This window comes from Vibrio sp. YT-17 (assembly GCF_033337375.1).
GTDB classification, from domain to species: domain Bacteria; phylum Pseudomonadota; class Gammaproteobacteria; order Enterobacterales; family Vibrionaceae; genus Vibrio; species Vibrio alginolyticus.
The window spans coordinates 57,672-115,342 of record NZ_JAWOQP010000014.1 but is presented as its reverse complement, the minus strand read 5'-3'; the positions used below and the strand labels follow the sequence as shown (position 1 = coordinate 115,342).

Annotated in this window: 49 protein-coding genes, 4 tRNA genes and 1 other annotated feature (2 of these 54 cut by a window edge); of the genes, 28 read left to right on the top strand and 25 right to left on the bottom strand. The window is 44.4% G+C overall.

The annotated features are described in order from the left end of the window. The 6 genes from yciA to R7F67_RS14915 form a co-directional block, all read right to left on the bottom strand. Positions 1–112, bottom strand: the 5' portion of a protein-coding gene (gene yciA, locus R7F67_RS14940; RefSeq protein WP_005376768.1) for an acyl-CoA thioester hydrolase YciA. Its footprint begins 284 nt before the window's first position; only the first 112 of its 396 coding nucleotides appear in the window; the start codon lies at positions 110–112; its stop codon lies beyond the left edge, outside the window. Between the two features lie 225 nt (positions 113–337). Next, complete coding sequence (locus tag R7F67_RS14935) at positions 338–901, bottom strand: septation protein A (RefSeq protein ID WP_005386728.1); 564 nt, start codon at positions 899–901, stop codon at positions 338–340. Positions 902–1,099: 198 nt separating this feature from the next. Continuing rightward, on the bottom strand, positions 1,100–1,342 hold the full coding sequence (locus R7F67_RS14930) for a hypothetical protein (protein WP_017634694.1): 243 nt from the start codon (positions 1,340–1,342) through the stop codon (positions 1,100–1,102). A 111-nt stretch (positions 1,343–1,453) separates the two neighbouring features. Beyond that, positions 1,454–3,994, bottom strand: a complete 2,541-nt coding sequence (locus R7F67_RS14925) for a hybrid sensor histidine kinase/response regulator (RefSeq protein ID WP_054577047.1) — start codon at positions 3,992–3,994, stop codon at positions 1,454–1,456. Next, the gene (locus R7F67_RS14920) at positions 3,987–5,171 is read right to left on the bottom strand and encodes an acyl-homoserine-lactone synthase (protein ID WP_042522825.1); all 1,185 of its coding nucleotides are present in this window, start codon (positions 5,169–5,171) and stop codon (positions 3,987–3,989) included. The genes R7F67_RS14925 and R7F67_RS14920 overlap by 8 nt, the downstream gene beginning before the upstream one ends. A gap of 156 nt (positions 5,172–5,327) precedes the next feature. After that, a complete protein-coding gene (locus R7F67_RS14915; protein ID WP_005376774.1) occupies positions 5,328–6,587 on the bottom strand; it encodes a dicarboxylate/amino acid:cation symporter in 1,260 nt (419 codons plus the stop codon). Positions 6,588–7,130: 543 nt separating this feature from the next. On the opposite strand from R7F67_RS14915, the gene R7F67_RS14910 reads away from it, so the two are divergent. Then, positions 7,131–8,672: a long-chain-fatty-acid--CoA ligase gene (locus tag R7F67_RS14910; protein ID WP_054577046.1), complete on the top strand. Its 1,542-nt coding sequence runs from the start codon at positions 7,131–7,133 to the stop codon at positions 8,670–8,672. 126 nt (positions 8,673–8,798) lie between these two features. On the opposite strand, the gene R7F67_RS14905 is transcribed toward R7F67_RS14910, so the two are convergent. From R7F67_RS14905 to R7F67_RS14870, 8 genes are all read right to left on the bottom strand, one after another. Next, positions 8,799–9,494, bottom strand: coding sequence for a Crp/Fnr family transcriptional regulator (locus R7F67_RS14905; protein ID WP_054577045.1), 696 nt, complete (start codon positions 9,492–9,494; stop codon positions 8,799–8,801). Between the two features lie 196 nt (positions 9,495–9,690). Continuing rightward, positions 9,691–10,497 carry a tryptophan synthase subunit alpha gene (trpA, locus tag R7F67_RS14900; protein WP_054577044.1) on the bottom strand — a complete coding sequence of 269 codons (807 nt, stop codon included), beginning with the start codon at positions 10,495–10,497 and terminating at the stop codon, positions 9,691–9,693. After that, positions 10,497–11,687, bottom strand: coding sequence for a tryptophan synthase subunit beta (gene trpB, locus R7F67_RS14895; RefSeq protein ID WP_005376781.1), 1,191 nt, complete (start codon positions 11,685–11,687; stop codon positions 10,497–10,499). Before trpB ends, trpA begins: the two co-directional genes overlap by 1 nt. Before the next feature lie 64 nt (positions 11,688–11,751). After that, positions 11,752–13,191 (bottom strand): bifunctional indole-3-glycerol-phosphate synthase TrpC/phosphoribosylanthranilate isomerase TrpF, encoded by a 1,440-nt coding sequence (gene trpCF / locus R7F67_RS14890; protein ID WP_054577043.1) that lies wholly within the window; start codon positions 13,189–13,191, stop codon positions 11,752–11,754. 13 nt (positions 13,192–13,204) lie between these two features. Beyond that, a complete protein-coding gene (trpD, locus tag R7F67_RS14885) occupies positions 13,205–14,215 on the bottom strand; it encodes an anthranilate phosphoribosyltransferase (protein ID WP_017635721.1) in 1,011 nt (336 codons plus the stop codon). A 37-nt stretch (positions 14,216–14,252) separates the two neighbouring features. Continuing rightward, entirely contained in the window at positions 14,253–14,861 is a 609-nt protein-coding gene (locus R7F67_RS14880; RefSeq protein WP_054577042.1) for an aminodeoxychorismate/anthranilate synthase component II, read from the bottom strand. Positions 14,862–14,877: 16 nt separating this feature from the next. Further along, positions 14,878–16,443 (bottom strand): anthranilate synthase component 1, encoded by a 1,566-nt coding sequence (locus tag R7F67_RS14875; protein ID WP_033905669.1) that lies wholly within the window; start codon positions 16,441–16,443, stop codon positions 14,878–14,880. A gap of 126 nt (positions 16,444–16,569) precedes the next feature. After that, positions 16,570–16,673: a sequence feature (Trp leader region), on the bottom strand. Further along, positions 16,620–16,745: a trp operon leader peptide gene (locus tag R7F67_RS14870; RefSeq protein WP_005376787.1), complete on the bottom strand. Its 126-nt coding sequence runs from the start codon at positions 16,743–16,745 to the stop codon at positions 16,620–16,622. Its footprint overlaps the feature before it by 54 nt. A 95-nt stretch (positions 16,746–16,840) precedes the next feature. Here R7F67_RS14870 and rnm point away from each other — a divergent pair, with 95 nt between their 5' ends. Both rnm and R7F67_RS14860 read left to right on the top strand, forming a co-directional pair. Continuing rightward, a complete protein-coding gene (gene rnm, locus R7F67_RS14865) occupies positions 16,841–17,698 on the top strand; it encodes an RNase RNM (RefSeq protein ID WP_005386777.1) in 858 nt (285 codons plus the stop codon). A 59-nt stretch (positions 17,699–17,757) separates the two neighbouring features. Next, positions 17,758–18,378, top strand: a complete 621-nt coding sequence (locus R7F67_RS14860) for an L-threonylcarbamoyladenylate synthase (RefSeq protein ID WP_005376791.1) — start codon at positions 17,758–17,760, stop codon at positions 18,376–18,378. 93 nt (positions 18,379–18,471) lie between these two features. Here the strand turns inward: R7F67_RS14860 and R7F67_RS14855 are convergent, their stop codons facing one another. Continuing rightward, positions 18,472–19,182, bottom strand: coding sequence for a calcium-binding protein (locus tag R7F67_RS14855; RefSeq protein WP_005376796.1), 711 nt, complete (start codon positions 19,180–19,182; stop codon positions 18,472–18,474). A gap of 565 nt (positions 19,183–19,747) precedes the next feature. Between R7F67_RS14855 and rluB the strand changes: the two genes are divergently transcribed. Then, a complete protein-coding gene (rluB, locus tag R7F67_RS14850) occupies positions 19,748–20,686 on the top strand; it encodes a 23S rRNA pseudouridine(2605) synthase RluB (protein ID WP_005376798.1) in 939 nt (312 codons plus the stop codon). 187 nt (positions 20,687–20,873) lie between these two features. On the opposite strand, the gene R7F67_RS14845 is transcribed toward rluB, so the two are convergent. Continuing rightward, on the bottom strand, positions 20,874–21,194 hold the full coding sequence (locus R7F67_RS14845; RefSeq protein WP_005376800.1) for an HI1450 family dsDNA-mimic protein: 321 nt from the start codon (positions 21,192–21,194) through the stop codon (positions 20,874–20,876). Between the two features lie 2 nt (positions 21,195–21,196). Next, positions 21,197–21,763 carry an elongation factor P-like protein YeiP gene (gene yeiP, locus R7F67_RS14840; protein WP_005376801.1) on the bottom strand — a complete coding sequence of 189 codons (567 nt, stop codon included), beginning with the start codon at positions 21,761–21,763 and terminating at the stop codon, positions 21,197–21,199. 194 nt (positions 21,764–21,957) lie between these two features. Here yeiP and R7F67_RS14835 point away from each other — a divergent pair, with 194 nt between their 5' ends. Next, positions 21,958–22,725 carry an elongation factor P gene (locus R7F67_RS14835; protein WP_017635724.1) on the top strand — a complete coding sequence of 256 codons (768 nt, stop codon included), beginning with the start codon at positions 21,958–21,960 and terminating at the stop codon, positions 22,723–22,725. Here the strand turns inward: R7F67_RS14835 and R7F67_RS14830 are convergent. Further along, positions 22,722–25,085, bottom strand: coding sequence for a DNA polymerase II (locus R7F67_RS14830; protein ID WP_054577041.1), 2,364 nt, complete (start codon positions 25,083–25,085; stop codon positions 22,722–22,724). The genes R7F67_RS14835 and R7F67_RS14830 overlap by 4 nt on opposite strands. Positions 25,086–25,512: 427 nt before the next feature. Between R7F67_RS14830 and uvrY the strand changes: the two genes are divergently transcribed. From uvrY to nspC, 10 genes are all read left to right on the top strand, one after another. Beyond that, positions 25,513–26,157: a UvrY/SirA/GacA family response regulator transcription factor gene (gene uvrY, locus R7F67_RS14825; protein WP_005386783.1), complete on the top strand. Its 645-nt coding sequence runs from the start codon at positions 25,513–25,515 to the stop codon at positions 26,155–26,157. A gap of 1 nt (position 26,158) precedes the next feature. Beyond that, the gene (gene uvrC / locus R7F67_RS14820; RefSeq protein ID WP_080773718.1) at positions 26,159–27,991 is read left to right on the top strand and encodes an excinuclease ABC subunit UvrC; all 1,833 of its coding nucleotides are present in this window, start codon (positions 26,159–26,161) and stop codon (positions 27,989–27,991) included. Between the two features lie 46 nt (positions 27,992–28,037). After that, on the top strand, positions 28,038–28,595 hold the full coding sequence (pgsA, locus tag R7F67_RS14815; protein ID WP_005394805.1) for a CDP-diacylglycerol--glycerol-3-phosphate 3-phosphatidyltransferase: 558 nt from the start codon (positions 28,038–28,040) through the stop codon (positions 28,593–28,595). A 463-nt stretch (positions 28,596–29,058) separates the two neighbouring features. Next, positions 29,059–29,132: transfer RNA gene (locus R7F67_RS14810), tRNA-Cys, on the top strand. Between the two features lie 36 nt (positions 29,133–29,168). Further along, positions 29,169–29,244 (top strand) — tRNA-Gly (locus R7F67_RS14805). A gap of 77 nt (positions 29,245–29,321) precedes the next feature. Further along, positions 29,322–29,408: transfer RNA gene (locus tag R7F67_RS14800), tRNA-Leu, on the top strand. A gap of 13 nt (positions 29,409–29,421) precedes the next feature. Then, positions 29,422–29,497, top strand: a tRNA-Gly gene (locus R7F67_RS14795). A gap of 899 nt (positions 29,498–30,396) precedes the next feature. Continuing rightward, the gene (locus tag R7F67_RS14790) at positions 30,397–33,273 is read left to right on the top strand and encodes a pyridoxal phosphate-dependent class III aminotransferase (protein ID WP_318057250.1); all 2,877 of its coding nucleotides are present in this window, start codon (positions 30,397–30,399) and stop codon (positions 33,271–33,273) included. Between the two features lie 18 nt (positions 33,274–33,291). Next, positions 33,292–34,536: a carboxynorspermidine synthase gene (locus R7F67_RS14785; RefSeq protein WP_054577039.1), complete on the top strand. Its 1,245-nt coding sequence runs from the start codon at positions 33,292–33,294 to the stop codon at positions 34,534–34,536. A gap of 103 nt (positions 34,537–34,639) precedes the next feature. Continuing rightward, the gene (gene nspC, locus R7F67_RS14780; RefSeq protein WP_017820473.1) at positions 34,640–35,773 is read left to right on the top strand and encodes a carboxynorspermidine decarboxylase; all 1,134 of its coding nucleotides are present in this window, start codon (positions 34,640–34,642) and stop codon (positions 35,771–35,773) included. A 77-nt stretch (positions 35,774–35,850) separates the two neighbouring features. Here nspC and R7F67_RS14775 read toward each other — a convergent pair whose 3' ends face one another. Beyond that, positions 35,851–36,363: a glycine cleavage system protein R gene (locus R7F67_RS14775; protein ID WP_005376814.1), complete on the bottom strand. Its 513-nt coding sequence runs from the start codon at positions 36,361–36,363 to the stop codon at positions 35,851–35,853. 221 nt (positions 36,364–36,584) lie between these two features. After that, positions 36,585–37,487 carry a DUF3943 domain-containing protein gene (locus R7F67_RS14770; protein WP_033905662.1) on the bottom strand — a complete coding sequence of 301 codons (903 nt, stop codon included), beginning with the start codon at positions 37,485–37,487 and terminating at the stop codon, positions 36,585–36,587. Positions 37,488–37,678: 191 nt separating this feature from the next. Between R7F67_RS14770 and R7F67_RS14765 the strand changes: the two genes are divergently transcribed. Beyond that, a complete protein-coding gene (locus R7F67_RS14765; protein WP_054577038.1) occupies positions 37,679–38,911 on the top strand; it encodes a CinA family nicotinamide mononucleotide deamidase-related protein in 1,233 nt (410 codons plus the stop codon). Between the two features lie 96 nt (positions 38,912–39,007). Here R7F67_RS14765 and yfaE read toward each other — a convergent pair whose 3' ends face one another. From yfaE to ubiG, 4 genes are all read right to left on the bottom strand, one after another. Continuing rightward, positions 39,008–39,289, bottom strand: a complete 282-nt coding sequence (gene yfaE / locus R7F67_RS14760; protein WP_005376817.1) for a class I ribonucleotide reductase maintenance protein YfaE — start codon at positions 39,287–39,289, stop codon at positions 39,008–39,010. Beyond that, the gene (gene nrdB, locus R7F67_RS14755; RefSeq protein WP_054577037.1) at positions 39,289–40,422 is read right to left on the bottom strand and encodes a class Ia ribonucleoside-diphosphate reductase subunit beta; all 1,134 of its coding nucleotides are present in this window, start codon (positions 40,420–40,422) and stop codon (positions 39,289–39,291) included. Before nrdB ends, yfaE begins: the two co-directional genes overlap by 1 nt. 83 nt (positions 40,423–40,505) lie before the next feature. After that, entirely contained in the window at positions 40,506–42,788 is a 2,283-nt protein-coding gene (nrdA, locus tag R7F67_RS14750) for a class 1a ribonucleoside-diphosphate reductase subunit alpha (RefSeq protein WP_005376819.1), read from the bottom strand. 501 nt (positions 42,789–43,289) lie between these two features. Then, entirely contained in the window at positions 43,290–43,997 is a 708-nt protein-coding gene (gene ubiG / locus R7F67_RS14745; protein WP_054577035.1) for a bifunctional 2-polyprenyl-6-hydroxyphenol methylase/3-demethylubiquinol 3-O-methyltransferase UbiG, read from the bottom strand. Positions 43,998–44,472: 475 nt separating this feature from the next. On the opposite strand from ubiG, the gene gyrA reads away from it, so the two are divergent. The 3 genes from gyrA to R7F67_RS14730 all read left to right on the top strand — a co-directional run bounded on the left by gyrA (position 44,473) and on the right by R7F67_RS14730 (position 48,537). Beyond that, entirely contained in the window at positions 44,473–47,193 is a 2,721-nt protein-coding gene (gene gyrA / locus R7F67_RS14740) for a DNA topoisomerase (ATP-hydrolyzing) subunit A (protein ID WP_042522797.1), read from the top strand. A 123-nt stretch (positions 47,194–47,316) separates the two neighbouring features. After that, complete coding sequence (locus tag R7F67_RS14735; RefSeq protein ID WP_042522844.1) at positions 47,317–47,940, top strand: tetratricopeptide repeat protein; 624 nt, start codon at positions 47,317–47,319, stop codon at positions 47,938–47,940. Between the two features lie 42 nt (positions 47,941–47,982). Then, positions 47,983–48,537: a hypothetical protein gene (locus R7F67_RS14730; protein WP_005376825.1), complete on the top strand. Its 555-nt coding sequence runs from the start codon at positions 47,983–47,985 to the stop codon at positions 48,535–48,537. Between the two features lie 118 nt (positions 48,538–48,655). Here R7F67_RS14730 and nrfA read toward each other — a convergent pair whose 3' ends face one another. After that, on the bottom strand, positions 48,656–50,083 hold the full coding sequence (gene nrfA, locus R7F67_RS14725; protein ID WP_025767277.1) for an ammonia-forming nitrite reductase cytochrome c552 subunit: 1,428 nt from the start codon (positions 50,081–50,083) through the stop codon (positions 48,656–48,658). Positions 50,084–50,533: 450 nt separating this feature from the next. On the opposite strand from nrfA, the gene nrfB reads away from it, so the two are divergent. The 9 genes from nrfB to R7F67_RS14680 form a co-directional block, all read left to right on the top strand. Further along, positions 50,534–51,136 (top strand): cytochrome c nitrite reductase pentaheme subunit, encoded by a 603-nt coding sequence (gene nrfB, locus R7F67_RS14720; protein ID WP_053304291.1) that lies wholly within the window; start codon positions 50,534–50,536, stop codon positions 51,134–51,136. Between the two features lies 1 nt (position 51,137). Next, positions 51,138–51,824: a cytochrome c nitrite reductase Fe-S protein gene (gene nrfC, locus R7F67_RS14715; protein ID WP_017636123.1), complete on the top strand. Its 687-nt coding sequence runs from the start codon at positions 51,138–51,140 to the stop codon at positions 51,822–51,824. Next, entirely contained in the window at positions 51,821–52,792 is a 972-nt protein-coding gene (gene nrfD, locus R7F67_RS14710; protein ID WP_005443386.1) for a cytochrome c nitrite reductase subunit NrfD, read from the top strand. Before nrfC ends, nrfD begins: the two co-directional genes overlap by 4 nt. Positions 52,793–52,801: 9 nt before the next feature. Continuing rightward, entirely contained in the window at positions 52,802–54,709 is a 1,908-nt protein-coding gene (locus R7F67_RS14705; RefSeq protein ID WP_104975450.1) for a heme lyase CcmF/NrfE family subunit, read from the top strand. Then, on the top strand, positions 54,687–55,220 hold the full coding sequence (locus R7F67_RS14700; protein ID WP_062730522.1) for a DsbE family thiol:disulfide interchange protein: 534 nt from the start codon (positions 54,687–54,689) through the stop codon (positions 55,218–55,220). Before R7F67_RS14705 ends, R7F67_RS14700 begins: the two co-directional genes overlap by 23 nt. Continuing rightward, entirely contained in the window at positions 55,207–55,617 is a 411-nt protein-coding gene (nrfF, locus tag R7F67_RS14695) for a heme lyase NrfEFG subunit NrfF (protein ID WP_025767282.1), read from the top strand. Before R7F67_RS14700 ends, nrfF begins: the two co-directional genes overlap by 14 nt. A 145-nt stretch (positions 55,618–55,762) precedes the next feature. Next, complete coding sequence (locus tag R7F67_RS14690; RefSeq protein WP_020480909.1) at positions 55,763–55,939, top strand: hypothetical protein; 177 nt, start codon at positions 55,763–55,765, stop codon at positions 55,937–55,939. Positions 55,940–56,210: 271 nt separating this feature from the next. Beyond that, on the top strand, positions 56,211–56,807 hold the full coding sequence (locus tag R7F67_RS14685; protein WP_025767283.1) for a GTP cyclohydrolase II: 597 nt from the start codon (positions 56,211–56,213) through the stop codon (positions 56,805–56,807). Positions 56,808–56,981: 174 nt separating this feature from the next. Continuing rightward, a protein-coding gene (locus R7F67_RS14680; RefSeq protein ID WP_054577693.1) for an imelysin family protein crosses the window boundary here: on the top strand, positions 56,982–57,671 show its 5' portion. It continues 573 nt past the right edge of the window; only the first 690 of its 1,263 coding nucleotides appear in the window; the start codon lies at positions 56,982–56,984; its stop codon lies off the right edge, out of view.

Below are 57,671 nucleotides of genomic sequence, written 5' to 3'. Positions count from 1 at the left end.
GCTGAGACATTATCCAACCGCCAAAAATATCGCCATTGGCGTTTGTATCTGCAGGCATTGCAAGGGTACGAAGCAGCATTTGACCTTTCGGAGAGCTAATTTCTTGACTCATTGTGACATCCTAAATCTTAAAGGCGCTCAAACTAAGCGCCAACATAGTAAATACCTAGAACCAAAGGTCCTTAAAAAACCGCAGATACCGGACCAGAGAAAGTTGGTTTACAGCAGCAAGAATGGTCTGAAAACGGTACGTTGTTTGAGCGGTTTACTGATACATGGAGCAAAACAGCGACCCTAAGGTCGCTGTGAAGTCGCGGATTATAGCAAAACTGAGTTTTTAATCATCAGTGGACACATCGGATGAGTTATTTTTTTGTTCTTTTGGCATGTGTTTATAAATGTAAAAGCCAGTCGCAATCATGTAGGCAAATGTCGCGATCAACATTCCAAATACTTTGAAGTTAACCCAAACATCCAACGGCAATTCGTAAGCAATATAAATGTTTAGGCCAGCGAAGAATGAGAAGAAGCCAACCCAAGCCCAGTTAATCTTTGCCCAAACAGCGTCAGGTAACGTAATTTCCTTGCCTAGCATACCTTTGATGGCTGATTTTCCCAATGCGTGGCTCACTGCTAAGCCAATCGCCAGAATCGCGTAAATGATGGTGACTTTCCACTTTATAAAATTGTCGTCGTGGAAGAAAAGGGTCATGCCGCCGAAGATAGTGACGATAACAAATGTTATTAGCTGTATCTTTTCGACTTTCTTATACAGCGCATAGGTGACGACAAGTTGAATGGCTGTTGCTACGATCAGTGCACCTGTCGCCACGTAGATGTCGTACAGCTTGTATAAAGCGAAGAAAACGATGAGTGGTATAAAGTCTAGGATCTGCTTCATGATGGCAAAATCTACCTAATTATTGAATTGAAGACAGTCTAACGGAATCTGACAAGATGTGAATACTGAGGAAGTTAAGGTAAGAATAGTAACGCTTAGTATATCGTACAGCCCGCAAGCTTCTTCCACGTCGAAACAGCAAATGGAAGGAATAAAAATTGCCGCGTGAAGCGGCAATAGAGTTGAGAGTTTTAAACCTTAAGCCACACGTTGATATTGGGAAATAAGCGTTTTTACATCTTCTAAATAGCCTTCCCGCAGTAAGTTATCGACCGTTGCTTCTAGCTCTTCGAGGGACATCGTGAAGCAAGTGGATTTACCAGTCATCAGGGTCAGATATTGATGATACTCTTCTTCTGTATAGTGGCCTAAGCGATCAAGTAACAGTGTTTTGATTCCATGATGAATCAAGCCGTAGTATGTATGTCGATGAAGTAACATGGCGATCTCCTTATCAAGCTCATACGCTACTCATTTGCAGCCTGCTTGACCTTCTGGATAATTCGATTTACTCCAATAATGCACATCTAGTGCCAATTCTATATTTGCAAATTAAAAAGTGCTGGAAGGTGCAAAATTCTCGTTCTGTAACCATCTTTGGATGACGACTTGAAGTGCATTTAACGTGGTGGGCTTTTCGAGCCTGTCATCCATGAGTGTCGAAATTAGCTCCAACTCTCTAGCTCCAGACTCACCAGATAAGGCAATGATTGGAACGGAGGATGTGATTTGCTTAATCCGCTGGCTGGCGTCAAATCCATTCATTACCGGCATTTGGACATCCATAAGAACGAGATCAATCTTGTGAGAGTGGAATAGTTCTACCGCAGAGGCTCCATTATTTGCTTGTAAGCTGTTGACTCCCAATCTTTTTAAATACATCTGTACCAAGGTGCGTTGCACCTCTTTGTCATCTACAATGAGCACTGTTGGTGCATCTTTACATACTTGTACGTGTTGAGCTGAATGATTTTCAGAATGTGATGCAGTTGCTTTCCAGCTATCAAAGTCCGGTGCTCTTAATGTCTCTGGTTTTGGTGCGTTTGGTACGACTGGGAAATACAAGTAGAATTCTGTGAACTCGTTCAATTCAGACTGGCACTCTATTCGTCCTCCGAAGGAGCGCATAACACGTTGGCAATAGCCCAAACCTAAGCCACTGCCTCCGCTTTTTTGATACGAGAAAAAGTCATCAAATATCTTGTGTAAGATACTGCTATCTATACCTGGCCCACTATCTCGGAAGATCAGAATGTTTTCGTAAGCCCCCGTCTGGGTACGAATCTCAATTTGACTGTCGGGATAAGAATCAAAATAGTAGATAGCGTTACGAATCAAATTGAAAATGACAAAGTTAAACAGGGTCTCATTTAACTTCGCGACAAAATCGTGTGCCTGTGGCAGGTTAATTCTCTCTATTATTTGATCGTTTTCAAAACCATAACGGCTTACTGCTTGGTCGATGGCTTTATGTATGGAAGTGAGAGCTAAAGGCTCATGCTCTGGTGAACTGTCGCTAACTTCTCGTAAAATAATATCGATAAGTTGTCTACCGCGTTGTATAGCGGCTTCACCTTTATCAATTTCTCTTTTTAGCGTATCCAGTGAGGCGTTTGACTCTATATGCTGTTTTAAAGCTTCAAATTGTAATTGTACTTGAGCGAGAGGGTTACGCATTTCATGTGCAATGGAGTTAGCCAGCGCACGGCTTTGGCGTACCTTTCTATCGGCTTCAATGGTGCTCTGGATGCGAACTAATAACGTTTGCAGAGCTGAGATTTCTTCATTAGAAAACAGCTTATTATCTATTTTATGTGAAGAAATTAGTAAGTGAGTAACAGACTTTCCACGACCGAAGAGAGGCATAACGAGCGCAGTATTGCTTGAGCGCATGCGCTCGTAGAGCTTTCTCATCGACCCTTTAGAAGAGGAGGCATAATCAATTTCTTCAGACAACTCATCTAGCACGAGAACTGACTTGCTTGACGGCAGGTACTCTTCGTAAAACGTTTCTGTGTAATTGCTAGTGACTAGCTGTAGCTTGTTGTTTGGTATGTTAAGTAACGATGCCAACTGACGCATAGCATCATCTATTGAGCGTTTAAACTCTTCCTCTAACCCAAGGATTTGCTGAACGGGAGTGTGTCGTTTCCCATAAATAAAATACGAAGCGAAACGACTGACTCGCTTAAAAAGCAAGTGCCAAGTGATACCGATAAGCGCACATAAAGGTACCGCAACAAGCCATTGGTTATCTTCAGAGATAGGAATAAATATCGCCCCTAGCGGCAGAACAAAAATGGCGCAGACTAAGAGCGCGCTTACCGTTAAGTACGTGAGATATTTAGCGCTGTAGAAGCGAGAGGTAAGTAGGGCATAGCCCACAAACAACATTTCGCTGATTGAAAGTGCTGGTGGTAACCAAGTTAGGGAGAAGTCGCCAAGGAAATACGTCATTCCAAGGTGTATCACTGCCGTAGATAACATGAATACCAAAATGCCAGCGATCATATAGTTGCTTTTTGCTAGCGTGAGCTTGCTGCTGTTAGCGCGCATGGCAATCAAGTTAAGCAGCGTTAGTACCACGAAAGCTAGCAAACTAATGAAAAAATATGAGGTATGTGGGCCAAATTCAATGACGAACTGGCTTGGACCACTAATGGTGACATTTTCGACAGTAAGATTCGGCACTAAGTTGATGTACAGTGAATACGTTGCTAGTGCGACAAAGACGACTTTTTGCCAGACTTTGACCGCTGTTTTTTTAACATCTGCGGTTAACTGGCAAGAAAAATAGAATGCAAACGCAAAGGCGAAAAAAGACGCTAAGTTCGCTAACTTAGCCATAAAAATGCCACCAACAGAGCCTAATTCTGGCAATAAATCGGTATGGAAATAGGCGTTACTGCTTATCCAAACAATGATACAGCTGGAATAAGCGATGTAAGGCGCGTGATGCGAGCCTAAGATTGATTCACTCTTCTGTTTTAGGCGATAGCAGTAATACAGTAGCCAAGCGAATACTATTAGTACAGTCGCGTACAATGCCATTGCTTTTGGGTAAAAGAGACCGTGCAAATGAACATCAAGCATGCTCATTCACCTTTTTATCCATTCTTTTTGTTCGTACGCAATGTTTGTAGTCGCGAAATTGTATGTCTTGAAATGCTTCAACCATCATACCTAAATTCCAGAAACCGCGGTATGTCTTGGTACCGTCACCGTTAATGTCGCGGTATCCTGAGTGAAAGTAGGCACTTAAATCAATAGATTGATAGAAATTTAACATAAATACTTGCTCAATAATGGTAAAGCCGAGCTTATAGCCTGCTTTATAGAGCTCGCTCATCATAGTTTTTTGCGCCAGATACAAAAAATACAGCTTTTGTTGGATGTTGCCTCCCACCGTAAGGCGCAGCACTTCGCAAACCGCTTCAGTGTTCTTTACATGAGATTGAAACTGAGCATCAAACCCAATAAGAGTGTGCTCATGAGTTAGAGCACGACACTCCAAAATACCCAGTTGATTGAGAACACTGTACCCATGATTAGGAAAGCAAAACTGCCATTGTTCGTTACTAAACTGTGGTGAGTAACTGAGCCAGTTATTTCGCTGATGCCAGCCTTGCACTAAAGCGGAGGAGACCATGATTGGTGAAGATGACGATTTGAGCAAGAGCGCAAAGTGCTGCCCTTTTTGCGAGAGTGATAAAAGAGGCAAGATTTCAAACCATTGTTCAGTTTGGACGAAAAGCTCAAGATTACTCAGTGTGATCGCTTTGGAAATCGGCATTAACGCTGCATGATTTGGCAGCATTACCTCAAGATCGCAATCTGCGATATCTTCAATTAACACGCTAGTATAGCTGTGGTCGTCAAACGGAAGCGGAGTAGGAATCGCAGCTTCGTTTGAAGGATATTTTTGCTTGATTGCTTCGATCTCGCATTGACACCAGAAAACCATCCAATGCGGGTAACAATCTGCGGCAAGTTGTTCAAGTAAACGAATCTCTTTGGAGAAACCTGTCGGATACTGTTGCACTAAATCTCGATAATCCATTAACTCAAATAGTGCAGAAAGACTTTTTGATGCGTGTTTAGGAAAGAGAGATTTAAGCAGTTTTATTCGATACAGAGCAACCTGTTGAAAAAGAGCATCTCGTTTTTGTTTCGTTAGGGTAAGAATAACTGAGTCAACCAGTGCCTGCTGCTTTGATTCGATCGGCAAATTTGTTTTGGTGAGATATTCCAAAGATTGCTCAAGACTCATGATATAACCTAGTTCTAACGTTTTGTTATATTTTGTAATGGTTTATATCATTTTGAAAAATTTATGCCATCGGTTTCTATTTGTATAGTTACGTAATGCAAGAAAAGACAAAAAAACCGCTCATTATGAGCGGTTTTTGGTCTATTCAAGAAAGGGTTAGGCTTCTTGCTTTTTTAGCTCAGCTTCTGCCGTTTCTTCTTCAATTAGCGCATCAACGATAACTGCACATGCAGCATCACCTGTGATGTTCAGTGCTGTACGAATCATATCGAAAATACGGTCAAGAGCGAATAGCAGCGGTAGACCTTCAATTGGAATGCCAGCGGCAAGAAGCACGGCAACCACTAGGAAAGAAGGGCCAGGAACACCCGCTTGACCAACAGCACCCAATGTAGACGTTACGATAATTGCAATGTAAGCGCCCATGCCTAGATCGATATTGAACAGTTGAGCAAAGAAGATAGCAACCAAGCCATAGTAAATCGCATTACCTGACATGTTGATCGTTGCGCCTAGAGGCAGAACAAATGATGCAGTTGAATTTTTTACGCCAAGCTCTTTTTCACAGGTGTCCATTGTGACAGGCAGTGTTGCCATAGAAGACGCTGTTGAAAGCGCAACTGCTTGCGGTTTCTTCATTGAAGACAGGAATTTCTTCGCAGATGTCTTCGTGAAAACATGCACCATTGCTGGGTAAACAACGAAACCGAAGATTAGGATGGCGGCAACGTAAACAACGAACAGTTTAAACACCACCATTAGCGCACCAAAACCAAACGTACCGACGGCTTCTGCCATCAGACCAAATACACCGATAGGTGCAATGATCATTACTTTGTTGATCATCCAAACCATTGCGTCAACGATGCAGTTAACACCATTGATGATTGGTTCACGACGCTCTTTTGCTTGCTTAGAAATCGCAATACCAAAGAACATACAGAAAACGAGGATCTGTAGGATGTTTGCTTCATTTAGTGATTGGAAAACGTTGGTTGGGATCATACCAGTGATGGTTGCCCAGAAAGTAGGTAGTTCACCTTTTGAAGCGTATTCTGCTGAGAACATGCCTTCAACGCCAGAGACGTCGATACCCATGCCTGGTTGGAATACTTCACCCATAAATAGTGCAAGCGCAACGGCTAGGGCGGATGTTAAACCAAAATAACCTAGAGTGACGATGCCAACTTTACCTGCTGACTGGCTGTTCCCAAGACCAGCGGCGCCAGAAATCAAGGCTACAGCGACCAAAGGAATAACCAACATTTTGATTAAGTTGATAAAGATAGCACCTAAAGGAGCGAACACTGTCGCATCATGACCCATCATGGCACCAACGGCTGTGCCCACGATCATGGCGATTACGACTTGTACGCCAATGTTGTTTAGCAAACTCTTTTCTTTTAACACTTCCATAACCTCTGTGCTAATAAAATGTAAAATCCTAAAATTACCCACTAACCATAAATGGATTTACGGATAATTATCTCGCCTTGCTTTTTACACTTATCGTTTACAATTGGCAATATGCAGCAAGGTATTATTGATGGATTAATCGATATTTTATTGACGAACGATAAAGTTTTGTTCAATAGCAAACGTTTGCTATTGATTTTTCTTATAAGGGTCGCGCTTAGGATTGTTCAAGTTTATTTTTCTTTATTTGTTTTCTTTTTGTTAATTTTAACCGCTTTTGTATTTGCTATTGCAGTCAGAGTTTTTAGTGACTTGGGTTGATATTTATAACAATTCATCTCTTTCAAGCTCACACTTTTATTAATTTGCCTTCTGAAATGTTAATTGCTTTACATTCTTGGCTCTAATTGCGTTGTAAACATAATGTTAAATTGTAATGACTGGTGAGACTCAAATGCTGACGATCCAGTGTTAGAGATAACTTGCTTAGTTAATGCTCCTGAGCTGATTAGACGAGAAAGACAAGTAAGAGGTGAAGAGACTATGATGAATCTTGCTGCTGCGTTACAAAGAAATGCTGCGAGTAAACCAGATAAAACGGCGTTGATATGTGGCACTGAAAAGATAAATTATGCGCAGTTTGATGCGATCGCCGGCAAGATCGCAGCGTCTTTAATCAATAAAGGCGTAAAGCCAGGTGACCGCGTTGCGATTTCATGCCCAAACATTCCTTTTTTCGCGTTTGTTTATTATGCAATACAAAAAGCTGGCGCGGTTGCAGTCCCATTAAATGTGCTTTTGAAAGCGCGAGAAATTAAGTATCACTTAGAAGATTCAAAAGCGAAGTTTTATTTCTGCTTTGAAGGGACGAAAGAACTGCCAATGGCAAAAGAGGGTGTCAAAGCCTTTGAACAAGTCGATACATGCGAAGGCATAGTCGTATTGACTCAATCTCAAGATGAAAGCTATTGGAATGGTGTAATAACTCTCAATGCGTTTATAGCCGATGTCCAACCGTTGCCGGATTATATACCGCGTAATGCGGATGATACATGTGTGATTTTGTATACATCAGGGACGACAGGCTTACCAAAAGGCGCTGAACTGACTCAGCAGAACATCATAATGAACGCTCTGGTGGCACAAAACATTATGGGCAGCCAGGCCGATGATATTCACTTAGTAACTTTGCCTTTATTTCATACATTTGGTCAAACCGTCCACTTAAATGCTAGTGTTTTGGGCGGGGCAACATTGGTGTTAGTGCCTAGGTTTGAGCCTAAACATGTTCTTGAGCTGGTGGAAAAACATAGGGTGACGATATTTGCTGGTGTGCCAACGATGTACATCGGTCTGCTTCATGTGCAGCATCAATTTGATACCTCGTCATTGCGTGTTGCAGTAAGCGGTGGTGCGCCATTACCAACCGAAATCTTTCGAACCTTTGAAGAAACATTTAATGTGCCGATCTTAGAAGGATACGGGTTGTCGGAGACAAGTCCTATTGCATGTTTTAATCATTTAGATCAGGAGCGAATACCAGGCTCGGTAGGTCAACCGGTTCAAGGCGTCGAAGTAAGAGTTATCGACATTGAAGGCAATGCACTACCGATAGGCGAAGAAGGTGAGATTGTTGTGCGTGGTCATAATGTTATGAAGGGATATCTTGACCGCCCAGAAGTTACTGAATCTGCGCTACAAAATGGTTGGTTCCATACTGGTGATGTGGGCCGCTTTGACAGTTCAGGTAATTTATTTATTGTCGATAGAATGAAAGATCTGATCATTCGAGGTGGATTTAATGTTTATCCCAGAGAAATTGAAGAAGTTTTCATGACTCATCCTGCCGTTTCAATGGTCGCGGTGATAGGGATTCCAAATGAAGAGTATGGCGAAGAGATAAAAGCCTACGTTGTACTTAAACCAAAAGAATACATTGACGCCGATTCATTACAAAAGTGGGGTAAAGAGCAATTAGCCTCGTTTAAATATCCTCGTTATGTCGAAATTCGTGAACACCTCCCGATGAGTGCGACAGGAAAGATTTTGAAACGTGAGTTGAAATCTGAATTGAATATAGCTTAGTCAATTCAATGGTTTTTGTGTCACAGCGCCACTTGCCTAAGTGCAAATGGTGTTGTGCTCTTGACCAATTAGATGCATAAGGTTTTTAGCTATCGTTAGACAATACTTACCGTTTGTTGAATGGATCTATTGCTCGAGTTCTTTAAAGTATTCTTCTAAGCGTTTCGGATTGGTAATGGTTACTGAGCCATAGTTTAGCTCTAGCATCCCAATACTTTCTAATCGTTTTAGTATCTTGTGTACGCTCTGACGAGTTAGCCCCATCATGTTAGCGATATGTTCTCTTGTTACCCTGACAACGCATGGTCGAGTATCGATCGCTTGATTAAGTTGGTATTCAGCAAGTAGCAGCAACCTTTTGGCGACTCGTTCTTCAATTCCTCTAATCGCGTCATCTTCGATAACAGAAATAGCAGACCACAAGCGGCGGCTAAGTAAGTCGAGTATAGTGGGGTAACTTTGAGGGTATTTGGCGAGTAATTGGCGAAATTTATCTCCAGGAAGCTCCATTACAGTCACGTCCGAATGCGCGGTCGCACCAAAAATACGAGGCATGCCGGGAGAAAAAACATTGTCTCCAAACCAGCCACCAGCTTCGAAAATCATCAGTGTGACTTCTTTGCCTTTTGAACTAATTGAGTTCACTCTCACTGCACCTTGAGCTATGACCATAAGAGAAGATTGAAGCGCACCTTTATTGCAAATCAGTGCTTTTTCGTCGAAGCAGCGAACCTTAGTCATTTGCGCTGCTTCACTAAGCCCTTTATCTGGCAGCCCTGATAGTATAGGACATTTGGCTAGCAGTGTTTTGACTTCTTCCATGTAGCAACCTTACTGCACATTGCTTTATTGAGTTAGTTAAGTTACCCAAGCTTAACACTCTTTGAGTGCTCTGCTTGAGATAGATTTGGAAAGTGCGGGCGTTGAACAAAAAATGACGTGGTATAAACGCGATAGTAAGAAAACGCCCACTAAACATAATGTTAAGCGGGCGTTGTTATGTCATATCAAACTGAAATTATTTTTGAGTGGCAGCTTTCATTGCAGAAACGAATTCACCTAGCTTGTCGAGCATAATTTGTGGCTGATCAACGTTCGCTTCAATGATTTTGACCACGGCTGAACCAGAAATTGCACCAGCGGCGCCAGATTCTAGTGCTTGTTTCACCTGTGCAGGCTCTGAGATGCCAAAACCAAGTAGCGCTGGTGGCGCATCAAATTGGTTCAGTCTATCGAGCATATGACCTACAGGCATGTTTGCTTTGGTTTCTGCGCCAGTAACACCTGCACGAGAGAGTAGGTAAGTGTAGCCGCCACCTAACTCTGATACTTGCTTCAGTGTTTCATCACTTGCCGTTGGTGGTGCGATGAAGATTGGGTGAATACCAAACTTCTCTGCAGCCGCAACGAACTCAGTACTTTCATTAGTTGGTACGTCTGCAATCAAAACAGAATCGATGCCTGCTTTTGCACAACGCTCATAGAAGTTTTCGATACCACGAGAGTAAACAAGGTTCGCGTACATCAGAAGGCCAATAGGTAGCTCTGGGTACTTAGCTCGGATCTTACCAATTTGCTCAAAGCAGATATCTGGTGTTGCACCTGACTCTAACGCGCGAATGTTAGCGCCTTGGATGGTTGGGCCATCGGCTAGTGGATCTGAGAATGGAATACCAAGTTCAAGGGCATCTGCGCCAGACTCAACCAGTGTTTCCATGATTTTGTAAGATTGCTCTGCGTTTGGATCGCAAACCGTTACGAACGGTACAAATGCGCCTTGGCTCTTTTCGTTTAGGCGCGCAAACATCTTCTCATAACGGCTCATTAGATTGCTCCTTTTTCTTCTAGGATGGCATGTACAGTGAAGATATCTTTATCACCACGACCTGATAGGTTAACAACCAACAATTGCTCTTTTTCTGGATTCTCACGTGCCATACGTAGTGCGTGTGCCACGGCGTGAGAAGATTCAAGAGCAGGGATGATGCCTTCATGGCGTGCAATCTCTTGGAATGCTTCTAGTGCTTCATCGTCTGTCACGTTGTCGTATTCAGCACGGCCAATTGCGTTTAGGTGTGCGTGTTGTGGGCCAACTGAAGGGAAATCAAGGCCAGCAGATACCGAGTAAGACTCTTCTACTTGACCGTTTGGATCTTGCATCAATGGCGCTTTCATACCGAAGAAGATGCCTGTTTTACCATGCTTAAGTGGTGCACCGTGCTGGTCAGTATCGATACCTTTACCTGCTGGCTCAACACCAATTAGGCGAACACTTTCTTCTTCGATGAAGTCAGCAAACATACCAATCGCGTTTGAGCCACCGCCCACACATGCGATAACCGCATCAGGAAGACGACCTTCACGTGCCAAAATCTGATTCTTCGTTTCTTCACCGATCATGCGTTGGAAGTCACGCACGATCGTTGGGAATGGGTGAGGACCTGCCGCTGTACCTAGTAGGTAGTGCGCGTCTTCATAAGTTGCAGACCAGTCGCGTAGCGCTTCGTTACATGCGTCTTTAAGCGTTGCTGAACCCGAGTGGACAGGAATAACTTCTGCGCCCATTAGCTTCATACGGAATACGTTCGGGCTTTGACGCTCAACGTCTTTTGCACCCATGTAAACGCGACACTTAAGGCCAAGCAGCGCACACGCTAGTGCAGTTGCTACACCGTGTTGGCCTGCGCCTGTTTCTGCGATGATTTCGTTTTTACCCATGCGTTTTGCAAGTAGCGCTTGACCTAACACTTGGTTGGTCTTGTGCGCGCCACCGTGAAGTAGGTCTTCACGTTTTAGGTACAGTTTGGTTTTCGTACCTTTGGTTAGGTTACGAGTTAGAGTTAAAGCCGTTGGGCGGCCCGCATACTCTTGAAGAAGCGTCATGAATTCGCTGCGGAATTCTGGATCTTCTTGCGCGTCGATAAACGCTTGCTCTAGTTGCTCCAGTGCTGGAACTAGAATTTGCGGAACGTACTGACCGCCGTATTCGCCAAAGTAGGCATTCAGTTTTGCCATCGTTATATTCCTTCTCGTATTTTTCGCTACGAATAGCTTTAAATTTTTTAGCTGATATCCAGCTTTAGTAGTTGCGAATAGCAGTGAATGCCGCGAGCAACTTCTGTGAATCTTTTTTGCCTGGTGCGCTTTCTACACCAGAGTTTAAATCTAATCCCAAGCAACCTAGTGTCGCTGCTTGTTGAGCATTTTCTGGCGACAGTCCGCCCGCTAGCATAATTTGACTTGGGTCGCCGATCAGTGACCAGTCGAACACTTGACCGGTTCCGCCAGTTTGAGTGCCAACTTGCGCATCTAATAAATGGCGATCAATGTTGTCTGCTAGCAGTTCTGGCTTGGCATCAGTCACGCCGTAAGCTTTCCAAATTTCTACCGTTGCTGGCAGTTCGGCTTTGAGTTGGTTTACGTAAGCTTGGTCTTCTTGACCGTGCAGTTGCACCGCTTTTAAACCCAAAGAGGTGACGACAGAAGCAACAAAATCGATATCGTGATTTTGGAAAACGCCCACGTAGTTCAGTGGAGCACCGCTCATGGTTAAGCGAGCACCTTCAAGGTCAACCGCACGCTTCGACTTCTCGACAAAAATCAGGCCACCAAATACTGCGCCAGATTGATACGCTTTTGCTGCGTCATCTGGATGCGTTAAGCCACACACTTTGTTTTCGCCTAACGTCACTTTACGTACAGCAAGTTCTAGGTTGTCTTCCGCCATCAGTGAACTACCGATCAAGAAGCCGTCTGCGTATTCCGCTAAATCACGAACTTGTTGATGTGTATAAATGCCAGATTCTGAGATTACTGTTGCGTTAGGAGCCAGTTCGCGAATGGTCGGTGCCAGTTCTTTAGTACGATTCAAATCAGTACTTAGGTCGCGAAGGTTACGGTTATTAATGCCGATAACGCGTGCGCCTAGCTTAACTGCACGATGAAGCTCTTCTTCGTTGCTGACTTCGGTCAAGATACCCATGTTCAGGCTGTGCGCTGCTTCCTCTAGCGCTTTGTACTCTTCGTCATTGAGGACAGACAGCATTAGCAAGACAGCATCAGCACTGTAATGACGCGCTAGGTAAACTTGGTAGGTATCTACCATGAAGTCTTTGCACAGAACCGGTTGTTTGACTTGACCACGCACTTGAGGAAGAAAGTCAAAGTTACCTTGGAAGTACTTCTCGTCTGTTAGGACTGAAATCGCATCAGCATGGTTGTTGTAAACCGATGCAATGTAATCCAAGTCGAAGTGATCACGAATCAAACCTTTAGAAGGAGATGCCTTCTTACATTCGGTGATGAAGGCCGTCTTTTCGCCACTCAGAGCATCGTAGAAGCTGCGGTCCGATGGCAGCAAATCAGACTGAAATGTGCTTAGCGGTTGAGACACCTTACGGTCTGCTACCCACTGATATTTGTCGCGGACAATTTTCGCCAGTACTTCTGCCATTTCTGCTTCTTTCTTAGAAACGTGTTCAGACAGGTTGTCAGCTTGCTGAGTGTTGAAGTCAGTCATCTTCTTCAATTCCTTAAGCGTGTGCGGCAAGTTGTTGTACCAATTGGTACGCCTTGCCTGAATTCATTGCCTCAATCGCTTGTTGCGTGTTGGCTTTTAAATCTTCGTGGCCGAATAGACGCATTAGCAGAGCAACGTTTACTGCCACTGCACCCAACTGTGCGTCTGTACCTTTACCCGTCAGAATATTGGTAATGATCGCTTTGTTTTCTTCAGGATCGCCACCTTTGATTGCTTCTAGTGGGTGCGCTTCTAGACCGAAGTCTGCAGGCGTTAATTTGTATTCTGTGATCTTACCGTCTTTGATTTCGGCAACGGTTGTTTCACCGTGAATTGCTACTTCGTCCAAACCACTGCCGTGTACTACAGCGGCGCGCTTCATACCCATTTGTAGCATGGTTTCTGCGATAGGACGAACCAGTTCTTCACTGTAAACGCCCATCAATTCGATGTTAGGACGAGCAGGGTTAATCAGTGGGCCAAGAATGTTAAAGATGGTGCGTGTTTTCATGGTTTGACGCACTGGCATCGCATGGCGCACACCACCGTGGTATTGAGGTGCAAATAGGAAAGCAACACCGATATCGTCTACCGCTTTGCGCGTATCTTCTGCGCTCATAGCTAGGTTGATACCAAATGAATCAAGAAGGTCAGAAGAACCCGATTTGCTTGAAACGCTGCGGTTACCGTGTTTCGCTACTTTTAGACCACATGCTGCAGCAACAAACGCCGCAGTGGTTGAAATGTTGATGGTGTTGTGACCGTCGCCGCCAGTACCTACGATATCCGCGAAATCATAATCTGGACGAGGGAATGGGTTTGCGTTTGCCAGCAGTGCTTTTGCCGCGCCTGCAATTTCGTCTGGCGTTTCGCCTTTGATTTTTAGTGCAGTCAGCGCTGACGCCATCAAAATTGGATCTAGTTCACCACGGATAATAATGTCGAATAGCTGTTGGCTCTCTTCCTGAGTAAGCGATTCTTGCTCGTACAGTTTGGTAATAATAGGGTTGATGATTGCTTCCATATTTCCTCTCCTAAATTTCTTATGTGCCAAGTGCTTTTTAAGCAGTGAGTGGGGTCGCTGAAGTCTGTTCTTCAAGTGCCCATTCAATGGCATTGGCCAACAGTGTTGCTCCGTAGGTCGTCATAATAGATTCCGGGTGGAACTGGAACCCGCAAACTTTATCTTCTTCATGTACAACAGACATTACCAAGTCATCCACTTCTGCTGTGATGGTTAGGCTCTCAGGAACCTTGGTCGCAACCAGCGAATGGTAACGTGCAATTGCAAGTGGTGATGGTAGGTTTTGGTAAATCGCATGGTTTTGGTGCTCCATCATAGAGACCTTACCGTGAATGATTTCGCCCGCGCCAGCAACGGTGCCACCGTACGCTTCAACAATCGCTTGGTGACCAAGACAAATGCCGATCATCGGCACTTTGCCTTTCATGCGTTGGATAAGCTCAGGCATTGAGCCTGCTTCTGAAGGAGCACCAGGGCCTGGCGATAGCAGAACCACTGGGTTTTCAAGCTCGTTTACCGCTTGTTCGATGGTTTCTGCTGGGATGTTGTTTCGGTAAATCTTGACCGAGTGACCTAACGAGCGGAACTGATCCACCAGGTTGTAGGTGAACGAGTCAAAGTTATCGATAAAAATGATATTAGCCATCTCTGAACCCTATTCCTTATTGTGACTTATGCGCTGCTTGGATAGCAGAGATTACCGCTTGTGCTTTGCCGCGCGTTTCGTCTGCTTCCGCTTGCGGATCAGAGTCGAACACCACGCCAGCACCAGCTTGAACTTGAGCAATGCCGTTCTCAACGTACGCTGAGCGGATCACGATACAGGTGTCGAGTGTGCCTTCACCAGTGAGGTAGCCAACAGCGCCGCCGTAGCTACCGCGTCGTGCGCCTTCTACATCGCGAATCAACTGCATGGCACGAATCTTAGGTGCGCCGGTGAGCGTACCCATGTTCATACATGCTTGATATGCGTGCAGCGCGTCTAGGTCTTCACGCAGTTGACCAACCACACGAGACACCAAGTGCATTACGTGGCTGTAGCGGTCGACTTTTAGAAGGTCTGCTACGTGGCGAGTACCAGCTTGAGCAATACGAGCGACGTCGTTACGTGCCAAGTCAACCAACATCATGTGTTCTGCGTTTTCTTTCATGTCGGTGCGCAGTTCAAGTTCGATGCGGCTGTCTAGGTCGAAATCAATCTCGCCGTTAGGGCGCTTACCGCGGCGACGAGTGCCTGCGATTGGGTAGATTTCAATTTGGTTGGTATCGGTTTCATACTTAAGCGCGCTTTCTGGTGATGCGCCAAACAGAGTGAACAGCTCATCTTGCATGTAGAACATGTAAGGGCTTGGGTTACTTTGTTTCAGTTCTTTATAAGCAGCCAGTGGAGAAGGACAAGGTAGAGTGAATCTACGAGACGGTACAACTTGGAATACATCGCCTTTCACTACGAACTCTTTTAAGTCGCGAACGGTTTGGCAGAAGTCTGCATCAGACACGCTAGGTTCTACCGTTACATCTGTTATTTGCTCTGCACTCGGCAACAGTTTTGGCGCTGCACATTGGGCGCTAATTTCTGCAATACGAGTCTCTAACGCTGTTTTCTCTGAACCATCAACAAACAACGTCGCTTGAAGCTGGCAAGATTCCGTTTGATGGTCGACAACAAGTAGTGTTTCCGCGACGTAGAAAACGTAATCTGGACACTGATTTGTTGCTTCGGCATTACCAAGCGGCTCAAAGTTTGCGACTAAGTCGTAGGCAAACAGACCACCAAGGAAAATTGCGTGTTTGTCTTGCTGTGAAATATCAAAACTATGCTGAACCAAACGCAGCGCATCGAAAGAAGAGGCTTCACGTAGGCGAGAGTCTTCATCTAACGTGTCGCATGGCTGGTTAAACTGCAAAGTTAGCGTTTCGCCATCGAACTTGCTCTCAACGTCACCACGGATGTTCTGGTTTAGGTGAGACAGTAGGTTTTTACCGTTATTGGTCAAGGCGTGCATGCTAACGGTATGGCCGAAGCAAACAATGCGAACCGCTGAATCTACGATCAGCAGGGATTTTAAATTTTGCTTTGAATCGATCTCAGCAGATTCCAGCAATAGGCTGTCAGTTTTGTTCTCACATAGTGTGTGGAACAAGCGAGTCGGGTCTTGAGTATAAGGGACGGAAGCCGTTAGCACTTCAAGCTGTCCAAGTTTCTTAATTTCAATGGCCTTGTTCACAAGACCTCCTTGTAGCTGTTTAAATCTTCCTGCCGTACATAGTCGCATAAAGCAAACGTTCTCCCAATCTAGAGTTGGCTATATTCGATTAATGTTTAGGCAGTTGAATGTGAAATGAGCAACAAAACAAAAAAGCCCGCTTAAGTAGCGGGCTTTACAACGTTTGGTTCTATCAACTAGAAGTATACGTTTGCCCACCAAGAACTAGTCCAAGTGCGCCACCAAGCAAGATCTGATGAATTTGCCTTATTAAGACAAACCGCAACTTTCGCTTTTTGGTTTTGGTTAAATTCTTGTAACATGGTGAACCTTAAATTACGTACTTTGTATTTGTGTACTAGTTAACTAGTGCGAGAGTAAAAAGTCAACCCCAAAACGGCATTAAAACGATAAAAATATGAGAATTGATTTACATAGTCACACCACTGCATCGGACGGTCGGTTAGAGCCTAAAGATTTAGTGGAAAGGGCGCTGAGTTTTGATATCGAGGTTTTGGCGATCACTGATCACGATACGGTTGACGGTTTGGCGTTAGCTAAGCAATACGTTCAAGATAATAATTTGCCGATAAAAATCATCAATGGCATTGAGATATCGACCGTCTGGCAAAACAAAGACATTCATATTGTCGGCCTGAATATCGATCCGGAAAATGAACAATTATCTGCCCTCATAGAACAGCAGAAGCAGCATCGCATAACACGATCTGAGTTAATTGCAGAGCGACTACAAAAAGCAACTCGAGTAGGTGTGCTTGAAGAGGTAAGGCAAATCGCCGGTGATGCTCCAGTGACAAGAGCGCATTTCGCGAAATGGTTGGTAGATAATGGTTACGCAAAAACCATGCAAATGGTGTTTAAAAAATACCTAACGCGTAATAACCCAGGTTATGTACCACCGAATTGGTGTTCGATGAAGGATGCGGTTGACGCTATCCATGCGGCTGGTGGAATGGCGGTATTAGCGCATCCTGGTAGATATAAGTTGACAGCGAAGTGGATTAAGCGTCTTCTAGCAGCGTTTGTCGAAGCGGGTGGTGATGCGATGGAAGTTGCACAGCCACAGCAAGCGCAACAAGAAAGGCGCAACTTGGCTGATTATGCTATACAATACAAACTATTAGCCTCTCAAGGCAGTGATTTTCACTACCCATCACCGTGGATGGAGCTAGGAAGGAACCTATGGTTGCCTGCTGGCGTCGAACCAGTTTGGAAAGATTGGGGAATAGATCCTTCGTTGAATAATACTCAGTAATACGAAGTCGAGAACCCATAAAAATATAGAGCCGAGAGGCTCGATAATGAGGAATTACAATGAGCCAGTTTTTTTACGTTCACCCAGAAAACCCACAGGCTCGCTTGATTAATCAAGCAGTAGCAATCATTCGTAACGGCGGCGTTGTGGTTTACCCTACTGATTCAGGGTACGCACTTGGCTGTCAGTTGGAGAACAAACAGGCACTGGAACGAATCTGTCAGATTCGTCGTCTGGATGATAAGCATAACTTTACTTTACTGTGTCGTGATTTGTCGGAGCTTTCTCTCTATGCGCGAGTGGATAACTCTGCATTCCGACTGCTGAAAAATAACACACCAGGTCCTTACACCTTCATCTTCAAAGGCACAAAAGAGGTGCCGCGTCGTTTGATGAATGCAAAACGTAAGACCATCGGTATCCGTGTTCCAGACAATCAAATTGCCTTGGACTTGTTGGAAGCATTAGGTGAGCCGATGATGTCTACGTCGTTGATTCTACCTGGCAGTGACGTAACAGAATCTGATCCAGAGGATATTCGCGATAAACTAGAACATGCGGTTGATGTGATTCTTAATGGCGGTTACCTAGGTGAACAACCTACGACTGTAATTGACTTTAGCGAAGGTGAACCTGTTGTGGTTCGTTTGGGATCTGGTGACCCTGCACCATTCGAATAGTAGACGCACACCACCGTCAAACAAAATAGGAGGCATCGCGCCTCCTATTTTAGTTGTCATATCGAATATCTCATTGAACTTAACTGATTGAGGTTAAGCGAAATCGAAAATGTCGATACCATTTTGTTCTGCATAGTTGATGTATGCAGAGCTCACACCGTTTAGTGTCACTTCAACATTGTATTCATCACTTGAGAATACTGCCCAGCCACATTCATTGTAAGATAAAGTCAGATCATCCGCTGAATCCAAGAACGTATCTCGAATGCCATCGTTATCAGTGTCTCGGCCCATATCAAAGACAAGTTTGTCATGGAAAATATTAAAATCGACAATGTCGGCTTTGACATCAATATCGTTGGAAGATACTGGCTGATCAGGTACACCAATAGCCAGGCGGTTTGTAAGCACGAAGGTGTCGTCTCCACAGCCACCGCTCAGTACTGATTCACCATCACCAACAACGAGTGTGTCGTTACCCCAGCCACCACTCAAGTAGTTGTTGCCTGAATAATCAAAAATTGTGTCGTCGCCACAGCCACCAAAGAGTTTGTCGTTTCCTAATCCTCCGGATAGGAAATCGTTTCCAAAGCCGCCAGAAACAAAGTCGTTACCTCGGCCACCAAGCAAGGTATCGTCTCCCCAGCCACCGAAGACAATATCATTACCTCCGTATCCTACAAACTTATCATCACCACAGAAACCGAAGAAAATATCGGTTGTTTCAGAGCCTTTTGTGCCTGTCATATCGTCATCTTGAGATGTCCCAAAAATCCAATTTAGGTCGAGATTTAGCATAGACATTGTTCTATTCCTTTTTGTCTGATTTATGCCAATCGCCGAGAGTGCAGAGCGAACCTAGTGAGTCAGAGTACACGATAGCATTAGTGTTATTTTTGATGTGAACTAATGACTTAAAGACAATTTTTGTCTTGTTACCCATGACCTTGTTTTGCTATGAGTGCTCATTGTCTGCGGTGATTGGTATTACTTAGCAGCAAACAGGGACGGCTTATTCTTCGTTGCTTTCTAGCAATACGAACAGTAAACACACCCCAAGTGGTTATTGTTGTAACCCTGACAATTTTATCAGGTACCGCGTGGTTAAAGTGGTTCAGGAAGACCGATATTAGTGGGATTCTCGTTGAGCAATGCCTGCTTTAAGTAGTAAAAAAGTTGCAGAATAGGACAAATATTTCGGTCATTTTTGAAGTGAATTTTGGTGTGGAGAATGGCGCCGATTTAGCTTACATTAACTAAGAAAGTTACGTATAATGTCCGACCGAAAAATCCCACTGAAATGGGTAAATAGCAAAATACAGACCAATCCTGGTCTAGACGTCTGTGAAGACGACACATAGGTAGATAAATGAGCGAAAAGTTACAAAAAGTATTAGCACGTGCTGGTCACGGTTCTCGTCGTGAGATTGAATCGTTAATTAAATCTGGTCGCGTTAGCGTGAACGGTGTAGTCGCTAAGCTTGGTGAAAGACTTGAAGACGAGAGCAGCGTAGTTCGTATCGACGGTCACATTGTCTCTGCAAAGATTCAAGAAGAAGTGATTTGTCGTGTACTTGCGTACTACAAACCTGAGGGTGAACTGTGTACTCGTCACGATCCAGAAGGTCGTCGTACTGTTTTTGATCGTCTGCCAAAAATTCGTGGCTCTCGTTGGATTTCAGTTGGTCGTCTGGATGCGAACACTTCTGGTCTTCTACTTTTCACAACGGATGGTGAACTGGCGAACCGCTTAATGCACCCAAGCCGCCAAGTTGAACGTGAATACCTAGTGCGTGTGTTCGGTGAAGTAACTGAACAGAAAGTTCGTAATCTAGTAAAAGGTGTTGAACTGGAAGACGGTTTAGCTCGCTTTGAAGATGTTGTTTACGCGGGTGGTGAAGGCATGAACCACACGTTTTACGTTGTTATAAACGAAGGTCGTAACCGCGAAGTTCGTCGACTATGGGAATCGCAAGAGTGTACCGTTAGCCGTCTGAAACGTGTTCGTTACGGCGACATCTTCTTAGACAAGAAACTGCCTCGTGGCGGTTGGATGGAGCTTGACCTGAAAGAAGTAAACTACTTGCGTGAGCTTGTAGAGCTTCGTCCAGAGAAAGAAACCATGCTTGATCTGAACAAAGACAACACGTCACGCAAACGTGAGCGTGCACGCAGCCAAAAAATTCGTCGCGCAGTTAAGCGCCATGAAGAGCGTGTTAACACACCAAAAGGTCGCAGCAACAACCCTTCTCGTCGTAAGCCGAAGAAGACTGCTGGTGACCAAGGCGCACGCAACAAGCATCGTTAATCGATAGCAAAACATCAGAAAGGCTTGCCAATTCGGCAAGCCTTTTTCTTATCTGTTACATAACAAAAGGATCTAAAGCCGATATAGAGCAGGGTGTTTTGGATAAACAAATATCTCAGCTAAACAAAAACAGCAGATAAAAAAATACCAGCACTAGGCTGGTATCTTTGTTCATGATGAAGAAACGTTAATCGCGTTTCCAAAGCATATGGCAGAACTTATGTTCAGGGTCTCGGCTGATTAGCATACGAGCAAATACGTCATCAAGAACGTCATTTTCCTCATTTACTAGGCCGATACGAACCTCTGCATATACTTCTTTGTCGATCTCGAAGCCAACATGTTCAACCCAGTCATCACCGGTTTCAACAAGTTCTGCGGCACCACGATCTTCAAATTGCGCAGTAAACAGAATCACGTCAGCAGGCTCTAGGTTATCTGGAGCCATCTCAAGGAAAATGTCGTACGCTGCGTCGATGACGTCGTCGTAAGAAATCAAATCAGACATGCTTATGCTCGGCTCATGTATTTACGTTCAGCTGTGTTAATGATAACACGGTCACCAGTTGCAATGTACTCAGGAACCTGGATGACAAGACCTGAAGCGAAGCGTGCTGGTTTAGTACGAGCAGATGCAGAAGCACCTTTGATTGAAGGGTCAGTTTCTTCAATCACTAGCTCAACAGAAGATGGTAGTTCAATACCCACTGCAGCACCGTTAACAAGGATAATGTGGATACCTTGTGTATCTTCGTTGATGAACAGCATGTCGTCTTCAACTTCATTGTGCTTGAATGTGTATTGTGAGTAGTCTTCGTTATCCATGAAGATGTGCTCATCTCCGTCAGCGTATGAGTACACAACTGCACGTTTGTTCATTTCTACCGTTTCAACAACGTCATCAGACTTGTAACGCTCATCTACACGTGCGCCCGTGTTTAGATCTGTACAACGCATTTTGTAGATTTTAGCGCCGCCACGACCGCCAGGAGTCGTTACTTCGATGTCTTTAACTAGAAGAGTTTTACCATTAGACTCGATTGCGAAGCCTTTTTTGATTTCACTTGCCTTTGGCATTGTATATTCCTATTCATACTTATTAAGCAAAACTCGGTGATTATAGCGCTAAGTTAGCCGCCTAGCATTAAAATTCATTGCAGAAATTTGTTGTTACTCCCATGACTAAACACCTGAATGGACTTGATTCAGTGAGTCGGCTAAGAGAACATATAGTCCAACTTCTTGAACCATCTGAGAACACGTTTTAAGTCATGTCTCTGCCTGTTATCGATCCTAAACAACCATTTCAACCAGAGTTTGCGCCTTTAATTAGGGAAGTCACCGCTTGTCTCAAAGGTGGACTGGGGCAAAACTTACACAGCGTTTATGTATACGGTAGTGTTGCTCGCAAAACAGCGATCGTTGGGAAGTCGAACTTAGACTTGGTTGTCGTTACTCAATCATCCTTTGAGCACAATCGCGCGACTTTGCTCAACACAATTAAGTGGCGTGCGCAGCAGAGTTACCCTCACGTTAATGGTGTATCGGTCCGTACAGCCTTAGTGAGCGAAGTGGCTAATTTAGATAGTATTTTTACTTGGGGCTTTATGCTTAAGCATTGCTGTGTCTGTGTTTATGGTGATGATCTAGCAGACTGCTTCGGTGATTACGTCCCAAGTTGGGAAATTGCTAAGCACTGGAATATGGATGTGGAAGATTGGATTACGGTGTATCGCAAAAAAATCGTACAAGCGAAGACGATAGAAGAGCAGGTGGCCGCCCAGCGCGTGATTGCAAAAAAGTTACTAAGAGCGTCATACTCTTTGGTGATGTATCGAGATAAACGTTGGTTTGATGACCCTATACAATGTGGCAAGGTATTCTTAACTTATCATCCTGAAAAGCAGCTTGAGATCGAGCGGCTAGAAATTTTACTTTCTGGCCGGGGTATTCCCAAGCGTTCTGTTATCGGGCTAATTGATGCGTTTGGTGATTGGTTAGTCAAACAGTACCAGAAAACAGAGTTTCGTATCGGCTAAAACAACCCCATTTGTGGCGCTGAAAGCCTGTCAAAGTCCGTCCCAATGAAAGGGAGAATCGCATCCGCAACGGGTTTGAGTTGTTTATCAATGTAATGTTGATAATCAATCGGGCTATTGAGGTACTCATAAGGTTCAGGGCCGTTCACGGTAATAATGTATTCAATTCGCCCTTTGTTTTGATACTGTAATGGGCGGCCAAGCTTGGCATTTATCTCATCGGCTAAACGAGCTGCACGCACTTGTGGCGGGACGTTCTTCTGATACTCATGCAGTTTTCTTCGCAGTCGCTTTTGATACACCAACTGTTCATCAAATTCACCGTTGTTAGTTTTCTCAACCATCTCTCGGACATAGTCGCTTGGATCTTCACCATGGAAAATCATGCTATAGAGTGTATTTTGAAATTTCTGTGCTAACGAGGTCCAGTCAGTACGGGCACTTTCTAACCCTTTAAATACAATCCGTTCTTGCTTTCCTTCACCGATTAAACCCGCATAGCGCTTTTTCGAGCCAGTTTCTGCGCCACGAATCGTTGGCATAAGGAATCTGCGATAATGGGTTTCATACTCGATTTCCAACATAGATGTTAGGTTGTACTCAGAACGCAGGTGTTCTTGCCACCAAGAGTTGATGTAATCAACTAGTTGATTTCCAACAGCGTCAGCTTCTACTTGACTGTATGGTCGATTCAACGACACGAATGTGGAATCCGTATCGCCGTAAATCACTTGATATCCTTGCTCCTCAATCAGCACCTTAGTTTGCTTCATGATTTCATGTCCGCGCATGGTAATACTAGAAGCTAACCGAGTATCAAAGAAACGACATCCCGATGAGCCCAGTACGCCATAAAAGGAGTTCATGATGATTTTGATTGCCTGAGAAAAAGCTTTTTCATTGTTCTTCTTTGCCACATCACGTGCTGCCCAAAGCTTTTCAATCATTTCTGGTAAAAAGTGTTTCGTACGATGGAACTGCCCACCGCGAAAGCCAGGTACAGCCTGATTTTCTTCTTTTCCAATATCGAGCAATAACCCCTCAACTAAACCCATAGGATCAATCAAGAAAGAGCGAATAATCGATGGATATAGACTCTTAAAATCCAATACTAAAACAGAATCATATAGGTTAGGGATGGAGTCCATCACGTAACCGCCGGGGCTGGCAATCCAATTTTCAGGGTGTAGGTTCGGAGCAACGTAGCCTGCTCGGTGTATCTGAGGCATGTATAGGTTTGTGAATGCTGCAACCGAACCGCCGACACGATCCAGTTCGACACCAGTGAGACGAGAGCGCTCTATTGCAAAGTCGAGCAGGTGAGTGTGATTGAAAATCTTATTCACTAACATGCAGTCTTGTAAATTATATTTAGCCAGCGATGGTTTGTCGGAGCGGTACATACGATTGATCTCATCCATGCGGTCATGAACGTTGTGGATTTCTTTCCCTTCCCCTAAGAGTTCTTGAGATACAGACTCTAATGACCAAGACCGAAAGTGATAAGTCGCCGTTTTTAACGTATCGATACCGTCCATTACAACTCGCCCTGGAATGGAAATAAACCCTTGTTGGCTTTGAGATGAACTTCTGAAAAAGCTGGCTTGGTCTGCTCTACCAAGCATTAGCTTCATGTTGTGCCATTCTGCTCGTTTGTGTAGCAGACGAAAGTCAAAATCAATGACGTTCCAACCGACAATGACATCGGGGTCGAATTGTTTAAACCAAACGATGAGTGCTTCTAGAAGCGCTTTTTCATCCTTAACCCACTGTATCGGTGTCTCCGAAGGTTCTGGTTCTCCGATCATGATAACGCGGGAATCCATGACGCTGTCTAATCCGATTGAGTAAAGAATGCCTTTCTCAGAGCATTCTAGATCTAACGAGACAACGTTTAACTTCGGCTCATATTGCCCCGCACGGCATTTTGCGCTCTGGACGCGTTGGTAGCCATTGGTGCGAGTCACATTGCCTGTAAACTCGATACTGCCTTTGATAAAACGCTCCATTAGGTAGCGATCGGCGAGGCGAATATCACTTTCATACGTAGTGATATCTTTTTGAGCGAATGTGTCTTTGAGTGCGAGAGCGTCTCTGGTTACATTGGTATAGCAGGCAGCAAGAGGCGTATGTTCAAACGTTTTGAGATCCAAAAGGCGGATGTCGACGAATATGTTTTTTTCTCGTGCGAGTGTTTTTGCTTGCTCTGAGTGTTTCTGAGCGATGAAAAATACTGGCTTCTCACCATTAATAATTAACTGAGTAGGACCTGCTTCTGTCGAAAGCCACAGCTCGATTTGAGTTTGACCTTTGATGTCTCGTGCCTGTCGAGTTAGCAGGAAGCCTTGTTGAATATTCAAATGTGAGAAACCTTAGAAAACTTGAAGAACGTTAGTTTAACACTAAGAACTGTAAAAATAACCAGTAAAGAAAGCGTCTCAAATTTTTGCTGGAATTAGTGATTACAAGTTAGTCTTTGGTGCAAGAGGGACAGTGTCATTTTAAGTTATAGCGTGTTTCTCTGGGCAATATGAAACCTAGTTACTTGATTTATTGTACTTAATGTTGTTAATTGTCTTTTCTTAGATTTCGGTTCTGCTCATCACGCTCTAAAATAATAGAGTGGTTTATGAATAAGTTCTTGCTAAAGTTTGCGTTTCAGCACATATTCATAGAAAGCAATTTTTTGTCGATTACGTTAGTATATAGGCAGTCATACTGATATCCACATTTAACAAATAATGGTTATGTGGGTGCAGAACCAATACAAAGTGTGGAGATACAAGTTTGATAAATGTTTTCCTTGTAGATGATCACGAGCTGGTTCGCACAGGGATACGACGTATTATTGAAGACGTCCGTGGAATGAACGTAGCAGGAGAAGCTGACAGCGGTGAAGATGCAGTAAAATGGTGTCGCAGTAATCATGCTGACGTCGTTTTAATGGACATGAACATGCCAGGAATTGGTGGCTTGGAAGCCACTAAAAAAATTCTTCGCGTGAATCCTGATGTGAAAATCATCGTACTTACCGTTCATACAGAAAACCCGTTTCCAACCAAGGTGATGCAGGCAGGTGCGTCTGGTTATTTAACCAAAGGTGCTGGCCCTGACGAAATGGTGAATGCGATTCGTGTAGTTAATAGTGGTCAGCGTTACATCTCACCAGAGATTGCGCAGCAGATGGCATTGAGTCAATTTTCTCCAGCCTCTGAGAACCCTTTTAAAGACTTATCCGAACGTGAATTGCAGATCATGCTTATGATCACCAAAGGCCAAAAGGTAACGGATATTTCTGAGCAACTTAATTTAAGTCCAAAGACAGTCAACAGCTATCGCTACCGACTCTTTAGTAAATTGGACATTAATGGTGACGTTGAGTTAACTCACTTAGCGATTCGCCACGGAATGCTGGACACCGAGACCCTTTAGCGTGAATCCTCCTTTCGATTCGGCTTCCTTTCTCAAGACAGTAACTCATCAGCCCGGCGTTTACAGAATGTACAACGCCGAAGCTGTTGTAATCTACGTAGGTAAAGCCAAAGACCTTAAAAAGCGCCTTTCAAGCTACTTTCGAAAAAAAGTAGACAGTGAGAAAACTCGCGCGCTTGTCAGTAATATCGCCAAAATAGACGTCACGGTGACTCACACTGAGACAGAAGCGCTGATCTTAGAGCATAACTACATCAAGCAGTATTTGCCGAAATACAATGTGTTGCTGCGAGATGATAAGTCTTACCCTTATATCTTTATTAGCGGTCATAAGCACCCACGGCTTTCTATCCACCGTGGCGCCAAGAAGCGCAAAGGTGAATATTTTGGCCCCTACCCAGATTCTGGTGCAGTAAGAGAAACATTGCATTTGCTGCAAAAGATATTTCCTGTGCGCCAGTGTGAAGACACTGTCTATTCCAACCGAACGCGCCCATGTTTGATGTACCAAATTGGTCGTTGTGCAGGACCATGCGTTAATACCATCATTTCTGATGAAGAATATGCAGAGTTGGTTGGCTTTGTGCGCATGTTTTTGCAAGGCAAAGATCAGCAAGTACTCAAACAGTTGATTGAGAAAATGGAAGTTGCCAGTCAGCAATTGCGCTTTGAAGATGCCGCTAAATTTCGCGATCAAATCCAAGCGATTAGGCGTGTTCAAGAGCAGCAGTACGTCTCAGAAGACAGCATGGATGATATGGATGTACTCGGGTTTGCTCAGGAGAATGGTATCGCGTGTATCCATATCCTGATGATACGCCAAGGCAAAGTGCTTGGTAGCCGTAGCCATTTTCCGAAAATCCCACAAAATACAAGCCAGCAGGAAGTGTTCGATAGTTTTCTGACTCAATACTATTTGAGCCATAACGAAGCACGTACAATTCCTTCTCGTATTATTTTGAATCAAGAGTTGGCAGAAGATATTGCGCCAATACAGAAAGCGTTAAGTGAAGTGGCAGGCCGTAAGGTTCATTTTCATACGTCGCCAACTGGCTCTCGAGCAAGGTATCTCAAGCTTTCGAACACGAATGCACTAACGGCGATTACCACCAAAATCAATCACAAGATGACAATTAATCAGCGTTTTCATGCGCTTCGCGAAACATTGAAGTTGGAGTCTATAGCTCGAATGGAATGTTTTGATATCTCCCATACGATGGGGGAAAGCACGATTGCGTCATGTGTGGTGTTCAACAACGAAGGCCCCGTAAAGCAAGAGTATCGTCGCTACAACATTACTGGGATTACCGGTGGTGATGATTACGCAGCGATGGGACAGGCATTAGAGCGCCGTTATTCGAAGCAATTGGACGTAGAGAAAATTCCCGACATCATCTTTATCGATGGCGGTAAAGGTCAGTTAAATCGTGCGCATGACATCATTTCGCAGTACTGGGGGGATTGGCCAAAGCGTCCTATCATGATTGGTATTGCAAAAGGCGTTACTCGCAAACCAGGTTTAGAAACGCTGATTACAGTCGATGGGGACGAGTTTCATTTACCAAGCGATGCTCCTGCGCTGCATCTTATCCAACATATTCGTGATGAAAGCCATAACCATGCTATAGCGGGGCACCGTGCTAAGCGAGGTAAAACCAGACGTACGAGTGCACTCGAAGGGATTGAGGGAATCGGCCCTAAACGACGTCAGGCGTTACTCAAGTACATGGGTGGGTTACAAGAACTTAAACGTGCAAGTGTCGAAGAAATCGCCAAAGTACCGGGAATAAGTCACTCTTTAGCAGAAATTATTTTCCAAGCATTGAAACAATAAGGAAAATCGCGCAACATTAAGCCGCAATGTGTAAGAGAATAATAAAATGCGTTTGAATATCCCGAACATTCTGTCTCTTCTTAGACTGTTCCTAATCCCTGTTTTTGTGGTTGTCTTTTATCTACCTTATTCATGGGCACCGTTTGCAGCAGCAATGGTGTTTTGGGTAGCGGGTTTTACTGACTGGCTTGACGGCATGTTGGCCCGTAAACTTGGCCAAACTTCTCGTTTTGGCGCGTTTATTGATCCTGTCGCTGATAAAGTGCTAGTGGCAACGGCATTGATTCTAATCACGGAACATTATCATTCAATTTGGGTGACCATTCCTGCGGTAACGATGATTGCGCGAGAAATCATTATCTCAGCATTGCGAGAATGGATGGCTGAAATCGGTAAGCGAGCGAGTGTTGCGGTATCTTGGGTTGGCAAAGTAAAAACTGTTTCGCAAATGTTCGCCTTATGGGTGTTGATATGGCGTTACGATGAATGGATGGTTTGGCTAGGCTTTGCGGCCTTGTATGTGGCAACTTTCTTGACATATTGGTCAATGATTCAATATTTGGCTGCTGCGAAAGACGATCTGTTGAATGAAGAGCACCATTAAATTCTGATGTTAGAAAGCAGGCTTAATAGCCTGCTTTTTTGTATCTAAGACAATCTACAGCATTTTTTGGCTTCTCTCGCTTTTCAATGCTTGCTAATGGCCATGTTTGCAATTTGTATCTGGGGCTTTTGCTTCGATAGAGTTCTATTTGTGATCTAAGTCTTGTTTTTGTCCTTGGAGAGTCTTAGAGAGGCGAGTCTTCTGATTATTAATACTTCAATGCACGCAACGCACGGCCAGCAGTGTAAGGCGTAGCCAAAGTTTTATGATAAACAAGTGTATTTAAGCGATTTTTAGTATTAAAACTAAGCAATCCATCGTCTTTCGCACAAATTCTAGTCAAACGATTTAAAAAAATAAAAATAGTGTTGACTCGATCGCTCGAATCCGTAGAATGCATCCCGTACCCAAGAGAGCACGACTCGAAAGGGTGGTGAAAAAGCTTAGCTTTATTCACAGATGAGGCGCCTTGGCAGAGTGGCTATGCAGCGGATTGCAAATCCGTGGACCTCGGTTCGACTCCGGGAGGCGCCTCCATTATTCTTTTGAGAGCGAATGGCTTTCGAGAAAAATGCGACACTAGCTCAGTTGGTAGAGCGCAACCTTGCCAAGGTTGAGGTCACGAGTTCGAACCTCGTGTGTCGCTCCAAATTTTATTGATATGGCATTGGCGATATCAGATGGTGTTTTACTTTTCTGTAAAGGCATCACAAAGAATATTTGTGTGCCCTGGTGGTGGAATTGGTAGACACAAGGGATTTAAAATCCCTCGACGTTCGCGTTGTGCCGGTTCAAGTCCGGCCCGGGGCACCATCTCATATTAAATGCGACACTAGCTCAGTTGGTAGAGCGCAACCTTGCCAAGGTTGAGGTCACGAGTTCGAACCTCGTGTGTCGCTCCAGATTTAAGGCCTAACATGAAAATGTTAGGCCTTTTTCGTATTTTTTTGAAAATCTCAAACTTCTTTTCTGTCACAGACTTCGTTAAGTAGCGAACCCTTTGTCTCATTGACTCAAGTGATTGTTAATTCTGCCATTGCAAAACATCTTAGCTATTCCTACTAGTCTATGTTTAAACCATCACTTGTGGTGAATAACCACTCTTACTCCAGGCAAAGCTGTGACGAGAATGCTATCTTTTTAAATGTTCCGGATATAGAAAGGAATGTTTTACGATTAAGCAGCACAACCTTAAACCTCTGTTTAGATGAGGTGATGATATCTCAAGAATATTTGTTTAAATAACAGCTATTTGAGAGAAGCAGAAAAGCATAGCTCATGAATATGAACATGTGAGTTGCAATGGGGTATGTTTTGTTGTGATTTACATCACTGTTACTAATATGAAAAATCGTTGCCAGAAGATTTTATTTTGTGATAAATTCGCGCGCAATCTCGGAGCGTAATTAACAACGTTTGATCTCTGGGGGATACGCGTAGTGACCATTCAAGCTGATTGTGACACTGCGTAGGGTAGGTATCGGCAAAGCCTTTTGTCGATAGACGGGATACTAATGCTGTAAACGCGGCATATTAATGGGAAACCCAACATTGAAACCTTTGAATAAACACACACTAATCAGCTTCATACTGCCGAAATGTCCTGTTTTACAAAACGGGTGCATTACAGAACCTTGATTAATCCCTTTTACATGTAAAGTCGCGAGTATCGTGGCGGATGATCTGTATTTGTCATTTATGCACTGACAAATGCGGAGGGGTATTCACACCTCCTGTAATTTCATTCTAATGATTATTAATACAGGATACAGAATTATTATAATTCAAGGGATTATGTAGTATGAGCACTGCCTTTGAAGTCGATAGCAATATCGCAAACATTTTTTCGTCTCAGGTTCCTATCGTTGAGGGAACGTATGACTTAACGCCAGATCAAGTATTGATTGATCAGGCTGAGCATGAATCTGAAGTACGTTCTTATCCACGTCGTTTGCCGATCGCAATTAAACAAGCCTTTGGGTGCTTGGTTGAAGATACGCGTGGACAGATCTTTCTAGACTGCCTTGCGGGGGCAGGCACTCTAGCTTTGGGGTATAACCATCCTGAAATAAACCAAGCGCTGAAAGAACAATTAGATTCAGGACTGCCATATCAGACGCTAGATATTGCAACATCAGCAAAAACGACGTTTATTCAATCTGTTAAGTCTTTTCTTCCTCAAGAGTTAAGCGAGAACAGCGTTATCCAATTTTGTGGCCCGTCTGGAGCTGATGCGGTTGAAGCTGCTATCAAGCTCGCGAAACAGACTACCGGTCGCAACACTATGTTTGCCTTCCGTGGCGCATACCATGGTATGACTAATGGTACGATGGGGATGATGGGTAACTTAGGCACCAAAGCTCGTCGAACTGGTTTGATGTCGGATGTGCACTTTATGCCTTTCCCATACAACCTGCGTTGTCCTTTTGGGCTTGGCGGTGATGAAGGTGCAAAAGCAAGTATTCGCTATATCGATCGTCTTTTAAACGATGATGAGTCAGGCATTATGAAGCCTGCCGCGATTATCGTGGAGCCAGTGCAAGGTGAGGGTGGTGTTGTTCCTGCGCCAGCATTCTGGCTACGAGAGTTACGTCGTATTTGTGATGAACACGGTATCTTACTGATCTTCGATGAGATCCAGTGTGGTGTTGGTAAAACTGGCTACAATTTCGCGTTCGAAGAGTCGGGCATTGTTCCAGATATTCTGTGTTTATCAAAAGCAATTGGCGGTGGATTACCAATGTCGCTATTGGTTATCAACAAGCAACATGATACATGGAAGCCGGGCGAGCACACAGGTACATTTCGTGGTAACCAGTTAGCCATGGTCTCTGGTACGAAAGCATTAGAAATTATCCAGCGTGATAATCTTGTTGAGCATGCCAATATTGCGGGTCAGTACTTGCGCTACGGCCTTGAAAGTATTCAAAAGCGTGTGAACTGTATCGCAGAGGTTCGTGGCAAAGGTTTGATGCTAGGCGTGGAGATTAAAAACCCAGAAGGTGAGCTCAATAAATTTGGTGAACCTCAAGCGGATAGTGAACTCACACTTTCCATTCAACGCGCAGCACTCGAGCGTGGCTTGATCGTTGAGAAAGGTGGACGCGAAGGCGCAGTAATTCGTTTCCTTCCTCCTCTTATCATCTCGTTTGAGCAAATCGACTTTGTTTTACGTGTATTTGAAGACGCGATTTTAGCCGCTGGCGGTAGTCACATCGAAACTCAGCCACAAGATGAATGGAAGAAGCATTTCATCCACACTGGAGAGATGGGCAGCAATGAATTTGCTTCGGTGATGAATCACACTACTACGGCAATGAAGTCAGTGTTTGAACAAGTGACTGCACCGTATTCAGGTATGGATCCAAAAGCATTGGAAGCAGCGATTCACGACGTTGATCTTGATAATGGAAATGCACCTCTTAAATCCGTTATCGACGATGCTGCTGAGCTGGTCGCGAAAAACGCAATTTTTACTCAACATCCAGATTGTATTGCTCACCTACATACTCCACCGTTGATGCCAGCGATCGCGGCAGAGGCAATGATTGCGGCTTTGAACCAGTCGATGGACTCATGGGATCAAGCTTCATCAGCGACTTATGTTGAACAGAAAGTTGTGAACTGGCTATGCGATAAATATGAGTTAGGTGCAAAAGCGGACGGTATCTTCACGAGCGGCGGCACGCAAAGTAACCAAATGGGTTTGATGCTTGCGCGAGATTGGATTGCTGACAAACTCAGTGCACACTCAATTCAAAAGCTTGGCCTTCCTGAATACGCAGACAAGCTACGTATTGTATGTTCGAAAAAATCCCACTTCACGGTTCAAAAATCAGCGTCTTGGATGGGGTTGGGTGAAAAAGCGGTCATGACTGTCGATGCTAATGCCGATGGAACGATGGATGTCACTAAATTAGACGAAGTTCTCAATCAGGCCAAAGCAGAAGGTTTGATCCCATTTGCCATTGTTGGCACAGCGGGCACAACGGACCACGGTGCTATTGATGACTTAGACTTTATCGCCGATATGGCAGCGAAACATGACATGTGGATGCATGTCGACGGTGCATACGGTGGAGCTCTGATTCTAAGTAGCCAAAAAGCGCGTCTGAAAGGTTGTGAGCGTGCACATTCCATCAGCGTAGACTTCCATAAGCTGTTTTACCAAACCATCAGTTGTGGTGCGCTATTGGTAAATGACAAGTCTAACTTTAAATTCCTGCTTCACCATGCAGACTATTTGAACCGCGAACACGACGAACTACCGAACTTGGTGGATAAGTCTATTGCGACAACTAAGCGTTTTGATGCGCTCAAAGTGTTTATGACGATGCAAAGCGTAGGGCCAAAAGCCCTAGGCGATATGTATGATCATTTGCTTGAACAGACGCTTGAAGTGGCGGACATGATTCGAGATAACAAACACTTTGAGTTGTTGGCTGAACCATCACTATCTACGGTTCTGTTCCGCGCGACACATGAATCAGCGGATCTTGATGAACTGAACAAAACGTTGCGCTTAGAAGCGTTAACACGCGGTATCGCGGTATTGGGTGAAACCATTGTCGACGATAAAACTGCATTGAAATTTACGATTTTGAACCCGTGTCTGACGACGGCGGACTTTGAATCTTTGCTCTCAAAAATCAATACGCTAGCGGCAGAGCTAGTTTAACAAAGGTAACGGAAAACTATGGCAATTCTACAGATTGGTGCAGGCGGCGTTGGCTGGGTAGTTGCACATAAAGCAGCACAAAACAACGACGTTCTGGGTGATATCACAATCGCATCACGTACCGTAGGTAAGTGTGAGAAAATCATCGAATCGATTCAGAAGAAAAACAATCTGAAAGATTCAACTAAGAAATTAGAAGCGCGAGCGGTAAACGCGGACGACGTAGATTCTTTAGTTGCTTTAATTAAAGAAGTACAACCTGACTTAGTGATCAACGCAGGTCCTCCTTGGGTGAACATGTCTATTATGGAAGCATGTTACCAAGCTAAAGTGTCATACCTTGATACATCTGTTGCGGTTGACTTGTGCTCTGAAGGCCAACAAGTACCTCAAGCTTACGATTGGCAGTGGGGCTACCGTGAGAAGTTTGAAGAAGCGGGCATTACAGGTATTCTTGGTGCTGGTTTCGATCCGGGCGTAGTATCGGTGTTTGCCGCATACGCAGTGAAGCATCTGTTCGATGAAATCGATACTATCGACGTAATGGATGTAAACGCAGGCGACCACGGTAAGAAGTTCGCAACTAACTTTGATCCAGAAACGAACATGCTTGAGATTCAAGGCGATTCGTTCTACTGGGAAAACGGCGAGTGGAAACAAGTACCTTGTCACTCACGTATGCTTGAGTTCGAATTCCCGAATTGTGGCTCACACAAAGTGTACTCAATGGCGCACGACGAAGTTCGATCTATGCAAGAGTTCATCCCTGCGAAACGCATCGAATTCTGGATGGGCTTTGGTGACCGTTACCTAAACTACTTCAATGTGATGCGCGACATCGGTCTACTCAGCCCAGTTCCACTAACGCTTCATGACGGTACGGTTGTTCAACCTTTGCACGTGCTAAAAGCACTACTACCAGATCCAACATCACTCGCGCCAGGCTACACTGGCCTAACGTGTATCGGTACTTGGGTTCAAGGTAAGAAAGATGGTAAAGAGCGCAGTGTATTTATTTACAACAACGCTGATCACGAAGTCGCATACGAAGATGTTGAACACCAAGCTATCTCATACACCACTGGCGTACCAGCGATCACTGCGGCTTTGCAGTTCTTCCGTGGCAAATGGGCAGACAAAGGCGTGTTCAACATGGAGCAGCTAGATCCAGACCCATTCCTAGAAACCATGCCATCTATTGGTCTAGATTGGCATGTTCAAGAACTGGAGCCAGGACAACCTGTTATCCATAAATTGAAGTAAGAATTTAGCGACTCTTATTTGTACGTTTAAGCCGATGCACTTGCGTCGGCTTTGTTCGATTTTATAGTGTCTTTGCTAAGGCGAAGGGACGTAAGGTATCAAAATGCAACAAAACGAACTAAAAACGCCATACTTCATGATCAATGAAGACAAGCTGATTGAGAACCTAGAGAAAGCAAAACAGCTAAAAGACATCTCTGGTGTGAAGCTTGTATTAGCACTGAAGTGCTTCTCAACATGGGGTGTATTCGACATCATCAAGCCTTACCTAGACGGAACAACAAGTTCTGGCCCGTTTGAAGTGAAGCTTGGCTACGAAACGTTCGGTGGTGAGACACACGCATACAGTGTGGGTTACAGCGAAGATGACGTTCGCGATGTGGCGGACATCTGTGACAAGATGATCTTTAACTCTCAGTCACAGCTAGCGGCTTATCGTCATATTGTCGAAGGCAAAGCATCGATTGGCTTGCGCCTAAACCCAGGTGTGAGCTATGCAGGGCAAGACTTAGCAAACCCAGCGCGTCAATTCTCTCGTCTTGGTGTTCAGGCTGATCACATCAAACCGGAAATTTTTGATGGTATTGATGGCGTAATGTTCCACATGAACTGTGAGAACAAAGACGTGGATGCGTTTATCGGCTTACTCGATGCTATTTCAGCTCAGTTTGGCGAGTACCTAGATAAGCTGGACTGGGTAAGCATGGGCGGCGGCGTGTTCTTCACATGGCCGGGTTATGACATCGAAAAGCTTGGCCTAGCGCTGAAAGCGTTTGCTGAAAAACACGGCGTGCAAATGTACCTAGAACCGGGCGAAGCGATCATTACCAAGACGACTGACCTAGTGGTCACTGTGGTTGATATCGTTGAGAACGTAAAGAAGACGGCGATTGTCGATTCAGCCACAGAAGCTCACCGCTTAGATACGTTGATCTACAATGAGCCAGCGTCAATTCTTGAAGCATCTGAAAATGGTGAACACGAGTATGTGATCGGCTCGTGCTCTTGTTTGGCTGGAGACCAGTTCTGCGTGGCGAACTTCGAACAGCCTCTAGAGATAGGACAGCGTCTGCATATTCTAGATAGTGCCGGTTACACCATGGTGAAACTGAACTGGTTTAACGGTCTACGTATGCCGTCGGTCTACTGTGAACGCTCGAATGGTGACATTCAAAAACTGAATGAATTTGACTACTCTGATTTCAAACGTTCACTGTCTCAGTGGTCAGTGATATAAAATGTATTGAGTATTAGAACGACAAAGAGCAGCTGAATTGCTGCTCTTTTTATTGGGGAAGCGTTAAAGGTATGCAGTTAGCTTTCTACAATTACACGAGTGTCTTCACTCAGAGATTCTAACTCATTGGCTATGTCTTCAATTTCTAGCTCGCTAGGTAGTTTTATCGCCATTTTAGCGCTGAATAAGCTAGAGCTTACCCCTCCGCCTCCAGCAATGAATACACGCTGACAATCCATATCTAAAATTGAGATACCTTGATTATCGAGAACGTGAGTAATTTCATTCACAATACCCGCTCTATCGTTGGCATCTAAACGAAGTTGGAAGATAGTGTCTTCACGATATGAATGAGGCTCAGAGTCGACGAACCTAACAACAAGAGTCTGACAAGAAGAGAACGCCTGTTTAACGATGTCGGCATTTTCTCTTGGAAGCTCTACTTTGATGACACCTGCAACTTGGTCTTCGATAAAGTTTACTTTGCTGATCAGCCATTTCCCGCCGTTTTCGTGTGTGATTGCAGCGAGCTCTTTAATCGTGGCGGGTGACGCTTGTCCGACAAAATTAACAATAAATACGGTGTTCATAATGTCCCCTCCTGGAATCAAGGTTTGGACGCAGTACGAATAAACGTGCTACTTAAGTTATTGGAATAAATCCTTTTATTTAGTGTAGGTGCTAAGGGCAGGTAATGTTTGATGAAAGTCAATTTTTAACACTAATTCGTGATGCAAATAATTAAAACAATGTTCAGAGCACAAAAAAGCAGCCATCGTAAGGCTGCTTTTTACCGAGTATCAACTTAGGATTAGAAGGTTACTTTTAACTCGACACCATAAAATTGACTGTCGTAGTTTGCGCCTGCGTCCATGGCGAATTTTGCAACATCTTGATTTCCAAACCAAGGTGATGAATTGAATTGTAGTTCTGCACTACCGCCCCATGCATCAGTTACCCAATAATGAATATGTCCAACAGGGTTTAAGAAGAAGAGCGAAACATCACCTGCGGTTTCAGAGCCCATAACTTCGCCGCCGTTGGCAATAATGTCTTGCTCAGCCGTTAACATCATTTCACCGACAACAGCACCAAAGAATGGTGTGATAAAAATATCCTGCCAAGACGGTACTTCTGCGAACGCTTCTACGCCATACTCCCAAAAGAACGTCGACATAGTTGCGGAGTACAAAAACGACTGAAATTCATTATAGCCAGCGTGACGTGCTGCCGTGTAGTAAACGCCGCCAAAATATGGGTGCATGATGTAGTTGAGGACATGTTCATCACGATCCCAAACGGGGCCGTCAGAGACATTATCTTTCCACTTTTGCCCCAACTTACTCATGTCACGGTCTTCTTCGTCCCATTTGGTGATACTTTCTGGAAGAAAAGTCATCATGCCTACGGTCGCGATACTGAGACCTAGAATGGTGTAGGTTTGACCCATCAGATAATCCCAGTCTTTATCTTGAGGGATGATGAGATGTTTAGGCTGAAGCCCTGCGTCAAGGTTTAGCGAATCATCATTATTCTGTTCATACATAACACCGCGATTTTGAGCCTCGAAGGTGTACAGAGTCGTCGTTTCGCAGTAACCTGACAAGCAATCAGGTGTGTAAGAAAACTCTGTATGACGGCTTAGGTCATAGTGACTTGCTTGCGCAAGCGCTGACGAAGCCAAGCAAAGGCCTGTTAGAGTCGTCTTGAACATGGATGATTTTGACACAAAGGTCTCCGAGTTAATGGTGTATGTTCGGGCTCGTAATTATCCCTCAAAACATCAATCATTTAAACACTTGACCCTTATTTAGTCCCAACAAACCTCGGCGAGATTTGTCCAAATAAAAAGAAAAATAAGCGCTATAACGAAAATAGGATTGTGCTTACGTTCAGGAGTCAGTTGTGAAAATAGCAATGCTTAGTACTGGTGAGGAAGTCCTCCAAGGTGATATTGTTGATACTAATGCGGCATGGTTGTCTAGCCTGTTTTATCAACATGGATTTGGCTTAACAAAGCGCTCAACGGTTGGTGATAGCCTATCGAGTTTGGTTGAAGAGTTTTTAATGCTCAGCTTTAACAACGATGTGGTTATTGTTAATGGTGGTTTAGGCCCTACAACGGATGACATGAGTGCTGCCGCCGCCGCGAGAGCCGCCGATTGTAAACTGGTGCTATTCAGAGAGTGGTTGCAGCATCTAGAAAGTTTGTATGCTCGACGTGGCATCCCTATGCCGGACAGTAATTTAAAGCAAGCAATGCTGCCAGAAACGGCAGAGATATTGGACAACCCGATAGGCACTGCTTGCGGTTTCAAAATGCTGATTAATGATGCCATTTTTTATTTCACACCGGGTGTACCAAGTGAATTTAAGCTCATGGCAGAGACGCAAATTCTTCCCGATCTGAGAAGAGTGTTTCCAGATGTTCAAGGTTCATGTTGTAGCCGAATCTACACGTTTGGTCTGTCTGAATCCGGTATTTCAGATAAGCTAGATCAGCTAAAACTTCCTCAAGGCTATGAGCTAGGGTATCGCTCTTACTTGCCTTTTATTGAAGTGAAACTTTTTGGTCCTTCAGATCAGATTGAACAGCGTTTGAAACTAGTACAGATAATTAATAAACACCTTGAGAGTAATACCGTTAGTATTGACTTACCTATGGTTGAAAATGTCGGCCAGTTGTTGGTCGATAAAGGACTAACAGTGTCGACCTCCGAAAAAAGTAGCGGAGGATACTTAACGTACTGGCTAAACGGTGATGAAAACGCTGAAAAGCAACTAGGGCATGGTTGGATACTACCGAGCCTGACTCAAGCGATGGCCAACAGCGGAGATCCATTAGCAGAGACGTTTGCTCTGGCTGGCGCTACGCGAGAGAAGTGTGGGACGGATTTATCACTCGTTACTGGCCATATTGAAGAGGGTGTTTTTTCCGTCGCTTTATCGACACCGTCAGGCGAGTGGGGAGCATTATATAAACTCTCGAAAAAGTATCAGCGCAATGATCAAGTTAAAGTGATCAGCACGGCAGCACTAGACTTGTTGCGTCGCTACCTAGAACGTAAACCGATGTTTGCGCATTATGCATTTTTAGAGAAAGTTAAAGAGATGCACCTCCCGAGCAGTGCTTTATAACCAAAGCTCTATACAGTAGTCTGAGAGACAAAACACAGAGACAAAAAAGCCAAGGTGATTACCTTGGCTTTTGCATTTTATACCGTCGAGTCAACGTTATGCGCGCTGCTTTTCTTTCATCGCGTAGTTAACGCCGCTAAGTGACAAATCTGATTTTGCTTTACAGATACAAGGTAATATTTCATCACTTTGTGTGTAAGCCATGGCAAAACCAACATACTCCACTTCACCAGACTCCAATTTGCAGCGACAGGCGCCGCAGTGCCCATCACGGCAGTTGTATTCTGGTAATAGGCCAGCTTGCTCCATTGTTTCCAAAATCGTATTGGAAGGGTTGGATTCAATGCTGATCAGTTTGTTGATTTTGAGTGTTGCCATTACAGCTCGAATCCTTCGAAGTCATCTGCGCGAACTTCATTGTCAATTTGACCCACAAGGTAAGAAGAGATTTCTGCTTCTTGAGGCGCAACTTGAACGTTATCTGAAGACAACCAAGCGTTAATCCATGGAATTGGGTTAGTTGTTGCTTCTGGATACGCTGCTGGTAGACCTACCGCTTGCATACGAATATTTGTGATGTATTCAACGTATTGGCTTAGGATGTCTTTGTTTAGACCGATCATAGAGCCATCTTTGAATAGATACTCTGCCCACTCTTTTTCTTGCTCTGCCGCTTCTTTGAATAGGTCAAAACAGTCCTGTTTTGCCTCTTCTGCGATTTGCATGAAAGTGAAGTCATCTTGACCGTTACGTAGCAGGTTGATCATGTGCTGCGTGCCATTTAAGTGAAGTGCTTCGTCACGAGCGATCAGCTTGATGATTTTCGCGTTACCTTCCATTAGTTCGCGTTCTGCGAAAGCGAAAGAACATGCGAAACTTACGTAAAAACGAATAGCTTCTAATGCGTTAACAGACATCAGACAGATATACAGCTTCTTCTTAAGATCGTACAGACTAACCTGAACCGTTTCACCGTTAAGGACATGCTCACCTTCACCGTAGCGATGGTAATCATTCGTCGCTTGAATCAAATCGTCGTAGTAGTGCGCGATGTCTTTTGCACGCTTCAGAATGTGCTCGTTCTCAACGATATCATCAAACACTACAGCAGGGTCGTTCACGATGTTACGAATAATGTGTGTGTAAGAACGAGAGTGAATCGTTTCAGAGAAAGACCAAGTCTCAATCCAAGTCTCTAGTTCTGGTAGAGACACAAGCGGCAGCAGTGCCACGTTAGGGCTGCGGCCTTGGATAGAGTCAAGAAGCGTTTGGTACTTCAAGTTAGAGATGAAGATGTGCTTCTCGTGATCTGGCAGTTTGTTGTAATCGATACGGTCGCTAGATACGTCTACTTCTTCTGGACGCCAGAAGAAAGAAAGTTGTTTCTCGATAAGTTTTTCGAAAATCTCAAACTTTTGTTGGTCGTAACGTGCAACGTTTACTGATTGACCTAGGAACATTGGTTCCTTCAATTGGTCATTCTTTTTTTGGTTAAAAGTACTGTAAGCCATAATGCCTCAATTCCTTTTAAACCTCCCCGTAAGGGGGAGGTTATCGATAGTCTGTCTTTACGGGTTCGCTAGGTACGGGAAGATTAAATCTTACAACCGCCGCCAGCACAATCGTCATCTTGTGGTTGAACAGCGTCTTTCTGTTCATCTTTCGCGCCATCACGAGTGTTGTGGTAGTAAAGCGTTTTCACACCAAACTTATACGCTGTTAGCAGGTCTTGAAGTAGTTTCTTCATTGGAACCTTGCCAGTCTCGTAACGTGACGGGTCGTAGTTAGTATTAGCAGAGATAGCTTGGTCAACAAACTTCTGCATAATACCCACAAGGTGTAGATAACCGTCGTTCGAACCGATATTCCAAAGCAGTTCATAGCTGTCTTTAAGTTCTGTGAACTCTGGTACAACTTGCTTCAGGATACCGTCTTTCGAAGCTTTTACTGAAACGTAACCACGTGGTGGCTCAATACCGTTAGTTGCGTTTGAAATCTGAGAAGAAGTCTCAGAAGGCATTAGCGCAGTCAGTGTTGAGTTACGTAGGCCGTGCTCCATAATTTCTTTACGTAGGCTGTCCCAGTCGTAGTGCAGCGCTTCGTCACAAATTAGGTCGATATCTTTCTTATACGTATCAATCGGCAGTAAGCCTTTCGCGTAGTTCGTCTCGTCGAATGAAGGGCACTTACCTTGTTCTTTCGCCAGTGCTACAGATGCTTTCAATAGGTAGTACTGCATTGCTTCGAACGTACGGTGAGTTAGGCCGTTCGCGCTACCGTCAGAGTATTTCACGCCATTCTTCGCTAAGTAGTAAGCAAAGTTAATCACACCAACACCTAGCGTACGACGGTTCATAGTCGATTTGTATGCCGCTGGTAGAGGGTAATCTTGGTAATCAAGCAGTGCATCTAACGCACGAACAACAAGATCGGATAGCTCTTCGAAATCATCTAGAGACTTGATAGCACCTAAGTTGAATGCAGAAAGCGTACACAGTGCGATCTCGCCTGAGTCATCTTCAACGTTAGTTAATGGTTTCGTTGGTAGTGCGATTTCTAAACATAGGTTCGACTGACGAACTGGAGCAACTTCAGAATCAAATGGGCTGTGAGTATTACAGTGGTCCACGTTCTGGATGTAGATACGACCCGTTGATGCACGCTCTTGCATTAGCAGAGTGAACATTTCAATCGCTTTAACCGTTTCTTTCTTGATTGAAGGATCGTTCTCGTACTTCACGTATAGACGCTCAAACTCTTCTTGGTTTTCGAAGAATGCGTCGTACAGACCAGGTACATCAGATGGTGAGAATAGCGTAATATTGCCGCCTTCAACTAAACGTTGGTACATCAGTTTGTTTAACTGAACACCGTAGTCCATGTGACGAACACGGTTTTCTTCAACACCACGGTTGTTCTTAAGTACCATTAGTGAGCGTGCTTCACCGTGCCACATTGGGTAGAACACAGTAGCTGCGCCACCACGTACACCACCTTGTGAACAACATTTTACTGCTGTTTGGAAGTACTTGTAGAACGGAATACAACCAGTGTGGAATGCTTCACCACCGCGAATCTCTGAGCCTAATGCACGGATACGACCTGCGTTGATACCAATACCAGCGCGCTGAGATACGTAACGAACAATTGAGCTTGCTGTTGCGTTAATAGAATCAAGACTATCGCCACACTCGATCAGAACACATGAGCTGAACTGGCGAGTAGGGGTACGCACGCCAGACATAATTGGCGTAGGTAGAGAAATCTTAAATGTCGATGTCGCATCGTAGAAACGTTTGATGTAATCAAGACGCGTCGCTTTTGGATATTTCGCAAATAAGCACGCTGCTACAAGGATGTATAAGAACTGAGCACTTTCGTAAATTTGGCCCGTAACACGGTTCTGTACGAAGTACTTACCCTCTAGCTGCTTAACTGCCGCGTATGAGAAGTTTAGGTCGCGTTTATGGTCGAGGTACGCATCAAGTTCGTCGAGTTCTGCTTTTGTGTAGTCTTCTAGAATATGTTGATCGTACTTACCCATATCGACGAGGCGAGACACGTGATCATAAAGCGTTGGTGGCTCGTATTGGCCATACGCTTTTTTACGCAGATGGAATACCGCTAGGCGAGCAGCTAGGTATTGGTAATCCGGAGTCTCTTCAGAGATCAGGTCTGCCGCAGACTTGATGATTGTCTCGTGAATATCTGTCGTTGTGATGCCGTCGTAAAACTGGATGTGAGCGCGAAGTTCTACTTGAGAAACCGAAACATTATCTAGACCTTCTGCAGCCCAAGTGATAACGCGGTGGATTTTATCCAGATCGATACTTTCTTTACGGCCATCACGCTTGGTGACGGTAAGTTGTTGGTTCATTCTGCTTTATTTCCCTAAGAAAACTGATAAAAGCCGTATTTTTGTTTGTTTATGTGCAATATGAGTAAAGCTTGCGGCGGCTTTGTGATCAAAGTCTATCTATATATTGTCGCTTAAACACAACATATAGGGGTTCATTTGTTTGCGGGTTACAAGATAGTGCTATTACACTGATTTATCAAGGTACAGATCGGGGATGACTTGTGGATAACTGACAAAATGAAAAAAATCAGTAAGTGAACACTAACCGATGAGAAAAGGGCAGACTTGAATGGTTAAAAGTACGGTTTCGAGATCGGTTTAGAAATAACCGCATGCAAAAATATTTTCCTTGATCTTTGGCCGTTTTTATCTACGAAAAATGGCTTGGTCAAAATGGAATCTAGAGCACGAATTTTAGCCATAAAAAGACAAAAAAAGCGGCAACTTTGTGCTACCGCTTCCGATTCATTTTCTTTAAAAAATGTCAATCACAAAACTCATTTTTTAACTTAATAGCGTTCAGTATTTTTTAGTATGAACGATGTAGTTTACATCTACATTACGACCGAGTTTGTAGCTATCATTTAGAAGGTTGTAATGAAGCCCAGTAATGCCCATTTCCGTCAGGTCAGTTTGGTCTATCATCTTCATCATTTCGGCTGGCTTGATAAACTTATCGTGCTCATGAGTGCCTTCAGGAACAATCTTAAGAAGCTTCTCAGCACCGACAATAGCAAATAAGTACGACTTAATGTTTCGGTTCAAAGTTGAGAAAAACACGTGACCACCGGGTTTGACTAGCGCAGCACAAGAGCGGATAACGGAGAGAGGATCTGGAACGTGTTCAAGCATCTCCATACAAGTCACGACATCGTAAGTTCCTGCGTTTTCTATAGCGTGGTCTTCTATTGTGCTCTGAATGTAGGTCAGTTGAGTACCTGTTTCTAATGCATGTAGTCGCGCGACTTCTAATGGTTCTTTACCCATATCAAGTCCAGTCACAATAGCGCCTTCTTTTGCCATGCTTTCAGCAAGAATGCCACCACCACAGCCGACATCAAGTGCGCGCTTGCCAAACAAGCCATTTGCTTTTTCAAGTACATAGTTCAAACGAAGTGGGTTAATTTGATGAAGCGGCTTAAACTCGCCTTCTAAATCCCACCATCGAGAAGCCATGTCCTCGAATTTCTTAATTTCACTTGGGTCGACGTTTTGTGCTTTAGTCATAATTGGTTTTATTGCATTCAATCTGAGTCCTTTAGAGGGCGCCAGTATACTCCAACGTTTTACACCCAAACAACCTCGATGTGCTTAGTTAAGGGACAATGACAGAGTCCATTGGCGCGGCAATCGAGACAGGTGCCTGTAATTTTGAAAGCGCTAGCTATTGTTTTTGGTTCATTCTTGAACTGGTGCCAGTGACAATAACTCTAAAACCTGCATTTTCGCGTTGTGTAGTTAAAGGAATTTACCTCGCTTTTCCGCGTAAAGAGTCCGATTTTGCTCAATATTGACCGAAATATAACCACTAATCAGAAAGATATGGGATGAGTGTGCAAATTCTCGACATTTGATTCATAACCAAGCTCACAACCTGATAAAAGGAGAGGGAAAGTGATGCCGAAGTGATGAATTGTGTGTTATATTTTTGCACCTTACACGTATCGTAATTACGATCAGATAATAGAGGGATAATGGCTCTATGAGCGATTTAGCTAAAGAGATCACGCCCGTAAACATTGAAGATGAGCTTAGAGGTTCATACCTAGACTATGCGATGTCAGTCATCGTGGGTCGTGCTCTTCCAGATGTGCGTGATGGCCTAAAACCAGTACACCGCCGCGTTTTATTCGCGATGAACGTACTAGGCAACGATTGGAACAAACCATATAAAAAATCAGCCCGTGTTGTCGGCGACGTAATCGGTAAATATCACCCACATGGTGATAGTGCTGTGTACGACACAATCGTACGTATGGCTCAGCCGTTCTCGCTTCGTTACATGCTGGTCGATGGTCAAGGTAACTTTGGCTCGATCGATGGCGACTCTGCTGCGGCAATGCGTTACACCGAAGTTCGAATGGCAAAAATTGCCCATGAACTATTGGCTGACCTAGATAAAGAAACCGTAGACTACGTACCAAACTACGACGGTACTGAGCAGATCCCAGCGGTTCTTCCAACTAAAATTCCAAACCTATTGGTTAACGGTGCTTCTGGTATCGCAGTAGGTATGGCAACCAACATCCCGCCTCATAACCTTGGCGAAGTGATTGATGGCTGTCTTGCATACATCAATAATGAAGAAATCACTATTGATGAACTAATGGATTACATTCCTGGTCCTGATTTCCCAACGGCGGCGCTTATCAGCGGTCGTAAAGGCATTGTAGACGCGTACAAAACAGGTCGTGGCAAAATCTACATGCGTTCGAAAGCGGACATCGAAGTGGAGAAGAATGGTAAAGAGACCATTATCGTCACTGAAATTCCTTACCAGGTAAACAAAGCTCGCTTGATCGAAAAGATCGCTGAGCTAGTTAAAGATAAGAAAGTAGAAGGCATCAGTGCACTGCGCGACGAGTCAGATAAAGACGGTATGCGCATTGTTATTGAGTGTAAGCGCGATGCTGTGGGCGAAGTAGTTCTAAACAACCTTTACGCTCAGACTCAGCTGCAAACCACTTTCGGTATCAACATGGTGGCCCTAAACAATGGCCAGCCACAGCTATTCAACCTAAAAGATATGTTGAAGTGCTTCGTTGATCACCGTCGTGAAGTTGTGACACGTCGTACTATCTTCGAACTGCGTAAAGCGCGTGAACGTGCTCATATCCTTGAAGGTTTAGCTCTAGCGCTTGCTAACATTGATGAAATCATTGAGCTTATCCGTAAGGCACCTACACCGGCTGAAGCAAAAGCGGGTCTTATCGCTCGTGGTTGGGATTTAGGCAACGTTTCAGCAATGCTAGAGCGTGCTGGTACAGATGCTGCGCGCCCTGAATGGCTAGAGCCTGAATATGGTATTCGTGATGGTCAGTACTTCCTGACTGAGCAACAAGCACAAGCTATCCTAGATCTACGTTTACATAAACTAACAGGTCTAGAACACGAGAAGATTCTAGGCGAATACAAAACACTTCTAGAAGAAATCGCTGAACTCATGCATATCCTTGCGAGCACTGAGCGTTTGATGGAAGTTATCCGTGAAGAACTTGAAGCGGTTCGTGACGGCTTTGGTGACGCTCGTCGTACAGAAATCACAGCTGCGAGCCATGATATTGACATGGAAGAGCTGATCGCACGTGAAGACGTTGTAGTTACTCTATCTCACGGTGGTTACGTTAAGTACCAAGTACTGAGCGACTACGAGTCACAGCGCCGTGGTGGTAAAGGTAAGAGTGCGACTAAGATGAAAGATGAAGACCATATCGAGCGTCTTCTAGTGGCGAATACCCACGATAACATCTTGTGTTTCTCTACTCGTGGTAAGACATACCGCCTGAAAGTTTACCAATTGCCTCTAGCGAGCCGTACTGCGCGTGGTAAGCCAATTGTGAACATCCTTCCACTCGAAGAAGGTGAGCGCATTACCGCGATTCTGCGTGTTGATGAATTCTCTGAAGACAAATTCATCTTCATGGCAACAGGTGACGGTACGGTTAAGAAAACGCCGTTGAACCAGTTTGCAAACGTACGTTCAAACGGCCTAATCGCTGTGAACCTACGTGAAGACGATTCGTTAATCGGTGTGGATATCACTAACGGCGAAAACGAAATCATGCTGTTCTCTAAAGCGGGTAAAGTGGTTCGCTTTAAAGAAGCAGAAGAGATTCCAGTACTTGATGAAAATGGTAAACCAGTTCTTGATGAGAATGGTCAGCCAGAGATCAAGTTTAAAGGTGTTCGTCCTATGGGTCGTACCGCCTCTGGTGTTCGTGGTATGAAACTGGCTGAAAATGACCAAGTTGTATCACTTATTGTTCCTTCGCACGAAGGCGATATCCTAACGGTTACAGAAAACGGTTATGGTAAACGTACAGCACTTAGCGAGTACCCGACAAAAGGTCGTGGCACTCAAGGTGTAGTTTCTATCAAAGTTTCTGAGCGAAATGGCCCGGTAGTTGGTGCTATCCAGGTTGTTGAAGGTGATGAAATGATGATGATCACCGACGCTGGCACGTTAGTACGTACTCGTGTGGGTGAAGTTAGCCAGGTTGGTCGTAACACACAAGGTGTAACGCTTATCCGTACTGCGGAAGATGAATCAGTTGTTGGTTTGCAACGTATTGAAGAAGTTGATGATGAAGAGCTGCCTACTGATGAAGATGCAGAAGCGTTAGAGTCAACAGGCGAAAATACGCAGCAAGACGCTTCAGAAGCTCCAGCTGCTGATGATGCAGAGGAAGGTAACGAAGAGTAATCTTACATCGTTATCCTGATATGAAAAGCCGAGCCTTAGTTGCTCGGCTTTTTTGTATCTGTATCAACGCATTTAAAGTAAGAAATGCGTACACTGACGTTATCTTTGTTTATGGGACGTGTTATGTCTGTTTGGTTTTTCGCTGCCATCACTCTGATGGGATTGTTTATCGTACTCTTATCACTGAGTGCATCAAAAGTTAAACCTGCTCAATGGTTTGGCTTTTGCCTGTTAGTACTTGTCGTGACGAGTGCCAGTTTCTTATTGCTGCATCAAACTCCGCCTAAACCAATACAAGCGGAAATGTCACGAATGATGACTGCTCGTGACATCATGAAAGAGATTCAAGACCAGTTGCGTGAAGATCCGAACAACGCTGAATTGTGGTTCCAACTCGGGCAGGGCTACCTGCTAGAGGGGGAATTTGATGGCGCGCTGATTTGTTTTGATTACGCGATCCAACTGACTGAGCCAGTCAGTGCCACGCAACTTGCCGCAAAAGCGACGACCTTGTACTACATTCACCAGCAATCAATGACGCAAGAAGTTAGCTTGCTTTTGGAGCAAGCTTTGCAGATAGAACCGCACAATGAAGCCGCTTTGTCTTTGATCGCAAATGATCATTTTCTGTCATTCCGATTTCAGGAAGCGATTGATGCCTGGGTACTATTATTAGATTCTAATGATCCAAATTTAGATAGGGTGAAAATCATTAACTCTATTAACAAAGCAAAAGAGCTGTTGTAAGCGTACAATTTAACAAGCAATAGAGGGAAAGGTGGGCAACGAATGAAAAATAAAGCACTAAGCATATTGGTTTTGCTGTGCGGCTCTGTGCTGGCGGGTTGTAGCTCTTCCGATCATTCTGGCTCTTCCTCTACGGTTTATTATTCATCGGGTTACTACGACCCGTGGTGGTACGATCATGACGACTACTGGATTTATTACTATCCGGGCTGTTGCGATAACGACGATGAATACAAAGAGAAACTGGAAGAGTGGTGGAATGGTTTAGATGAAGACCAACAGCAATCCATCAAAGACAAAGTCGAAGATTGGAAAGACGACGATATGTCCGCCAATATCGATAACATGAAACGCCAGCTTGATGATCATTGGCAATCATTGCCTGACGAGCAAAAGCAAGAGATTCGAACCCAATGGGAGAATCGTCCGGAGCATATTGAACCAGCGACTTTACAAGGCAAGGCGGTGAAAGAAAAGGTTCAACAAAGAAAAGCATTACCGGAAACGAAGATCCAGCGTCCAGTTGCTCGTCCAAATGTGCAGATACCTAAAGCACGTCCAAATATTCAACCTAGACCTAGGCTTCCTCGTCGCTAGTACATTCGATTTTTGTCTCTCGATAGAATCAGGATGAAGAGATAAAGATAATAAAGAAAGAAAAGGGGCGTTCAGTACGCCCCTTGTTGTATCTATAAGTTAACCGTTGCCAGTTAGACTAATACGTGGCTTCGCGTTCAGCTGCTGCTTTATCCCACTCTGGCGCTACTGTTTCTAGGAAGTGTTTCTTGTCTGCGTTCATCTTATCCATATCCATGCCTAGTGCTTGTTGCGCTTTCGCTTTGGTCGAGATATCTGGAATTTGAACAGGGTCAGTAATGCCTTTGGTTGCCAGTAAACGAACCAATTTGGTACGGGCGTCAGCAGCGCGGTCAACTGCAGTACCTAGTACTTCAAGTGCTACCTCAGGAGCATGCATGTGAACACCGTGAGAAGCAATCGCGTAGTCCCAACGCCATTGTGCATGGCGAATATCTTGTAGGATAGGTTCCATCTCTGCTTCTGTTGCACCTGCTTTCCACGCTGCGCCTGCTTCAAAGTGTGCCGCTACGATTTGCTTCTCGGCGGTTAGCTTCATGTTCAGTACTTGCGCTTTGCGAGTCGAGACGATGCCTTGTAGCTGCTCTTTAGTTTGGGTATGGCATTGCGCACAGGTGTCTTCAAAACGATCAAATGGGTTACCCACTTTGTGGTCTGTGTACACCGTACCGTCTTCTTTGGTCACTTTAGGCATGTGGCAGTCCACACACACCACTTTGTTTTTACCATGAATACCCGCTCTCCAAGTTTCGAAACCTGGATGTTGCGCTTTTAGCATCGGCGCTTTAGATACGGCATGCGTCCAATCTTTGAAATTCAACGCGTCGTAGTATTTCTCCATGTCATTAACGGTGGTGCCCATATCCCATGGGAATTTAACCGCTTTAGTTGGGCCGGTGAAGTAGTATTCAACGTGACATTGAGCGCAGACCGATGCTTGCTTATCTAGGCGAGACTGTTCATCAAAGTTTTTACCAATAGTATCAAAAGCACGCTCGACGTATGGGCGAGTCAGTGCTAGCGCAGGTTCGCCTTTCTTGAAGGCTTCAGAGCCTGTGTTGTGGCAATCGGAACAACCGATAGGGTTGACGATTTCTGAGCCTAAGCGTGCCCATTTACCTTCGAAATAACCGTCTTCACCACGTTCATCAATCACGCGAGCAACGTCTGGGCTTTTACAGCTCCAGCACGCCATCGGCATAGGGCCGGATTTTTCATCAGTCGGTGCGCCGGTACGTAAGGTTTGACGAACATCATCAATTGCGTAAAAGTGACCGCGCGCTTTGTTGTAGTCTTTCGCGAAGCCATAACCAGCCCACAGGATAACCATGTTTGGGTCTTCACTTAGAGCATCTTCAATGTGCTCACTTTCGGATGTTGCTTTCCAAGAATGGTATTGATCAGGGTGGTTCTGTTCAAAGACATCGTTACGAGGATCGATGAGGCCTTTTTCTTCTGCCGCCAACGGAGCGCCGACCAAAAATAATTGGCTGGCGAATAAGGTCGCAACCGCAATAGGTGCGCTCATCCAGTGTTTTATGCTCACGGTGTTATCTCCATATTCGTTTTTATTAGCAGCGTTGTGAGAAGCTATTCCAAATAAGAACTGGAGATCTACGATTAATAATATTGCTTAATTGGATAGATGAAATAGTGAGTGAATCTTGTCTTGTTTTAGATCAATTTACACCAGTGATCTCAGTCATGTTTGAATTTATATACCCCTAAAGTGGTAGTTGTTAAGTCATTGTTCTGCAATGCTTTGGGGTTTTTACCTTTTTAAAAATAGGGTGATTTAGTTCGCTTTTTGAGCAGGCGTTTCTACCCCTTATGAATAATAGAGGTATTATAAATATAGGTTTAGCGTTGTGGCTTTCCGAAATAAGAATTGATGTCATTTGAAGATCTAAAAAATATCTTCAGAGGAAATTAATTGTCGCTCAAATAAATAATTGAGAATAGTTATCAATTATTATCGAGCTAAGGAAAGAACAATATGGGCAATATAAAATTGACCATAGAGACAATGCTGAAACTTCTCTTCGTCTTTGCCATCTATGGTTTCTCCATCGCCGCCCATGCGACTTCTTCAGAGCCGATTGAAGGTGCTCAAGCTGAGCGTCATCAAGTCGAGTTGATCCGTGACCGAGACTACAAGTGTCTTCAATGTCATAAGGACGCCAAAGAGACTCTGAATCTATCGCATGATTCGCAAGCGTTATTGAGTCAAGGTAAGCAGCTCAATTGCACTAACTGCCATAGCAACATCGGCCCTGATCACCGTGAAGGCGCGCCTGATGTGATTAAGTTTTCAGCGGCTCAATCGAAAGCGGTGCACGACAAAGTGTTCTTAGACCCAAGCTTGATCCTCAAAGCGAACAGCCAATGTGTGGATTGCCACGCACCGACACAGCTGAGAGAAAGCCACTGGACGCACGATGTGCACGCCAAAAACCTCACTTGTTCAAATTGCCACGATGTACACGCAGCGAAAACCAAAGCGTTGTCGTACGACAGAAAACAACTGATCAAGCAGTGTGTGGATTGTCACTCTGAATTTGCCGTCGAACCTGAACTTGCCAAAGAAGAGGAGAGATAGCATGAAATGTTCGAGAAGAAACTTTTTAGCCGGCAGCGGCGCGTTGATTTTAACTACAGGCGTTGCAGGCACTTCCGTTGTTAGCTCCTCTCTCTATGCCAGCAACAGTGAACAAGCGAAACGCATGGGTATGGTTCATGATGAAAATGCCTGTATTGGCTGTACCGCTTGTACCGATGCTTGTCGCGAAGTAAATAAAGTCCCTGAAGGCGTAACGCGACTTAAAATTCATCGCAGTGAACCGATTGGCGAATTTCCAGATGTGGAATACCAGTTTACTCGCGAATCCTGTCAGCACTGTGATAACCCACCATGTGTGTACGTTTGTCCAACAGGCGCTGCATACAAAGATGAAGCGACCGGCATCGTGGATGTGCACAAAGAGAAATGTGTCGGATGTGGTTATTGCCTTGCCGCTTGCCCTTACCAAGTGCGCTTCTTTAATCCAGTCGATCACTCTGCGGATAAATGTAACTTCTGCCGTGATACCAACCTAGCGCAAGGTAAGCAGCCAGCTTGCGTGGAATCTTGCCCAACAAAAGCACTCATCTTTGGTGATTTGAATGACCCAACTAGCGAGGTGAGCAAAGCTATCGAAAGCCATGTTGTCTATCGCGATAAATCGCATTTAGGTACGCAACCTAAACTGTACAAAATTCCGCATAGCAAAGGGGAGGTGTCATCATGAACGGCTTCGAAAGTGCATTCCACTTTGACTCGTTAGTCTGGGATTGGATCATCGCGATTTACTTATTCCTTGCTGGGATGTCAGCAGGTGCGGTGATGATTTCTATCTATTTAAAACGCAAAGTGATTGAAGGTGATCCCGCAAACAACGGCATCATGAAAGCTATGGCTTGGCTTGCGCCATTTGGCATCATTGCTGGGTTGGTAATTTTGATTTTCCATTTAACCAAGCCTTTAGAGTTTTGGAAGATCATGATCTACTACAACCCAACGTCTGTGATGTCGATGGGCGTGATCTTGTTCCAAGTGTACATGCTGGTGCTGTTTGTTTGGATTGGCGTTATCTTCCGCCATCAAATCATCAGCTTCTGTGAAGGGAAGTTACCAAGCAAACTGCTGGATTTTGCCGATGGCATTTTGATTAAGGCGGGGAAAGCCAACAACGCCATTGAATTGTTCTTGGGCTTCTTAGCCATCGTGCTTGCAGCGTACACTGGCTTTCTATTGTCTGCATTGAAGACTTACCCAATGCTAAACAATCCAGTACTGCCAATCTTGTTCCTGTTCTCTAGTTTGTCCTCGGGTGCAGCGGCATGCTTGATGTTCGGCATCTTGGTGTTTAAAGAGTCGACCAGCAGCCCAAGTGTGTCTTGGGTACACGGATTTGAACGCCCAGTAGTATTGTTTGAGCTGTTTGTCTTAGTGACATTCTTTACTGGACTGATCTTCAGCGGTGGTCAGAACGAAGTCGCGGCTTGGAATGCTATTTCGAGTGGATTCTGGGCTCAATGGTTCTGGGTTGGCGTAGTGTTCATCGGCATGATTACGCCTTTGACTCTCAATTGGTTAACGCCTTCAGAAGTGCGCCACAAAGGCAGTTACGTTTTTGTGGTCACGACGTTGAGCTTGGTTGGCGTACTTATGCTACGTACTTTCATTCTCTATGCCGGTCAAATGACCATAGTGTAAGGGGGAAAAATGGAGGCTGAGCTAGGGTTCTTCTTACTGATATTGGTGGCTGTAACATCGACTTGTGCATCGTTGCTGCATTGGCTACGTCGTGCTATGGGTAAGAAGGCGACATTGCCGCATCAAGTCGCGATGTCCCACATCATTAGCTTAGCTTCCATCATTTGTTTAGCACTTCTGATCGTCTGCTTCGTGCAAGACAACTTCGCGTTGGAATATGTTGTTACGCATTCCAACAGTCAACTTCCCGTGGCGTTCAAAATTGCTGCCGCTTGGGGTGGGCACCAAGGCTCCATGTTGTTTTGGGTCGTCACCTTGAGTTTATGGGCGTCGTTTATTGCATTTAAGTCACCGCTCAACGCCCAATATACTTGTGACTGTTTAGGAATCATGAACGTTCTTATTGCGACATTTGCTTGGTTCACGTTAATGACCTCTAACCCGTTCGAGTATGCCCAAGTATTGGCGTCGGAAGGACGAGATCTAAACCCAATGTTGCAAGATGTTGGGCTTATCATTCATCCACCATTGCTTTATCTCGGTTATGTCGGTTACGCAGCAATATTAGCTTTTGCATTAGCAGCGCTATTGGGTAAACAACCGATGAGCGATTGGTATGTGGTTGCTCGAAGCGCAGCGTTTTTTGCATGGGGAACGCTCACGTTGGGTATCTTGGTGGGATCATGGTGGGCGTACAATGAGCTAGGGTGGGGCGGCTGGTGGTTTTGGGACCCTGTGGAGAACGCTTCTCTACTCCCTTGGCTTACTGGTACTGCTTTGTTGCACAGCGGTGTTGTCGCAACACGTAACAGAGGCGCAATTTGGAGCACCTATGCACTGGCGTTTGCTACGTTCAGCCTAAGCATTTTAGGGACATTCGTGGTGCGCTCTGGCGTGCTGACTTCAGTGCATGCTTTTGCGGTGGACCCAACTAAGGGTTTAGTGCTGCTTGGTGTATTGAGCTTGCTTATCATCATCACTTTTGGCGTATTGATTTTGCGAGGAGAACAACTCCCTCGCTTCAAACTTCAATCTCTAGCGAGCCGAGCTTACACTGCTTACATCGCCAAAGGGCTGCTGGTTATTGCGACTGCTATCGTTTTTCTTGGCACTTTTTATCCGATGGTTTATCAACTGCTCGGTTTAGGGAACATTTCAGTTGGCGCACCTTATTTTAATAGTCTGATCTTCCCATTAAGCATACTGGCTCTGATTTCCTTAGCTTTCACGCCGCTGCTGAAATGGACAAAAGGCACAGTGCCGAGTGTAAGCGCTGATATTGCGATCAGTATTGCGTTATCTCTTGTCTCTGGGATCGGGTTTATCTTCTTAGTGCACGCACTGCATTTCGAAGTATTGCTAACCATAACGTTGGCTACTTGGGTGATTGCGGCGCATCTCGTTATGCTGTTTCGTTGTTCCAATAAGCGCAAACTCATGCCAATCGTGATGGCACATATCGGTTTTGCGCTGGCGGTGAGTGGAGCTGTATTCAACAGTCACTACTCATATGAACACAATTTACGTGTCGAACCCGGCAGTTCTCAACAAAGGGCGGGGATCACTATCGATTATCATGGTATCGAATGGCTGGTGGGGCCAAACTACACCGCTGAACAAGGACAGATCACCTTGCACTTGGAAGATGGCCGCATGCTCAATTTCAACCCGCAAAAGCGTCATTACCCTGTGCGAGTGATGAATATGACCGAGCCTGCGATTCGTTCACTATGGCATGGCGATTATTACGTGACATTGGGTGACAAAGTCGATACTCATGCTTATGCGATTAAAGTTCAGTACCGCGCAGGTATTTGGTGGATATGGTCTGGCGGGCTACTAGCTGTGTTTGGCGCGCTATTAACCGGCCTAAAGAAAAGAAGAGAGGCTATCAATGCGATCGAGAAATACGCTTAAACTCGCAGGTCTGTTTGTGGCTGTTGCCGTGTTTGCTGTAGTAACTGCGGTGGCTTTGTCTGAGGGACCACATGTTGAATTGTCCCCACAACGAAATTTAGAGACACCTAATTTTCGCTCTACTTCTCTGATCTCTGATGACATGGTTTCTGAGCAGTTGTTCAAAAGCGACGGATATAAATTATTGAATGTTTGGGCATCTTGGTGCGGAGTATGCAAACGAGAGCATGAAGAATTATTGCAGTTAGCAGAACTCGGTGTGCCTATTATTGGGCTGAATTATAGAGATCAAAAACAAGCCGCTCGTGAATATTTGAGCTCTAAACGAAATCCATATATTGAAGTAATTAGTGACCCTAATGGAAAGCTCGCTGTGGAGCTAGGTGTTATCGGAACGCCGGAAACTTACTTGATTGATCCAAATGGTCGTATATTGATCAAATATCGTGGAGAGCTAACGGCAGATAAATGGAACGATATATTTTCAGGATACTTGAATGTTTCGATTTAATAATCTTCTCCTCACTTTAATCCTATTTATACTATTTTCTCCTTTCACGAGAAGTGCGGATATAGAACAGAATGTTGATCTGTTTGAATTTCATTCTGTTGAAGTGCAACAGCGTGCAACCTCGTTAGCCAAGACATTGCGCTGCCCGCAGTGTCAAAACCAAAACCTTGTCGAGTCTAATGCACAAGCGGCTAAAGACCTGAGGTTGAAAGTGTATACGATGGCCAATGAAGGCAGCTCAGATCAAGAAATAAAGGACTATCTAGTTGCTCGTTATGGGAATATTGTTCTGTATCAACCACCATTAAATTATTCCACGGCGCTGTTGTGGATCTTTCCTGTGCTATTTTTGATCTTTTTTGTCTTATATTCGATCCGAATGGTGAAGCGTAATTAATGTGACCATTATTCCACTATTAAAAATAAATTGTGCACTTAACAAGCAGAATGTTATCATTTTTCCGAATTTATGAAGTTTCCAGTATAAAGAAAATAAAAATTTTGAGCTGGATAAGTAATAAAAGAACGAATAGGTGCACGCAGTGGATTCAGTTATATTACAACTTAAAAAAGACTTCTATTCGCAGATTCGTGCATTGCAATCACCGAACCTGCCTCAAGTTACTTCAACGCTCGCCGTGTTGACCGACGAGGAAATCCAAGAACTCGAAGCAGTTTGGATTGAACTCGCCGTTTGGAAGCGCAGTCAGACCCATTAAAAGATAGACCAAACGACCTTCTTGAAACCCCAGACAAAATTTGTCTGGGGTTTTTTATTGTAGTTTTTTTAAATTGTTATAATATAACAATTGTTCAGTTGGAGAGTGGTTCTCTTTTGCTGTCTTGAGTGGATAACTGCCCTCAATTGTGATCTCTATATTGCAAAATGCGGTATCAGTCCCCATAGTTGAAGAGCAACGAGTAAATCCCATGAATGCAATAACGAAAACGCATCAAGCGCATCAAGCAATAAATCGAGTGAGTATAGATATGGCGGAAGTACGTGCCAGAGTAGATTTTAAAGTCGGGGCAAAAAGTAACATTGATGCCGAAATTCTGTCTTTCCATGGTCTGAAGACAGACAAAGAGCATGTTGCTATTATCTTTAAACAAGCGGACCAAACTCAGGACATGCCTTTAGTTCGTATGCACTCTGAGTGTTTGACAGGCGATGTGTTCCACTCTTCACGCTGTGACTGTGGTGAGCAACTAGAAGAGACGATCAATCGCATGGGCGAGTCCGGTGGTATCATCTTGTATCTCCGTCAGGAAGGTCGTGGTATTGGTTTGTACAATAAGATCGATGCATACCGCTTACAAAGCCAGGGCATGAACACGTACGAAGCTAACAACCATTTGGGCTTTGATGATGACCTGCGTGATTTCACAGAAGCAGCACAAATGCTAGAAGCTTTAGGCGTGAATAAGATCCGCCTCGTGACGAACAACCCTAAGAAAATTCGTGAGTTATCTGAGTACGGAATTGAAATTGGCGAGGTTGTCAATACCTCTGCACATATCAAAGATGGCAACGAAAATTATCTGAAGGCAAAAGTCTCTCACGGAAAACATGACCTAAAGGTTTAATCCTAAAGATAAAACTGACAATAAAGTCTGTGAAAAACCTCATTTTTATGAGGTTTTTTTGTATCTGGAGTTGCAAATAAATTGTAAATTTGTATTATCTCGAGACTAAAGTGCAAATAAGAATAATTAGCACTACCAATACGATAATTGAAAAGCTCAACAAGGATGCTTCAGATGAATGCAAAAAAAGTTTTAGTCCAATCTATTGCTGCATCACTCCTCATTGCCAGTGGTTCTACCGTTGCTGCCACAGTAACTAAACAACAAGTAGTCGAACATTACGCGGACGTTGCCCATGCTGTATTTGCTGATTCAGTAACAACAGCGAAAGCGCTTGATGTGAAAATCGACGAATTTCTACAATCACCATCAGCGAAAAAGCTTGAAGAAGTAAAACAAGCTTGGCTAGATTCTCGCGTGCCTTACCAACAGTCTGAAGTTTTCCGTTTTGGTAACGCGATTGTTGATGATTGGGAAGGTCAGCTGAACGCATGGCCACTTGATGAAGGTTTGATTGACTACGTAGCGGCTGATTACCAATACGAATTGGGTAACGAGGGCGCTGCTGCCAACATCATCGCGAACACTAGCCTACAGATCGGTGCTTCTAAACTGGACGTTTCAAAAATCACTCCAGAATTGCTAGCGGATCTAAACGAAGTAGGCGGTTCTGAGGCAAACGTTGCATCAGGTTACCACGCGATTGAATTCTTGCTTTGGGGTCAAGACCTAAACGGCACTAACGCGGGTGCAGGTCAACGTGCTTACACTGATTTCGTTGTGGGTTCTGAGTGTACGAATGGCCATTGTGAGCGTCGTGGAGAGTACCTAAAAGCAGCCGCTGATCTACTGGTTCAAGACCTT

Excerpts from the sequence above, each read along its gene's own strand:
- R7F67_RS14935 (WP_005386728.1), bottom strand. The coding sequence starts at position 901 with ATGAAGCAGATCCTAGACTTTATACCACTCATCGTTTTCTTCGCTTTA.
- R7F67_RS14930 (WP_017634694.1), bottom strand. The coding sequence starts at position 1,342 with ATGTTACTTCATCGACATACATACTACGGCTTGATTCATCATGGAATC.
- R7F67_RS14925 (WP_054577047.1), bottom strand. The coding sequence starts at position 3,994 with ATGCTTGATGTTCATTTGCACGGTCTCTTTTACCCAAAAGCAATGGCA.
- R7F67_RS14920 (WP_042522825.1), bottom strand. The coding sequence starts at position 5,171 with ATGAGTCTTGAGCAATCTTTGGAATATCTCACCAAAACAAATTTGCCG.
- R7F67_RS14915 (WP_005376774.1), bottom strand. The coding sequence starts at position 6,587 with ATGGAAGTGTTAAAAGAAAAGAGTTTGCTAAACAACATTGGCGTACAA.
- R7F67_RS14910 (WP_054577046.1), top strand. The coding sequence starts at position 7,131 with ATGATGAATCTTGCTGCTGCGTTACAAAGAAATGCTGCGAGTAAACCA.
- R7F67_RS14905 (WP_054577045.1), bottom strand. The coding sequence starts at position 9,494 with ATGGAAGAAGTCAAAACACTGCTAGCCAAATGTCCTATACTATCAGGG.
- trpA (WP_054577044.1), bottom strand. The coding sequence starts at position 10,497 with ATGAGCCGTTATGAGAAGATGTTTGCGCGCCTAAACGAAAAGAGCCAA.
- trpB (WP_005376781.1), bottom strand. The coding sequence starts at position 11,687 with ATGGCAAAACTGAATGCCTACTTTGGCGAATACGGCGGTCAGTACGTT.
- trpCF (WP_054577043.1), bottom strand. The coding sequence starts at position 13,191 with ATGACTGACTTCAACACTCAGCAAGCTGACAACCTGTCTGAACACGTT.
- trpD (WP_017635721.1), bottom strand. The coding sequence starts at position 14,215 with ATGGAAGCAATCATCAACCCTATTATTACCAAACTGTACGAGCAAGAA.
- R7F67_RS14880 (WP_054577042.1), bottom strand. The coding sequence starts at position 14,861 with ATGGCTAATATCATTTTTATCGATAACTTTGACTCGTTCACCTACAAC.
- R7F67_RS14870 (WP_005376787.1), bottom strand. The coding sequence starts at position 16,745 with ATGTTACAAGAATTTAACCAAAACCAAAAAGCGAAAGTTGCGGTTTGT.
- rnm (WP_005386777.1), top strand. The coding sequence starts at position 16,841 with ATGAGAATTGATTTACATAGTCACACCACTGCATCGGACGGTCGGTTA.
- R7F67_RS14860 (WP_005376791.1), top strand. The coding sequence starts at position 17,758 with ATGAGCCAGTTTTTTTACGTTCACCCAGAAAACCCACAGGCTCGCTTG.
- R7F67_RS14855 (WP_005376796.1), bottom strand. The coding sequence starts at position 19,182 with ATGTCTATGCTAAATCTCGACCTAAATTGGATTTTTGGGACATCTCAA.
- rluB (WP_005376798.1), top strand. The coding sequence starts at position 19,748 with ATGAGCGAAAAGTTACAAAAAGTATTAGCACGTGCTGGTCACGGTTCT.
- R7F67_RS14845 (WP_005376800.1), bottom strand. The coding sequence starts at position 21,194 with ATGTCTGATTTGATTTCTTACGACGACGTCATCGACGCAGCGTACGAC.
- yeiP (WP_005376801.1), bottom strand. The coding sequence starts at position 21,763 with ATGCCAAAGGCAAGTGAAATCAAAAAAGGCTTCGCAATCGAGTCTAAT.
- R7F67_RS14835 (WP_017635724.1), top strand. The coding sequence starts at position 21,958 with ATGTCTCTGCCTGTTATCGATCCTAAACAACCATTTCAACCAGAGTTT.
- pgsA (WP_005394805.1), top strand. The coding sequence starts at position 28,038 with ATGCGTTTGAATATCCCGAACATTCTGTCTCTTCTTAGACTGTTCCTA.
- R7F67_RS14790 (WP_318057250.1), top strand. The coding sequence starts at position 30,397 with ATGAGCACTGCCTTTGAAGTCGATAGCAATATCGCAAACATTTTTTCG.
- R7F67_RS14785 (WP_054577039.1), top strand. The coding sequence starts at position 33,292 with ATGGCAATTCTACAGATTGGTGCAGGCGGCGTTGGCTGGGTAGTTGCA.
- nspC (WP_017820473.1), top strand. The coding sequence starts at position 34,640 with ATGCAACAAAACGAACTAAAAACGCCATACTTCATGATCAATGAAGAC.
- R7F67_RS14775 (WP_005376814.1), bottom strand. The coding sequence starts at position 36,363 with ATGAACACCGTATTTATTGTTAATTTTGTCGGACAAGCGTCACCCGCC.
- R7F67_RS14770 (WP_033905662.1), bottom strand. The coding sequence starts at position 37,487 with ATGTTCAAGACGACTCTAACAGGCCTTTGCTTGGCTTCGTCAGCGCTT.
- yfaE (WP_005376817.1), bottom strand. The coding sequence starts at position 39,289 with ATGGCAACACTCAAAATCAACAAACTGATCAGCATTGAATCCAACCCT.
- nrdB (WP_054577037.1), bottom strand. The coding sequence starts at position 40,422 with ATGGCTTACAGTACTTTTAACCAAAAAAAGAATGACCAATTGAAGGAA.
- nrdA (WP_005376819.1), bottom strand. The coding sequence starts at position 42,788 with ATGAACCAACAACTTACCGTCACCAAGCGTGATGGCCGTAAAGAAAGT.
- ubiG (WP_054577035.1), bottom strand. The coding sequence starts at position 43,997 with ATGACTAAAGCACAAAACGTCGACCCAAGTGAAATTAAGAAATTCGAG.
- gyrA (WP_042522797.1), top strand. The coding sequence starts at position 44,473 with ATGAGCGATTTAGCTAAAGAGATCACGCCCGTAAACATTGAAGATGAG.
- R7F67_RS14735 (WP_042522844.1), top strand. The coding sequence starts at position 47,317 with ATGTCTGTTTGGTTTTTCGCTGCCATCACTCTGATGGGATTGTTTATC.
- R7F67_RS14730 (WP_005376825.1), top strand. The coding sequence starts at position 47,983 with ATGAAAAATAAAGCACTAAGCATATTGGTTTTGCTGTGCGGCTCTGTG.
- nrfB (WP_053304291.1), top strand. The coding sequence starts at position 50,534 with ATGGGCAATATAAAATTGACCATAGAGACAATGCTGAAACTTCTCTTC.
- nrfC (WP_017636123.1), top strand. The coding sequence starts at position 51,138 with ATGAAATGTTCGAGAAGAAACTTTTTAGCCGGCAGCGGCGCGTTGATT.
- nrfD (WP_005443386.1), top strand. The coding sequence starts at position 51,821 with ATGAACGGCTTCGAAAGTGCATTCCACTTTGACTCGTTAGTCTGGGAT.
- R7F67_RS14705 (WP_104975450.1), top strand. The coding sequence starts at position 52,802 with ATGGAGGCTGAGCTAGGGTTCTTCTTACTGATATTGGTGGCTGTAACA.
- R7F67_RS14700 (WP_062730522.1), top strand. The coding sequence starts at position 54,687 with ATGCGATCGAGAAATACGCTTAAACTCGCAGGTCTGTTTGTGGCTGTT.
- nrfF (WP_025767282.1), top strand. The coding sequence starts at position 55,207 with ATGTTTCGATTTAATAATCTTCTCCTCACTTTAATCCTATTTATACTA.
- R7F67_RS14685 (WP_025767283.1), top strand. The coding sequence starts at position 56,211 with ATGGCGGAAGTACGTGCCAGAGTAGATTTTAAAGTCGGGGCAAAAAGT.